A 54,336-nucleotide genomic window follows, 5' to 3' on the forward strand; every position below is an offset into this window, starting at 1 on the left:
ACCGGCACGAGCCACGGCGCCGTCTTGCGCTTCACGGCATAGTCGTAGTCGAAGTTGTAGTCACGCCCCTTGACCAGCGAGGTGTCGAGTTCCGGCGTTTCCGCGACCTTCTTGGTTTCCGCAAGGAAACTCGTGTCGGACGGGTAGGTGAACGTGATCTTGTACTGGACGCCGGCACGACGAGCCTGGTCGAGCGTCTTCCAGTCGGTCGCCACGACCTTCAGCTCGAAGATGTACGAATGCGTGGCGGTACGAATCATCATGTTCGTATCGACGTCGACGTTCTTCGGCTTTACATAGAACACGTTGTCGCGGCGGGTCAGTTCCCAGCCGCTGCTGAAACCGGTGCTGTAGTCGAGGATCTTTTCATTCGGGCTCAGCTCGATCTGGGTGGTGATACCCAGTCCCGTGCGCACGGTATAGATCTTGTCGGGTTCGTACTGGTATGGGGTGACGACCTGTGCATGCACGACGCTGGTCGCGCAGGTGGTGAGCAGCAAGGCTGTCAAGCTCAGTCGGAGCATATTCTGACGCATCATCGACGACGCCCTCCATTGGCGGCGTTCGGTTGGGTGGGGGCGGCTGCCTGAGGTGCGGCCGTCTGCGGAGACGTGTTATTCATCGTTGCGTTGTCGACGGGAATGGGCGACTGAGGCATGGCCTCCATGGACGCCGGCTGCTGAGCGGGCGCGGCGGCTGCGGCAGGTGCCTGTGCTGCGGCAGGCGCCTCGCTTTCCGTCGGCGGCGGATCCGCATAGTCGTTGTCCACGCGATAGTCGGTGACCTGGAAGCCCAACGGGTTCTCGACGCGGTACTGGTCGTCCATCTTGAGATTCGGGTTGTACGTGAACGCGAGCGTCGCGATCTTGCTGTCGAGCGGCACGGTCTGGCCGGTCAGCTTGTTGTAGACGCTACGCTGGAAACGTACGGTGGCACCCTTTGGCGTGGTGCCGTTTTCGCCCCCAATGAAGATGATGCTGGAGATTTTCACGCGGACGGCGCGATCACGTCCGTACGTCTTGTAAGGCGCGTCAGGATTGGTCTGAGCGTGCAGATCCGTATAGGCCTTTGCGATCTTCGGTGTCGACATCGTCAATACCGTGGCCCAGTCACGCAGGTTGATCATGGTCACGTCGAACGATTCGCGAGCCAGGATGAAATGTGTGACGTTGCTGCGATTGATCGCCTCACTGGCCGTGATGCGCCGATTGACGACATCATCGGTAAGGCGCGTCACCGAACTCATGCCGGTATACGCATCGGCAAGCACGATGTACGGCACCTTTTCCTTCAATGGCAGCATGTAGAAATAGCCGGCTGCGAGGATCAGCGAGAGCGAAATCGAGCAAAACGCCACCATCCACGCGCGGCGTTCGCTGCGCTGGGCCAGGTCCGAAACCGTGGTTTCGAAATCGACCGATCGCGCTACCGCGGCATCGATCTTGGGAGATTGTTTCTTGTTGAACATCAAGTAGGCCTGGCGTGACTGTCGCGGGAATTACTGAGCACGAGACACGGGGGCCGCACCGGCGGAAGCCGCGTCGGTCGGTGCCTGTGCGAGAGGAGCTTTCGCTGCGACGGTCGGCTGCGAGCCGTGCGTATCAGCCGACGCGGTGGGCGCCGGGGAGGCAGGTGTCGGGGGCACGATGGCAGCCGTTTCCTCTACGACAAGCTCCGGCCCGTTCGCTACGACCGTCACGCCTTGCGGCGCGAAGATCGCGCTGAGCTGTGATGCCGCGTCGCGTAGCTCGGACGTATGGATCTGCGCGGCCGACTTGGGCAGCGTGAAATCCGAACGCAGGCGATAGGAGAGCTTGGTTCCCGTATCGCTGGTCCAGCGCGTGAGCATGGTCTTCAGCGTGCCGTCCATCGGCGCGGCGTAATACGTGTACGGCACCGCCAGCGGAATTTCGACCGGCTTGTCGTCATAACGGTTGACCGGCTTCCAGCGGCCGCCGAAATCCTTCGGGGCAGGCGTGCCGCATGCCGAAAGCGTGGCGGCCAGAACGGCCACCAGGAGTGTGGTGAGTTTGGGAGGCAGGGCAGTTTTCACGCTTGGCTCTTATTTTTGAAGGATGTGATTCGAGGACGACGGGCACGGCGCCACGTGCCTTGGCGAGGGCTGGCCGAATGCAATCGTTGTTTTTCTGGGGTCATTTGCCCGGGCGCATTCGTGCAACCCGGCGCGACGGCCAAGCGAGGCGTCGCACACAGGGACTTGCCACCGGGACTGCTACCTCGGCCCAACCGGCCGCGAGCGACATGCAATTCATCCATACAACATCCTGTAGGAGCGCTTCCGCACCCTTGCACTACGTTCCAGCGAAGAATGGCCTAGCGGCGCCGGGTTGCGATCGTCGATCGCCTACCCGAAGTTGCGGCTAGCTGGCCTTGGATTCCCCACCCCTTTCACGGACCCTGTCCGCGGCGTAAAGGTAACGCAACAACGTTTTCTTGACCAGACGTTGAAGTACCTGTTTCTGCGATGCTTGTCACACATTGTCGGCATGCAATGTGTATGAAACGTAACAGCTGCTTGACACACGTCGCTTGGCAAGTGTGGCGTGGCGCACGGTCCTGCGGCGTATGTCTACGTCTCGTGAAGGTTGCGCTTGTAACCATCGACTCGCCCTTTTACGTCGTCCTGAAGCTGCCATCGCGTGATGTCATCCTTGCTACGCCGCTTTAATTGCGTGCTTCTCAAAGAACGCGGCGGGTTAGTGAGTCGGGAAATGGTGGCGTACCCTTGCACCGACGTCACGGCCTGCTGATCGAAGAGCGAAGTGCGTTAGCGCCAACGGACTTACCCGAACTCGCCCGCTCCGCAGCGTGGCGTTCGGTGCCGATGATCGTGGCTGTTCGCGACAACGCGTGCGCACAGCCCACTCACGGACTGAGCCGTTGGGTCATGTCTGTTCCTTGAAGAGTGCGGGGCCGTGGGGAGCGGCGCAAGGCAACTATAGGGGTCGCTTCGCAGCAATCTATAGTTGCGATATTAGCGTGACGCCCGCGAGGCGGGCAAGCGCCTTGCCGCAGTGATTCGTAGCGCCCGTCATGCGGCCCAGCGTCGACAGCCGCGATCGCCGGGAGTAGAAATGCTCTCTTTGACCGGGAGCCCCGATGGATGCCGCAGTGATTCCTTCCGATGCCGAACTGATGGCGCTGGCAGGGGAGGTTGCCGCCGCAGCGATTGAGCGGCGGGTGATGGTGGCGACGGCCGAGTCATGCACGGGTGGCTGGATCGCGAAGACGCTCACCGACCTGGCGGGAAGCTCCGTATGGTTCGAGGCTGGCGTCGTGACCTACAGCTACAGCGCGAAAGAGGCGCTGCTCGGCGTCAACCCGCGCACCCTGGAGAGGACAGGCGCCGTCAGCGAGGAGACGGTGCTGGAGATGGTTTCCGGCGCGCTCGCGCGGTACGGCGCCGGTGTGGCGGTGGCGGTCACGGGCATTGCCGGCCCCTCTGGCGGCACGCCGGACAAGCCCGTGGGCACCGTGTGGATCGGCTGGAAGCGTCGTGGGGGCTATGCCCACGCGCAGGTCCACCATTTCGACGGCGATCGCGAAGCCGTGCGGCGGCAGACGGTTGCCGCAGCGCTTGCTGGAATGACCGCCGAGCTCAAGGCTTGAACCGGCCGGCTATGGCAAACTTGGCGATTGCGGATCGCAGTCCCTGAGACCACGGTCGGGCAAGATACATCCCTACACACGAGACCGGAATTCACGATGGACGACAACAAGCGCAAGGCGCTGGCGAGTGCCCTAGGCCAGATCGAAAAGCAGTTCGGCAAGGGTGCGGTGATGCGTCTGGGCGATCGCGTCGACGACCAGATCGACACCGTGTCGACCGGTTCGCTCGGCCTCGACATTGCCCTGGGCATTGGCGGCCTGCCGCGCGGCCGTATCGTCGAGATCTACGGCCCGGAATCGTCGGGCAAGACCACGCTCACGCTGCAGGCCATTGCGTCCTGCCAGCGCGCTGGCGGCACCGCGGCCTTCGTCGACGCCGAGCACGCGCTCGACCCGAGCTACGCCGAGAAGCTGGGCGTCAACGTCGCCGACCTCCTGGTCAGCCAGCCGGACACCGGTGAACAGGCCCTCGAAATCGCCGACATGCTGGTGCGCTCGGGCGCCGTCGACATGGTGGTGGTCGACTCGGTGGCGGCGCTTACGCCGAAGGCCGAAATCGAAGGTGAGATGGGCGATTCTCACGTGGGCCTGCATGCCCGCCTGATGAGCCAGGCCCTGCGCAAGCTCACGGCCAACATCAAGAAATCCAACTGCCTGGTCATCTTCATCAACCAGATCCGCATGAAGATCGGCGTGATGTTCGGCAGCCCGGAGACGACCACCGGCGGCAACGCGTTGAAGTTCTACGCGTCCGTCCGCCTCGACATTCGTCGCATCGGTGCGGTGAAGAAGGGTGAGGAAGTCATCGGCTCCGAGACCCGCGTCAAGGTGGTGAAGAACAAGGTGGCGCCGCCGTTCCGTCAGACCGAGTTCGAGATCCTCTACGGCGAGGGCACTTCGCGCGAAGGCGAGATCATCGAGCTGGGCGTGCGGGAGAACCTGATCGACAAGTCCGGCGCCTGGTACAGCTACAAGGGCGACCGCATCGGCCAGGGCAAGGAAAACGTCCGCCAGTTCCTCCGCGACAACCCGGCCATTACCAACGAGATCGACGCCCAGCTGCGCGATCGCCTGCTGGTGAAGCCCGGTAGCGGCACGTCCAAGGCCAGCGACACCGAGCAGGATGCGCTCGAGGAAGTCTGAGCCCGGCACGGGTGGGCGCGGCACCAAGGCCGAACGTCCCACCCGCACCGCGTACGACAAGGCGCTCGGGCTTCTCGCCCGGCGCGAACACTCCCGCCGCGAACTCAAGCAGAAGCTTGATCGCGGCGGTTTTGCGCGTGACGAAGCCTCGGCCGCGATCGAGCGCCTAGGTGATCAGGGCTACCAGGACGACGATCGCTTCGCCGAGGCGCTGATTCGCAGCCGCGTGGGTCAGGGCTACGGCCCGGCCCGCATCCGGGCCGAACTACGCAGCCAGGGCATCAGCGACGCCGTGTTGCGCCGATTGCTCGATGCGGTCGACGTGGATTGGGACGATCTTGCCGCCAGCCAGCTGCGGCGGCGCTATGGCGGACCCACGGCCGACCCCGCGGAACGGCAGCGTCGGGCGCAATTCCTCTTGCGTCGCGGCTTCGCCGCCGCCACAGTACGTGTTCTTACCCACGCCGATGCGGAAGACGCCGACGACGACTGAAGGCAACGAGCCTTGATTCTGGACGGAGCGTCCCCGCGATACGCCTCGCAGCTCCGAAGCCACGATCGCTCATGAAAACAGCCGAAATCCGTTCGACCTTCCTCGAGTTCTTCCGGTCCAAGGACCACACCATCGTGCCGTCGGCATCGCTGGTGCCGTCGAACGATCCCACGTTGCTGTTCACCAACTCGGGCATGGTGCCCTTCAAGAACGTGTTTCTCGGCAGCGAGAAGCCTGGCTACGTGCGCGCGGCGGACGTGCAGCGCTGCCTTCGGGCCGGCGGAAAGCACAACGATCTGGACGCGGTGGGTTATACCGCCCGTCATCACACGTTCTTCGAAATGCTCGGCAACTGGTCGTTTGGCGACTACTTCAAGCGCGACGCCATTCGCTATGCATGGGAACTCCTCACGGCGGTCTACAAGCTGCCGGCCGAACGCCTGTGGGTCACGGTGTACCACACCGATGACGAGGCCTACGACATCTGGCACAAGGAGATGGGCGTGCCTGCCGAGCGTATCGTGCGCATCGGCGACAACAAGGGCGCGCCTTTTGCGTCCGACAATTTCTGGCAGATGGCGGACACCGGCCCGTGTGGTCCGTGCACGGAAATCTTCTACGACCACGGTCCGGACGTTGCTGGCGGCCCCCCGGGTTCGCCCGACGAGGACGGCGATCGCTACATCGAGATCTGGAATCTGGTCTTCATGCAGTTCGATCGCGCGCCGGACGGCACGCTGACGCCGCTGCCGGCTCCGTGTGTCGATACGGGCATGGGCCTCGAGCGTCTCGCTGCTGTACTTCAGCACGTGCATTCCAACTACGAGATCGACCTGTTCGCGCACCTGATTGCCGAAGCGGGCCGTCTCACCGGCACGGCCGATTTGTCGAACAAGTCGTTGCGCGTCATCGCCGATCATATCCGTGCCTGCTCGTTCCTGATCGTCGATGGCGTGCTGCCGTCCAACGAGGGGCGCGGCTACGTGCTTCGCCGTATCATCCGTCGCGCCCTGCGGCATGGTTGGATGCTCGGCGTGCGTGGCGATTTCTTCTGGAAGATGGTGGCGCCGCTCGTGGCCGAGATGGGCGACGCCTATCCCGAGATCGCCGCCAAGCGTGCGTTCGTCGAGCAGGCACTGAAGACCGAGGAAGAGCGCTTCGGCGAAACCCTCGAGCACGGCATGCGCCTGTTCGACGATGTCGCCGCCAAGTCGGGGCAGATCATTCCCGGTGTGGATGCTTTCCGTCTTTACGACACCTACGGCTTCCCGGTCGATCTCACGGCCGATATCGCGCGCGAGCGTGGCATGACGGTCGACATGGAAGGCTTCGAGCAGGCCATGGGTGAGCAGCGCGCACGCGCGCGTGCGGCCAGCAACTTCGCAACCAAGGCGCAGCTTCCGGCAGAGGTCGCCAGCGCCTTGTCGCCGACGATCTTCACCGGCTACGAACATCTCGATCTTGCCGATGCGAAGGTCGTCGCCATCGTCCGCGAAGGCAAGGCGGTGGATGCGCTCGCCGATGGTGAGGAGGCTTTCGTGCTGCTCGATCGCACGCCGTTCTATGCCGAGTCTGGTGGGCAGGTCGGCGACACGGGCATGCTGCGCAATCCGTCCGGTGCATTCGCCGTGGCGGATACACAGAAGGTCGGCGGAGCTTTCTTCGCGCACTTCGGTAGCTGGCAAGGTTCCGCGCCGTTGACCAAGGGTGCCGTCGTCGGTGCCTCGGTCGACGCGGCCCAGCGTCAGGCCACGGTGCTGAATCATTCGGCCACCCATTTGCTGCACGCAGCCTTGCGCACCGTGCTGGGCGATCACGTCGCACAGAAGGGTTCGCTGGTCGCGCCGGAGCGGCTGCGTTTCGACTTCTCCCACTTCAAGGCCGTCACGCCCGAAGAGCTGGCGCAGGTCGAGCATATGGTCAACGACGAGATCCGCCGCAATCAGCAGGCCGAGATTCACCACATGGGCTACGACGACGCCTTGGCATTCGGTGCCGTTGCTCTGTTCGGCGAGAAGTACGGTGCCGAGGTGCGCGTACTGAAGATGGGCGATTTCTCTACCGAACTCTGCGGCGGTACGCACGTCTCGCGCACCGGCGATATCGGCTTGTTCAAGATCGTTTCGGAATCCGGTGTCGCCGCGGGCGTTCGACGCATCGAAGCTGTGACCGGCGCGGGCGCCATGGCGCGCGTAGCCGACGAGGAGCGCATCCTGAGCGAGGTCTCCGGGTTGCTGGCTGCGACGGGCGACGACGTCGTCGAGAAGCTTCGCCAGCTCTTCGATCGGCAGAAGAAACTCGAAAGAGAGGTCGAATCGTACAAGGCCAAGGCAGCCAGTTCGGCGTCCGCGGATCTGGCTGGCTCGGCGGTCGAGGTGGCCGGTATCAAGGTCGTTGCGGCACGGCTCGAAGGTCTCGATGCCAAGTCGCTGCGCGACAGCATGGATGTTCTTAAGCAACAACTAAGCAACTGCGTCGTGATCCTCGCCGGCGCAGTCGATGGTCGCGTATCCCTGGTGGCAGGCGTCGGCGGCACAGCGCTGGGCAAGGTCAAGGCTGGCGATCTCGTCGCGGAAGTGGCGTCCCATATCGAGGGCAAGGGCGGTGGCCGCCCGGATATGGCGCAGGGCGGCGGCCTCGATAGCCCGGCGCTTGCGACTGTCCTGGCAGGCATTCCTGCCTGGGTGGAGGCCCGCCTGCGCTGAACGGCAGGTGGCCGGATAGACGTCGGTATGTTGTAAACGCGTCCCTGTGCACGCATTCACAGCCTCGTGCGTTGCGTACCCCGGTTTGGCTCGGCTAGTATCAGCCGAATGTCGAACCGCATCCTTCGACATCGATCCTTCGGGTCGAGATGGCAGGACAGCTAGTCAGCGACACACACAACTAGAGCCGGGGAAGGCAATCGGCCTTCGATGGTCGAAACGTCGATCCATTGACGGCAAGCACTCGGGGTGAGGTTGTCGTTGGTGGGGAAGCCAATACCTGATTTTATGGAGTATCAATCATGCTGATTCTGACCCGCCGGGTCGGTGAAACCCTGATGATCGGCGACGAGGTGACCGTCACCGTTCTGGGTGTGAAGGGTAACCAGGTGCGCATCGGCATCAATGCACCGAAAAACGTTGCGGTCCACCGCGAAGAGATTTACCAGCGCATCAAGAACGAGAATGACCCGGCCGGCCATTCCGGGGACGACCAGTAAAGTCTTTACGGCCGCGGCAAGGGCAAGTATCCTTGCTGGCTCGTTAGGGCACGGTCCTCGACGAACGATCACGGAGAGTTGCCCGAGAGGCCGAAGGGGCTCCCCTGCTAAGGGAGTATAGGGTCAAAAGCCTTATCGAGGGTTCGAATCCCTCACTCTCCGCCAGACACAGAAAAGCCCTGACTCGTCGGGGTTTTTTTGTGTCTGGCGACGGGGCGTATTGGCGCTGCGTGAGACGTCTAGACCGCGGTCGTACCTCGTAGCCGTAACGGTTCGGTCGGGTAAGTGGGCCAGAGGCCATCAGGCGTTGGCATCGGCAACCGATTAGTGGTTTCCTCAGCCGACCCGCCACGGAGCCGCCCCATGAAGCTTGCCTTGCTCTTCGCCGCGCTCGTCCTTGCCGCCACGCCTTCCTTTGCGGAAGACACGCCGAAGGCGCAGATCCAACAGGTCGTCAACCGGTTCCAGGCGGCCATCAAGGCCCACGACGGTCAGGCCCTCGGCACCCTGTTCCTGCCCGATAGCAAGGCGTGGATCATGGCGATGGGGGACTCGACCTATCAAAAGATGCGTCAGAAGCATCCCGACGCGGCTTCCTTTAAGAGCGGTACCTGGCAGGAATTCGTCGCCTATGTCGGCGGTACCAAAGACCCCATCGAAGAGCGCTTCCACAACGTGCGTATCGATACGGACGGTACCATTGCGTCCGTCTACTTCGACTTCGAGTTTCTTACAGACGGAAAGGTCGACAATCGCGGTGCAGAAACGTGGCAAATGCTGCGCACGCCTGACGGATGGAAGATCGTCGCGATGCTGTATTCATCCAACTTCTGAATCCCTGTGACTACCGCCTAGGCACCGGCACGCAGTCACCTTCCGGCAAGCGGGCAGGCGTTCCCCTGCCCAGCCCGCTGACGTGCGATATCCGCTCAGAAATTGACCGAGCGCAAATGCTGGCGGAACCCTCGGCGTTACTTTGCTCGCTTTCAGCGACTGGGGCCGCCATGTCCATCGGTTATGACGATCTGCACACGAGCTACGGGCGTTGCCTGCGTTCGCGCGGTTTCATCGAGCGCTTCTACGAAATTCTCCTCGCCCGCGATCCACGCATTCCGCCGCTCTTCGAGAAAACCGACTTTCAGAAGCAGCACATGGCCCTCCGTCGCGGCATCAGCCTGGCGATCTCATGGGCCGCGGGAGACGGCATGGCGCAGCGTCCCGTCGATGAAATGATTCGCGTCCATGCACGCCTGGGCAGGGCGCCGGTACTTCCGGAGTTCCACGACCACTGGCTTGAAAGCCTTTTGCAGGCCGTGCGCGAGCGCGACGATCAGCTCACGCCCGAACTGGAAGCTCGCTGGCGCGAAGCCATGGGCAAGGTCACACACGCATTTGCCGTCGCCTTCTGAGCAAGGCTAGATACCCGGACAACGAAAAGGCCCGCTTTTGAGGGCGGGCCTTTCATCGTCGAATGACGAAACTACTCGAATTTATTGGTCGGGGAGACAGGATTCGAACCTGCGACTTCTACGTCCCGAACGTAGCGCTCTACCAGGCTGAGCTACACCCCGACGGGAGCCGCGTATATTAGCCGTGGGTCGGTGCCTTGGCAACAGGTCTTCGCATCTTTTTTACGTGGACGGCGGGGTGGCCCTGGCCATCTGCTAATCTATGCGGCTGCCGCGTGGCGGCGTCCGTAAGCCTGTCCGAAGAGGAATTGCATGGCACTCACCCCGGCCCGCACCATGCCCGGTGTCCTCGAGCTCCTGCCGCTCGATCAGATCGCCTTCCAGCGTATGTTGGATACGATTCGTCGCAATTACGAGCGCTTCGGCTTCCTGCCGATCGAGACCCCGGTCATCGAGTACAGCGACGTGTTGCTGACCAAGACCGGTGGCGAGACGGAGCGGCAGGTGTACTTCGTCCAGTCGACCGGCTCGCTGGGTGCGGCCGAGAAGGGCGAGGTGCCCGAACTGGCGCTGCGCTTCGACCTCACGGTGCCGCTGGCGCGCTATGTCGCGGAGCACGAGCACGACCTCAGCTTCCCCTTCCGTCGCTACCAGATGCAGCGCGTCTATCGTGGCGAGCGGGCGCAGCGCGGTCGCTTCCGCGAGTTCTATCAGTGCGACATCGACGTCATCGGCAAGGATTCGCTTTCGGTGCGCTATGACGCCGAGATTCCGGCGGTGATCTACAGCGTCTTCCGCGAGCTCAACATCGGCGCGTTCACCATCCATCTCAACAACCGCAAGTTGATGCGCGGTTACTTCGAGAACCTGGGCATTGCCGACGCCACGCAGCAGATGCTCGTGCTGCGCGAGGTCGACAAGCTCGACAAGCGTGGCCCGGACTACGTACGCGATACCCTGACCGGCGACGCGTTCGGTCTCGCAGCTGACGTAGCCGACAAGATCCTTGCCTTCGTGCAGGTGCGTTCGACGTCGGTGGACGATGCATTCGCGAAGCTCGATGCGCTGGGCGCCGGTTCGGAAGCGTTCGAGCAGGGCAGGGCGGAACTGAAGGAAGTGCTCGCGATGATCCGTGACTTCGGCGTGCCGGAGACGCACTTCGCGCTCAACCTGTCCATCGCACGCGGGCTCGACTACTACACCGGCACCGTCTACGAAACCACGTTGAACGAACATCCAGGGATCGGTTCGATCTGTTCGGGTGGTCGCTACGAGAATCTGGCCGGCCAGTACACCAAGTCGCATCTGCCGGGCGTGGGTATCTCCATCGGTCTGACTCGTCTTTATTGGCAGCTTCGCGATGCGGGCCTCGTGTCCACGGCGCAGAGCACGGTGGACGTGCTGGTCACGCAGATGGATGCCGCGCAGATGCCGACGTATCTTGCGGTGGCTTCGGAACTCCGCAGTGCGGGCATCGCCACGGAGGTGGTGCTCGACGGCGGCAAGCTGGGCAAGCAGTTCAAGTACGCCGATCGCGCCGGCATCCGTTTCGTCGTGGTGCTTGGCGAAGACGAAATTGCCAAGGGCGTGGTCACGGTGAAGGACCTGCGCCGCGAAGACCAGTTTGAGGTGCCACGCGCCGATCTGGTCAAGACACTTCGCGTCGAACTGGCCCAGGCCGAAATCGGTCGCTGAATCCTCCCACCGCATCCCACGGCGCTTCCCATGACCAGCAGCATTCTTCTCGACGGGCGTAGCCTCACGCGCGCCCAGGTCGCCGCCATCGCCCGCCAGGGCGCCTCGATTCGACTCGACGAGGCGCAGTTGGTGAAAGTGAAGCGCGCTGCCGACTTTCTCGCGGAAAAGGTAGGCGGTGGGGAGCCGATCTATGGCGTCACGACCGGCTTCGGCAGCAACGCCGACAAGCTGCTCGGTGCGCACCGCGTGCGCGACGAACTGCCCGGCGGCAATCCGGAGCCGCGCGACGGAAGCCTGCTCGAAGAACTGCAGCACAACCTGATCATCACCCACGCGGTCTGCGTCGGTAAGCCGTTCTCTATTGACGTCGTACGCGCCATGCTGGCCATTCGCGTGAACACGCTGATGCGCGGGCATTCGGGCATTCGCGTGGAAACCCTGCGCGCGCTGGCCGAACTGCTCAACCGTGACGTGATCCCGGTCATTCCGGAGAAAGGCTCGGTAGGCGCCAGCGGCGATCTCGCGCCCTTGTCGCATCTCGCCATTGTGTTGCTTGGTGGCGGCGAAGCCTTCTACAAGGGCGAGCGCATGCCGGGCGGTAAGGCACTCGCGGCAGCGGGTCTCCAGCCGGTGCGGCTCTCCTTCAAGGAGGGTCTGGCATTGAACAACGGTACGACGCAGATGCTCGCCACCGGCGTGCTCGCGCTCGACACGATGGACATGCTGATCCGCACGGCCGACCTGGCTGCGGCGATGACCCTCGACGCCTTCGCCGGTCGCACCGGCGCCTATGCAGAAGAGGTGCATGCGTTGCGTCCGCACCCCGGGCAGGTCGCCGCTGCGCAGAACATCCGTGGTTTGCTGGAAGGCTCCACCCTCGCCGACATCGCGTACCACATGGTGCCGCGCTTCCGCCCGTGGTTGGCCGATGCATGGGCCGAGCCGAGCGAACAGGCCTACCGTTTCGACATCGGCTGGGACTGGGTGCCCGCCACGCAGCGCCACGGCAAGGAAGCGTTCTACTCGCGGTTCCTCCCGTTCAAGGGTGGCAAGAAGCACCAGCCGCAGGACGCCTACTGTCTGCGCTGCGCTCCGCAGGTCCACGGCGCGGTGCGCGATGCCTGGGAGCAGGCCTGCCGCGTGTTCGACGTTGAACTCAACGCCGTGACCGACAATCCGCTCGTGTTCCCCGATGCCGAGAACGCCGAGGTCATCGAGGATCAGGTGATTTCCGCCGGGCATTTCCACGGCATGCCGTTGGCCCTGGCGATGAGTTACGTCAAGGCATCGATTCCGGTGCTCGCCTCGATCTCCGAGCGGCGCACCGCGAAGCTGGTCGATCCCGCCAACAACGATGGCCTGCCTGCGTTCCTGATCGGCAACGAGGACGCTACGGACTCGGGCTTCATGATCGTGCAGTACACGGCGGCAGCGCTCGTGAACGATCTCGCCACGCGTGCGCATCCTGCATCGGTGTACTCGGTACCGACGAGCGCCAATGCGGAAGACCACGTATCCATGGGTGCGAACGAGGCGCGTCACGTGCTGGAAATGACGGAAGACCTCGGCCACGTGCTTGCCATGGAGTTGTACACCGCAGCCCAGGCCCTGGAATACCGGCAGGACATGCTCAACGCCGCGCGTGCGCTTGCACACCGGGGTGACTGGCAGGCGCTGGCCGCGAAGGTTTCCGGTGCACCACGCACCGACTCGCCGCATTACCCGCTATTCGAGCGCGAGGTGCGTGCACTCATGGACGCGCTGGCATCCGCGGACGATTTCCATGGCGGTGTGGCCGTGCGCCAAGCCTTGGCGACGCTGCGCGACCATGTGGCTTTCATGCAGCGCGATCGTGCGATGGACGGCGACGTACGCGCGGTGTGCGATCTCGTTGCATCGGGCCGTCTCGTCGCCGAGGGCTGAAGCTGCGACTACGGCGCTCTCGATTCGCCGCGGAAGAAGCGGATGCCGCCGGTCGTGTCATTGGCGGGCGTCCAGTCGTCGCCCGTGCCGGCGTTCACGTCGGCCAGGTACTGGTAGAGCTGGGCATCGTTCACGAGACCCAGCTTCGCCATGGCCGAGCGCTTCTGCCTGCTGATGGTCTTGAAGCTGCGCCCCATGAGCGCGGCAATGTCCGATAACGAGTGCCCCTTCGCATAGGCTCGCAAGACCTCGATCTCCCGCGGGGATAGCCGCGTGGCGAGTTCTTCCGGGCCCGTGGCGCAATCCACTTCCTGGAACAGCCGGCGAATGCCCGGACTGAGATAGGAGCGCCCGACATCGGCGGCATGCACGGCGACCGGGATGTCCCGAAGATTGGTGCGCTTGTCGAAAATGGCGGCCACGCCCATGTCGAGCAGGCCGCGCAGGATCGCCGGATTGGAGAGCATCGTCAGCACCACGATGCCGATGTCCGGCCGCACCGCACGAATGCGCCGGATCATCGGCATGCCGTCGGGCTGGTCGCCCTCCGGCATGGAGTAATCGGTGATGACGACGTCGCAGGGATGGTCGGCGAGGGCGTCGAACAGGGCATCGGTATCGTGGGCGCGGGCGACCACGTCGTAGCGATGCGCCTTGAGGATGGTTTCGACCCCCGCAACGACGACCGGGTGATCGTCGGCGATGATCACGGTGCTCGGCATGGTAGAGCTCATGGGCGGTGGAATGGCGCCATGGTGGCGAGGGCCAGGGCCGAAATATATGGAAGAAAGGCGCAATCACGTGTCAGCGCTTGCCTTCATGCAGTCAGCGGGCTACGATGCCTTATCGTATTAACGCGTTAGTACATTATCATGAAGCGACGCTCGATCGACCCCGAAACGCCAGCGGATTCCGCCGAGACCAGCCTCTGCGAGGCCTTGGCGGCGCTCTCCACCGTGGAAGAAATGCGCGCATTTCTTCATGACCTGTGCACCCCCGCCGAGATCGAGGTGATGGTGGATCGCTGGCGCGTGGTGCCGCACTTGCTGGAAGGGCGCTCGTATCGGGAGATTCACGAGCGCACGTCGGTCAGCATCACCACCATCGGTCGAGTGGCCCGGTACCTCAATCAGGGCAACGGCGGGTACATGGCCGCCGCGGCGCGCCGCAACCTGGGAGGTAACGTATGAAGCCGCGTGATCGACTCCGTATCGCCATGCAGAAATCCGGCCGCCTCACCGAGCCGGCCCAGGAACTGCTCGCTCGCTGCGGCCTGAAGTTCCGGCAGAGCCGCGACAAGCTGTTCTGCTTCGGCGAAGGCGAGCCTGTGGACTTGTTGCTGGTGCGCGACGACGACATCCCGGGTCTCATCGCCGAAGGCGTCTGCGATCTGGGCATCGTGGGTCGCAATGTGCTCCGGGAATTCCAGCTATCGAATCCCGAACTGGGCGAGGGCCTCGACGCATTGCGTTCGCTCGGCTTCGGCCACTGCCGCCTGTCCATTGCGGTGCCGCAGGAAGACGCCTACGACGGCCCGGCGCAATTGGCGGGGCAGCGCATCGCCACGTCGTATCCGGGCCTGCTGGGCGAATGGCTGCGTACGCATGGTGTCGAGGCAAAGGTCGTCATGCTCGCGGGCTCCGTCGAGATCGCGCCGCGCCTCGGCACGGCAGATGCCATCTGCGACCTCGTCTCCAGCGGCGCCACGCTGGTTGCCAATCAGTTGCGTGAAGCGGCGGTGGTCATCGAGAGCGAAGCCGTGCTGGCGGGTCGCCGCGAGCTACCGGCCGACGAGCGCGGTGAGATCGCCGAACTGCTGCTGCGTCGCCTTGACGGCGTGATTCAGGTGCGCGATTCGCGCCTGATCCTCATGCAGGCGCCGCGCGATGCGCTCGCGGCCATCACGCGCTTGTTGCCCGGCAGCCCGGTACCGACGCTCACCCCCGTGGACGGCGCGCCCGATCACGTCGTGCTGCAGGCGCTGTGCGCGGGCTCGGTGAGCTGGCGGCAGTTGGAAGACATGAAACGCGCCGGTGCCCGCGACATGCTGGTGCTGCCGGTGGAGAAGATGCTGGCATGAAACGGATCGATTGGAAGACTCTCGACGAGGCAGGTCGCGAGGCAGCGCTTGCGCGCCCGGCTCAATCACGCGCGACAGAGCTTCGCAGCGGGGTGGAGGCCATCATCGCGGCGGTACGTCGCGGCGGCGATGCCACCTTGCGTGAACTCACCGCCCGCTACGATCGCATCGCGCTCGAAGACCTCGTCGTGAGCGAGGACGAATTCGCCGCCGCAGAGGCGCGCTTGCTCCCCGAACTCAAGGCGGCAATTCGCGAGGCCGCGGGACGTGTGGAAACGTTCCATCGCGCCGCCGCGCCGGGCCCCGTCGCCGTCGACACCGCACCGGGCGTGCGTGTCGAACGTGTGCTGCGTCCGATCGGTCGTGTCGGCCTCTATGTGCCTGCTGGCGGTGCGCCACTGCCATCCACCGCGATCATGCTGGGTGTGCCGGCCGCCATCGCCGGATGCCGCGAGGTCGTGCTGTGTACCCCCGTGCAGGCCAACGGACGCTGCGACGACGCCGTGCTGTTCGCCGCGAGAGCCACGGGTGTGCATCGGGTCTTCAAGCTCGGCGGCGCGCAGGCCATCGCCGCCATGGCCTATGGCACCGCGTCGGTACCCCGCTGCGACAAGTTGTTCGGCCCTGGCAACGCCTGGGTCACGGAGGCGAAGCTGCAGGTAGCGGGTGATCCCGACGGCGCCGCCATCGATATGCCGGCTGGCCCGTCGGAGGTGCTGGTGATCGCCGATGCCGACGCCGATCCCGTCTTCGTCGCCGCCGATCTGCTTTCGCAAGCCGAGCATGGTCCGGATTCGCAGGTGCTGCTTGTGAGCCCCTCGGCGGACCTGCTCGATCGCGTCGAACATGAGTTAGAGCGTCAACGCGCCGCGCTGCCGCGTGCCGCCGTGGCCGCCGATGCGCTTGCCAACAGCCGCCTCGTGCTCGTCGCCGACGTGCTGGAGGCGGTGGAGGTCAGCAACCGCTACGCGCCCGAGCATCTGATCGTGCAGACCGCGGAGCCTCGCGCTTTGTTGGATCAGGTGACCTCGGCAGGGTCCGTCTTCCTCGGCCCATGGACGCCCGAATCGCTCGGTGACTACTGCAGCGGCAGCAACCACGTGTTGCCGACCTACGGCTACGCGCGAAGCTATAGCGGCGTATCGGTCGCCAGCTTCCAGAAGCAGGTGACCGTGCAGGAAGCCACGGCCGCTGGGCTGCGTGCGATCGGCCCCTGTGCCGCCATTCTCGCGGAAGCGGAGCAATTGGAAGCGCACCGGCGTGCGGTCACCTTGCGTCTCGCTGCCCTGGATAACGCCGCATGAGCGTCCTCGATCTTGCTCGTCCCGACATCCGCTCCCTGGCGCCGTATTCGAGCGCGCGCATGGAGGCACAAGGCGGCACCGTGCTGCTCAATGCCAACGAATCCTCGCGCTCGCCGAACGTTCCTGGCGGAGAAGGCCTGAATCGTTATCCCGATCCGCAGCCGCGGGTGCTGGTGGAAACGCTGGCCGAGTTGTATGGCAGCACGGCGGATCGGTTGCTGGTCACGCGTGGCAGCGACGAGGCCATCGACTTGCTCGTTCGGGCCTTCTGTCGTGCCGGCCAAGATGCCGTCGTCGTCTCGCCGCCGACGTTCGGCATGTACGCCGTCTGCGCTCGCATCCAGGGCGCATCGGTAATCGAGTCGCCGCTCCAACCCTCGGGCGCGCTGGACGCCGAGGCGCTGCTTGCGGCCGTGACGCCGACCACGAAACTGGTCTTCGTCTGCACGCCGAACAATCCCACCGGCAATCTGGTGCCGCGCGATGTGCTCGTACGCCTCGCCAGCGCGCTCACCGACCGCGCCATTCTGGTGGTCGATGAAGCCTATGCGGAGTTCAGCGGCGCCACGAGCGCGGTAACGCTGATCGACGAGTACGACAATGTTGCCGTGCTGCGCACGTTGTCGAAGGCGTGGTCACTGGCGGGTGCTCGCGTCGGTACGCTCGTCGCGCGTGCGGAGGTGATCGGCCTGCTACGGCGGATCATTCCCCCCTATCCGTTGCCCTCGCCATGCGTGGATGCCGCGCTCGGCGCGCTTTCGTACGAAGGACGCCGCCTGCAACGTCATCACGTGCAGGAAGTGCTCGGCGAGCGCGCCCGCATGTTGGCGGAACTGTCGCGGGTTCCGGGCGTACGCGAGGTGCTTCCGTCGCACGCGAACTTCCTCGCCGTGCGTTTCGACGACGCAGCGGGCACCTATCGGCGCTTGCTGGCCGCAGGTGTGGTGGTTCGTGACATCACTCGCTATCCGGGCCTCGGTGACGCCTTGCGTATCACCGTCGGCACGGGAAACGAGAACGATCGCGTGCTTGCGGTGCTGCGGGCAGGAGCCGCTGCATGAGCCGGAAAATCCTCTTCATCGATCGTGACGGCTGCCTCATCGAGGAGCCCGCCGACGAGCAGATCGACAGTTACGAGAAACTCGCGCTTGCCCCGGGCGTGATCGCCGCCTTGCAACGTTGTGTCGGTGCAGGCTACGAACTGGTCATGGTCACCAACCAGGACGGCTTGGGCACGCCGTCGTTCCCGCAGGAGGCATTCGACGGGCCGCACGCGCTGCTGCTGCGTATTCTTTCGTCGCAGGGCATCGTATTTCGCGAGCAATTGATCGACCGCAGCTTTCCGCACGAGCAGCGCGATACCCGAAAGCCCGCTACGGGGCTGGCCCGTCACTGGCTGGCCGACGATAGCTGGAGCCGCGCGCAATCCGCCATGATCGGCGATCGCGAATCGGACATGGTGTTTGCCGCCAACATGGGTGTCCGTGGGCTACGTGTGGGCCGCGAAGGCATGAGCTGGAGCGAGGTCGCCCACCAACTCCTCGATGCGCCGCGCACAGCAGAGGTAATGCGCAAGACGCGCGAGACGTCGATCCGCGTTGCCGTCGATCTGGATCGCGTTGCCGATCCTGTCGCCCAGACCGGACTGCGCTTCTTCGATCACATGCTCGAGCAGATCGGCAAGCACGGTGGCTTCGCGCTCGAATTACGCTGTGACGGCGACACCGACGTCGACGAACATCACACCATCGAGGACTGCGCGCTGGCGCTGGGTCAGGCACTGCGCCAGGCGCTCGGTGACAAGCGCGGCATCGGTCGTTACGGTTTCGCCTTGCCCATGGACGAGAGCGCGGCACGCGCAGAACTGGACCTCTCGGGCCGTCCGTATTTCGTCTTCGACGGTCACTTCCCGCGCGAGCGGGTCGGTGACGTGCCCACCGAACTCGTACCGCATTTCTTCCGTTCCCTGTGCGAGACGCTCGGCGCCAACCTGCATCTTTCGGTGCATGGCGAGAACGCGCATCACATGGTGGAGGGCTGCTTCAAGGCGGTCGCACGTTGCCTGCGCCAGGCCATCCGGCGGGAAGGCGAGGAACTGCCGAGCACGAAGGGGAGCCTCTGATGAGCGTGGTTCTCGTCGATGCCGGTGGTACCAATATCGGTTCGGTGCGTTATGCGTTGCAGCGCCTGGGTGCCGACGCCGAACTCACGTCGGATGCCGATCGCATTCGTTCGGCGCGGCACGTCATCCTGCCGGGTGTCGGGGCCGCGGGTCCTGGCATGCGCATGCTGCGCGAGGCCGGCTTGGTCGACGTTCTGCGCGGACTGACCCAGCCCGTGCTCGGTGTGTGCCTCGGCATGCAATTGCTTTGCGAGCGCTCCGACGAGGGCGACACCGAGTGCCTCGGCGTGATTCCCGCGAGCGTGCGTCATATGGTCGGCGGACCCGGACTGCGCATTCCGCACATGGGCTGGAACGGCCTGCGCGTGACCCGGTCGCATCCACTCGTGGATGGGCTTCGCCATGACGACAGTGCGTACTTCGTGCACAGCTATGCCGTTCCCGACGGCGACTATGCACTGGCGACCACCGACCACGGCCAGCCGTTCGCTGCGGTGATTGCCTCGGGCAACTTCATGGGCATGCAATTCCACCCCGAGCGTTCGGCGGGCGTGGGTGCACAACTCCTGCAGAATTTTCTCTCGCTATGACACTTCCCATTCCCGCCATCGACCTGCGCGGCGGCCAGGTCGTCCGCCTCTACCAGGGCGACTACGCGCAGCAGACGACCTTCGCCTTCGCGCCCGATGTCCTGGCCGCGCGGTATGCCGACGAAGGTGCCACCTGGTTGCATGTGGTCGATCTCGACGGCGCGCGTTCCGGCCAGTTCGAGAACCTCGCCACGATCGCCGCCATCGCTTCGGCAGGACGGTTGCGCGTACAGGCCGGCGGCGGCATTCGCGACGAGGCCAGCGTGCGTCGCCTGCTCGATGCCGGCGTCGAACGCGTGGTGGTCGGCAGCATGGCGATACGCGAACCGAAGACGGTAGCGGAGTGGATCGCCCGGCTTGGTCCGGAGCGGATCGTGCTTGCCCTGGATACGCGTTTTCGCGACGGCGCCTGGGCGCTGCCCAGCGCCGGCTGGACGGCCGACGAGGCGAACACGCTCGATGATCTGTTGCCGTGGTACCAAGCGGCGGGCGCCAAGCATGTGCTTTGCACCGACATCGATCGCGACGGCACCATGACCGGCCCCAATCGTGCGTTGTATCGCCACCTTGCCGCACTTGCACCCGCCATGGCGATACAGGCGTCGGGCGGCGTGCGCTCGCTCGACGATGTCGCTGCGCTGACGGTCCAGGGCGTGGCCGGGGTCATTCTCGGTCGGTCGCTGCTGGAGGGGGCCTTCACGCTGCCCGATGCGTTTCGCGTTGCTGCGAAGGCAGGTGCCACATGTTGAGCCGTCGCATCGTGCCTTGCCTCGACGTGCGCGACGGTCAGGTGGTGAAGGGCGTACGTTTCCGCGATCACGTCGTGGTCGGTGAGATCGTGGAGCTCGCCCTGCGCTATCGCGACGAAGGCGCGGACGAGCTCGTGTTCTACGACATCACGGCAAGCCCGGAAGGGCGTCGGGTCGATCGCGACTGGGTGGAACGCGTGGCGCGGGAGATCGACATTCCGTTCTGCGTTGCCGGCGGCATTCGTAGCGTCGGCGATGCGCGCGAGGTCCTGCATGCGGGCGCGGACAAGGTGTCGATCAATTCGCCTGCGCTGGAGCGTCCCGCACTGGTGCGAGAGATCGCCGACGCGTTCGGTGTGCAATGCGTCGTCGTTGGTGTGGACAGTCTGCGTGACGACGACGGTGAGTGGCGTGTGCGGCAATACACGGGAGATCCTTCGCGTACGCGCGCGCTCGGCAAACGCACGCTGGACTGGATCGAGGAAGTCCAGCAGTTGGGTGCCGGTGAGATCGTACTCAATTGCATGGGAACCGACGGTGTGCGCCGTGGCTACGACATCGCGCAGCTCAAGGCGGCGCGTGCGGTGGCGGATGTGCCACTGGTCGCGTCCGGTGGTGCCGGCAGCGCGCAGCACTTCGTCGATGTGTTTCGCCAGGCGGACGTGGATGCCGCGCTCGCGGCGAGCGTGTTCCACACCGGCGAGATCGGCATTCCCGAGTTGAAGCGCCAATTGAAGGCGGAAGGTATCGAGGTGAGGACATGAGCGACGGACAAGCCGATTTCGCGAAGGGTAGCGGCCTGCTGCCGGCCATCGTGCAACATGCGCGCACCGGCGAAGTGTTGATGCTGGGCTATATGGACGAGGCTGCACTGGCGGCGACGCGCGAGGACGGGCGCGTCACATTCTTCAGTCGCAGCAAGGGGCGCTTGTGGACGAAAGGCGAGACCTCGGGCAACACGCTGATGACCGTTGACGTGCGCCTGGATTGCGATGCCGACACGATTCTCGTGCGTGCGCTGCCCGCCGGTCCCACCTGCCACAACGGAACATCGAGCTGCTTTGGCGACGACGTGGCGCCAAAGCTCGGCTTCCTCGCCGAATTGGACGCACTCGTGGCCGAGCGTCACGCGCAGCGCCCGCAGGGAAGCTACACGACGACGTTGTTCGATGGCGGTATGCGGCGCATCGCCCAGAAAGTGGGCGAGGAGGGTGTGGAGACGGCGCTGGCCGTGGTCGCCGAGGATGACGACGCGCTGGTCGGCGAAGCCGCCGACCTGGTGTTCCACCTCATGGTGGCCTTGCGTGCACGGGGCATCGGTTTCGATGCCGTCGCCGCGAAACTTGCGTCACGCCATGCAACGGCACGCATGACCTCGCCCTGAGGCATCGCCGGCACGCAGGACGTGCCGGCGTTTTACCGATCGATCAGCGGTTGCCGCTGCGGTTGCCGCCACTGCCACCGCCACCGTTGCCACCACGATTGCCGCCACCCGGGCGACCCCCGCGATTGCCACCGGGACGCGGACCGCCGCCGGCACGGTTGCCACCGCCGCCGGGACCGCCGCTGCGGTTGCCGCCCGCACTCGGACCGCCTGCGCGGTTGCCGCCGCCCGGACGACCGCCGCGATTGCCACCGCCGTCGAAGCGAGCGCCGGGAGCGCGATTGCCCTCGGCACGGCCCGGACCCTGGCCCATCGGACGATTACCGCCGCCCGCGCCGGGACGACCGCCCGGACGACCACCGCGATTGCCGGTGGCGTTGCCCGTGTTGCCCGCCGCGTTGCCTGCACCGGTGCGGGAATCGCCAGCGAACCACGTGCGGATGGACGGAAGCTCCTGACCCGGCGCGACGCGGCGCGACTTGCGCTGACCGCCACCGGCACCACCACCCCGTTCCGGACGGGCGACGTTGCCATTCACTTCCCGGCGCGGCGCGCCTGGCTGACCGCCGCCGCCGGCACGCCCGCCGCGACCGCCACGGCCACCACGCGGGTTGTCGTCGCGGATGCGATCGAAGGCGGTGAGTTCGCGAGCTTCGTCGTGCCGCGCTGAACTCCAGGCACCCGTGGTGCGCGTGTCCGGGCGGTATTCGGTCACGTGGCGCGGCGCGCGGCGCTGGTGCACCACGGCGCTGAGCGTGAGGACGGGGGCGGGCGCACCGAGACCGGCACGCTCACGGAGGTCCTTGATGGCCGTTTCGTCGAGCGACTCGCAGTCGCCGCGGCGCAGCGCGCGCGGCAGTTCCACGGTGCCATAGCGGATGCGCTTCAGGCGGCTGACCAGGAAGCCCTGCGAATCCCACAGGCGGCGAACCTCTCGGTTGCGCCCCTCGCGGATCGTGACGCGGAACCAGCTATGGCTGCCGCCGCGGCTGATGATGGCGATCTCGTCGAAGCGGGCCGGACCGTCTTCCAGCTCCACGCCGGCCTTGAGCCGTTCGATGATTTCGTCCGGCACCTCGCCGTGCACGCGGCAGAGGTATTCACGCTCCAGGCCGCTCTTCGGGTGCATCAGCGCGTTGGCGAGCTCACCGTCGGTGGTCAGCAGGAGCAGGCCGGTGGTGTTGATGTCGAGGCGGCCCACGGCGACCCAGCGCGCGCCCTTGAGGCGCGGCAGCTGTTCGAACACGGTGGGACGGCCTTCGGTGTCCTCGCGGGTGGTCACCACGCCTTCCGGCTTGTGGTAGACGAGCACTTCGGCGTCGTTCCGGTTGTCGGTGGCGACGACGAACTGCTTGCCGTCGATGGTCACGCGGTCGCCGGCATGGACACTGGCGCCGATCGCGACGACGGTGCCGTTGACTTCGACCTCACCGGCCTGGATGCGCTGTTCGAGCATCCGGCGCGAGCCGAGTCCGGCATTGGCGAGCACCTTGTGCAGGCGCTCTTCGAGTTGGGGGGCGCTGTCGGTGTTGTCGCCGCCGCGCTTAAGGGTGAGCAGGGATCGCTGGGGCGCATTCATGCGCGTGACTCCTCGGTGTCTTTCTCGGCGTCGTCTTGATCGTCGCCTACGGGATTCTCTGCCTCGTCGGCAGTGGGGGAAGCCGCGGCGACGTCGTCGCCGGCAGGCAGCTCGTTCGCCGCTTCGACCGTGTTGCCCTCGATGGGCGCGGTCTCGGTGGCGTTGTCTTCGACCGTCGTGGGCCTTGCCACGACATCATCGGTGTCTTCAGGGTTCACGGGGCTTTCGCCGCCGTCTTCATCGGGCATCGCCACGTGGGCGGTGACCGGTTCCGCGGCGCCATCGAGACGCATCTGCGGGTTCAATTCGTCGAGGTCGCGGATCTCGGAAAGCGGGGGTAGGGCGTCCAGCGACTTCAGGTTGAAGTAATCGAGGAAGGTGCGCGTGGTGCCGAACAGTGCCGGTTTGCCGGGTACGTCGCGGTATCCCACGATACGAATCCACTCACGTTCTTCCAGCGTCTTGATGATGTTGGAGGAAACGACCACGCCACGAATCTGTTCGATCTCGGGGCGGGTAATGGGTTGCCGGTAGGCGATCAGTGCCAGGGTTTCGAGCAGGGCGCGCGAGTATCGGCTCGGTTTCTCCGCCCACATCCGCGACACCCAGCCATGTACCTCGCGTCTCACCTGGTAGCGCCAGCCGGAGGCGACCTCCACCAGTTCGACCCCGCGCCCCTCGCAGTCCGCGGCCAGCGCCGTCAGGGCTGCCGTCATGTCGTCCGTGCCAACCTCGTCTTCCTCGCCGAAAATCGCCTTCAGTTGCGCGATCGTCATCGGCTGGGTGGAGGCGAGCAACGCCGCTTCCACGATGGGTTTGAGTTGTTCGAGATCCATAGGCCTCAAGGTGTGCCGCGCCTTTCACGCGCGGATCGGTTTCGTGCGCGGGAGCGGCCGCTGACGCGACGTCCCCCGTTCGTTGGCCCCTTGTAAGGGCCGTCAGGCGAGCGCTTCTTCCTGCGCTGCCTCCGTGTGTACCTTTGTCTTCAGGTAGATCGGCCCCAGGGTTTCTTCCTGGACGATCTCCACGAGCATTTCCTTCGCCAGTTCGAGCATCGCCAGAAAGGTGACCACCACGCCGAGCCGACCTTCGGTAACGTCGAACAGTGTCTCGAACCGACGGAACCCGCCACCTTCGCTCAGGATGCCGAGCAGATCACCCATGCGCTGGCGCACGCTGAGCGGTTCGCGCTGGATCGCATGGTGCGTGAACAGATCGGCCCGGTTCAGCACATCCTTGAGCGCGAGCAGCAGTTCCTTGAGGTCCAGCGGGGGCGGTACGCGTACCACGTTGTGCTCACCCACGAAGGCGTGGACCACGGTGGTGTCGCGTTCCAGGCGCGGCAGCTCGTCGATATCCGCCGCGGCCTTCTTGAAGCGTTCGTACTCCTGCAACCGACGGACCAGTTCGGCACGCGGATCCTCTTCCAGACCTTCTTCCGCTGGCGGCCTGGGGAGCAGCAGCCTGGACTTGATCTCCGCAAGGATCGCGGCCATCAGCAGGTATTCCGCCGCCAGCTCCAGGCGCATCACCTCGCGCATCATCTCGATGTAATCCATGTACTGCCGGGTGATCTCGGCGACGGGGATATCGAGAATGTCGAGGTTCTGCCGACGAATCAGGTACAGCAGCAGATCCAGCGGTCCTTCGAACGATTCCAGAATGACTTCAAGCGCATCCGGCGGGATGTACAGGTCCTGCGGCATCTGCAGCACAGGTTGCCCGCGCACCAGCGCGAGAGGCATTTCCTGCTGCTGCGGAATGCCCGCGAAGGCATCCTGAGATTTTTCGACCGCCTGGACTTCGGTTGTCTCGTTAGTCATCGGCACACGTCAGAAGGGTCGCGGGTGCGACCGGGAACGCAACAATCGATGCCGTCCGGCGGCTACACCGCCACCTCGCTCGGCATGCCACGCATCGTCGCCGACGAGCGGAAGGCATGGCCGCTGGACACCCCAGGAGGGTCACCGTCTGTGAAGAGGACCGTCGGGAGCAGTGCGCGGCCGGCTCCAAAATACGGAGCGGCGAGGGCGCGACGCCCGAATAAGTTCACCCGATGTGACACAGGGTATCGCCTGTGCCCGTGCAAGTCCAGCGGCTCCCCCGCCGCCGGTCATGACCTTGCGGCACAATAGCGGCATGCAGCCGGCCCAGCGCGCGATCATCCATGTGGACATGGACGCTTTCTACGCGTCCGTGGAGGAGCTGGACGACCCGTCCCTGGTCGGGAAGCCCGTGATTGTGGCCGGCCTGGGCCGCCGCGGCGTGGTCTCCACGGCCAATTACGAGGCGCGCAAGTACGGCGTCCGTTCGGCGATGGCCACCGCGGAGGCGCGTCGGCGCTGCCCGGGAGGGGTCTATATCTTTCCCCGCCATGACCGCTACCAGGCCATATCGAACGTGGTCTTCGGCGTATTCGCCGAGGTCACGCCGATGATCGAAGGGTTGTCGCTGGACGAGGCGTTCCTCGACGTGACCGCGAGCCTGCGGCTGTTCGCCTCGATCGAGGCCATCGGGCGCCGGGTGAAGGACGCCATCCGCGAGCGCACCGGCCTTAACGCCTCGGTAGGCATGGCGCACAACAAACTGCTCGCCAAGCTCGCCAGCGAATTGTCCAAGCCCGACGGTTTCTTGCGCATCGGCCCCGACGAAGCCCAGGGCTACCTCGATCCACTGCCGATCGGCCGGATGTGGACGGTCGGCAAGGTCGCGGAGGAGGCGCTGCACAAGGTCGGTATCCGCACGATCGGCGACCTGCTTCGCGCCGATGCGTGGCGCCTTAACAAGGCCGTCGGCGAACGCCACGCCGCACAGCTACGCGAACTGTGCCGGGGAGAGGATCGGCGGCCGGTGGTCACCGAGGCCCCCGAAGTCTCCATTGGGTCGGAGTGGACCTTCGAATACGATCTGGAAGAACTGGGCATCGCCGAGGCCTGGCTGCTGCGCCAGTGCGAGAAGGTCGGTGCCCGTGCCCGGTCGCGTGGGGTCCAGGCGCGTACGGTGTCCGTCAAGCTGCGCGAACCGCCGTTCACCACGCACAGTCGGCAGGCTCAGCTGCCCGTTCCCGGCAATGCCACGCCCGAGATCTATGCCGTGGCACGACGCTTGCTTCAACTTTGGTGGAACCAGCATCCCCGGCCGAGGCTACGTTTGCTCGGTGTGGCCTTGTCGGGCTTCGACGCCCGGCATGGGGATGAGCAGCAGGACATGTTCGCCGCCCCCGTCTCGAAAAAGCGATCCGACGGCGTTCAGGATCTGATCAACGGGCGCTTCGGCGCCGGGGCGCTGGTTCGTGCGGGTGTACTGAAAACGCGCGACGGCGAATGAATGAGCCCATTGGGCGGGGAACCCGGACTGCGCTAATGTGTCCGTTTGTGACACGGAACGTAACCTGGACGAGGTGCGGTCATGCCGGTCATGACAGGCAAGGACGGTATTTCAGGATGGGTGGAGAAGCTGATGTCGAACGACAAGGATGATCAGAACATGCGATACCGCCATGCCCGCATGCGCGTGAGGACGGCTGTCCTCATGAGCCGCGGCGGTGAGGCGCATCCCACAGACCTGGTGGACATCTCGGCCACCGGCGCCCTGCTGCGTCGTCCTCTCGGCTGGCGCGGTGAGCCCGGGCAGACCTGGATTCTCGACATGATCTTCGGCCACGACCTGCACATCCATGTGGAGGCGTCGGTGGCCCGTGTGTCGGCGCGGCAGATCGGGATGGAATACACCCTCATCCCCGAAGACAAGCAGGCCTCGCTGTGGGAACTGCTCGGCGGCTATGCCGACACGCTGGAGACCTGGAAGGACGAATAAGCACGGCGCCATGCCGGACTCGTGGGAGCCAGCAGGCTGGCGATGGGTGCTTGTCGCGTGCATCCATCGCCAGCAGGCTGGCTCCCACCCGTTTCTATCAGGCTTGTTTCTTTTCTATCAGGCCTGCTTCTTCTTGCGTTCTTCGTCGCGCAGCTCGCGACGCAGGATCTTGCCGACATTGGTCTTCGGCAGGGCGTCGCGGAACTCGATGTGCTTCGGCCGCTTGTAGCCGGTGAGGTTCTCGCGGCAGAACTCCTTCAAGGCATCGACGGTGAGCGACGGGTCCTTGCGCACCACGAACAGCTTCACCACTTCGCCGGAGTGTTCGTCGTCCACGCCGACGGCAGCGACTTCGGCCACGCCCGGGTGGTGCATGACGATGTCTTCGATCTCGTTCGGGTACACGTTGAAGCCCGACACCAGGATCATGTCCTTCTTGCGGTCGACGATGAAGGCCTGGCCTGTTTCGTCCATGCGGGCGATGTCGCCGGTGCGCAGCCAACCGTTGGCGTCGAGCACCTTGGCCGTCTCGTCCGGCTGGTTCCAGTAGCCCTTCATGACCTGCGGCCCGCGAATGCAGAGCTCGCCCACCTCGCCGATGGGAAGGACGCGATCATCTTCGCCACGGATCTGCGCATCGGTGCCGGGAATCGGGTAGCCGATGGCGCCGGTGTAGTCGGTGATGTCGACACGGTTGGCGAACGCCACCGGGGAGGTCTCGGTGAGACCGTAGCCCTCGATGATCGGATGACCGGTGACTTTCTTCCAACGCTCCGCCACGCTGCGCTGCAGCGCCATGCCGCCGGCCATCGAAAGATGCAGGTGCGAGAAATCCACCTGATCGAAGCCCGGGGTGTTGAGCAAACCGTTGAACAGCGTGTTGACGCCGGTGATCGCCGTGAACTTGGTCTTGCGCAGCTCCTTGACGAAGCCACGCATGTCGCGCGGATTGGTGATGAGGTGATTCAGGCCGCCAAGGCTCGCGAAGATGAGGCAGTTAACGGTCAGCGAGAAGATGTGATACAGCGGAAGCGCCGTGATGATCGACTCTTCGCCCAGCGTGGCGTGGCCTGCCACCCATGGCCGCGTCTGCAGCATGTTCGCCACCATGTTGCGGTGGGTGAGCATGGCGCCCTTGGCGACGCCCGTGGTGCCGCCGGTGTACTGCAGGAAGGCCACGTCGTCGTGACCGATCTCCACGGCCGGTAACGCGTGCTTCTTGCCGCGCTCCAGCGCAGCCCGGAAGCGCACGGCGTTCGGTAGGTTGAACGGCGGCACTTCCTTGCGCACCGTCTTCACCACGAAGTTGATGATGTTGCCCTTCGGGAAGCCCACCATGTCGCCGACGGCGGTGGTGATGACGTGCTGAACCTTGGTGCCATCGAGCGCGTGTTGCGCGGTAGCGGCGAAGTTGTCGAGGACGACCAGCGCCTTCGCGCCCGAATCTTCCAGTTGGTGATGCAGTTCGCGCGTCGTATACAGCGGATTGGTGTTCACTACCGTCAGGCCGAGGCGCAGCGCACCGAACAGCGCGATCGGATACTGCAGCAGGTTCGGCAGCATGATCGCGAGGCGGTCGCCTTTCTTCAGCCCGAGTTCGCCTGACAGATAACCCGCGAATGCGGCGGAGAGTTCGTCCAGCTCGCCATAGCTGAGCACCTTGCCGAAGTTGGCGAAGGAGGGGCGATCACGAAATTTCTTAAACGAGTCTTCTAAGACGGCCGCCACGGAGCGGTACGCGTTGACGTCGATGTCGGCGGGAATGCCGGCCGGATAGTGGTCAAGCCACGGACGCTCAATGCTCATGAATCGGACGAACTCCAGAAAGTGACGTTCGTACGGCGCATCGTCGTACGATCGAGGCATTGGAGCATACGCGCGCGTACAGCGGCAAGCCGCGCCGCAGCGAGCCGACACGGGGAGAAAGTACCGATGTGGAAGGCCGGAACCATGCTGCTGTGCCTCGTTTTCGCCGGGATGATCGGCTGCAGGCACACGCCCGACGAGGAACAGATACGGGCCGCAGTGACGGCGACAACCGAAGCGGCGGAAGCGGGCAAGGCAAGCGACGCGGTGGCGGCGCTCAGCGACGATTTCGACGGTAACGGTGGGCAACTGGATCGGCAGTCGCTTTCCCGACTCATTCGCGGCTACGCGCTGCGCCGGCAGGCGATTCACGTGCTGATGGGGCCGATCTCCACCGAGCGGCGAGGCGAGCGGATGGTCGCGACATTTACCGTCACGCTGACCGCCAGCGCGGGCGTACTCCCCGACGACGCGGGTGCATACAACGTCGAAACTGGCTGGCGAAAGGAAGGCGGCGAGTGGCGCTGCTTCACGGCCACATGGAAGAAAGCCTTGTAGCGGCGCACGAGAGACAGGCACAAAAAAACGCCCCGGTGTTACCCGGGGCGTTCTGCGGAGGCCTCTTATGCCGCCTTCGCCAACTGGCGAAGCACGTACTGCAGGATGCCGCCGTGACGGAAGAACTCGCGCTCCTTCGGGGTCAGCAGCAACACCTTCACGGTGAACTCCTTGACCGAGCCGTCCGGGCGCGTGGCCTTGACCGTCGCACGCTTCGCTTCGCCGCCTTCCAGGCCGGTGATGTCGAACACTTCGTCGCCCTTGAGACCCAGCGTCTGCGCGTTCTCGCCTTCGAGGAACTGGCAGGGGAGCACGCCCATGCCGACAAGGTTGGAGCGGTGGATACGCTCGAAGCTCTCGGCGATGACCGCCTTAACGCCCAGCAGCAGCGTGCCCTTGGCTGCCCAGTCACGCGACGAGCCGGTGCCGTATTCCTTGCCGGCGAGGACCACCAGCGGCGTGCCGTCGGCCTTGTACTTCATGGCGGCGTCGTAGATCGCCATCTGCTCGCCGGTCGGGATGTACTTGGTGTAGCCACCTTCGACGCCGTCCAGCATCAGGTTCTTGATGCGGATGTTGGCGAAGGTGCCGCGCACCATCACGTCGTCGTTGCCGCGGCGCGAACCGTAGGAGTTGAAGTCCTTCGGCTCGACACCCTTCGAGATCAGGAAGCGGCCCGCCGGGCTGTCCTTTTTGATCGAGCCGGCCGGCGAGATGTGGTCGGTGGTGATCGAGTCACCGAAGATGCCCATGGCGCGCGCGCCGTGGATGTCCTCGATGGTGCCGGCCTCGGCGCTCATGCCGTCGAAGTACGGCGGGTTCTTGATGTAGGTCGAATCGTCCCAGGCATAGGTCTTGCCGTCCGGTGATGCGATCTGGTTCCAGCGGCTGTCGCCCTTGAACACGTCGGCATAGGTCGCCTTGAACATCTCCGGACCGATCGAGCTGGCGATCAGGTCGGAGATCTCCTGGTTGGTCGGCCAGATGTCCTTGAGATATACCGGCTGACCATCGCTGCCGGTGGCGATGGCGTCCTTGGTCAGGTCGATATTGAGCGTACCGGCCAGGGCGTAGGCGACCACCAGCGGCGGCGAGGCCAGGTAGTTCATCTTCACTTCCGGATGCACGCGGCCTTCGAAGTTGCGATTGCCCGACAGCACCGACGCCACGGCGAGATCGCCCTCGGCGATGCCCTTGCTGATCTCGACCGGCAGCGGACCCGAATTGCCGATGCAGGTGGTGCAGCCGTAACCGACGACGTAGAAGTTGACCTTTTCCAGTTCCTTGAGGAGGCCCGTCTTCTCCAGGTATTCGGTCACGACCAGCGAGCCTGGGCCGAGCGACGGCTTGACCCACGGCTTGGAGGTGAGGCCGCGTGCAGCCGCCTTCTTCGCCACGAGGCCGGCCGCGATCATCACGGCGGGATTCGAGGTGTTGGTGCACGAGGTGATGGCGGCGATGACCACCGAGCCATCGTTGATGCGGAACGACTTGCCGTCCTTCTCGACGAGCACGCCGTCGTCGCCGACCTTGTTGCCTTCGTTGCCGACAGCGGTGCCGCCGCCTTCACCGTCGAAGCGGGCCACGTCGCCGTTCTTCGGCTTGCGGTTGCTGGTCAGCGGGCCGACGGCGTCGAGGAAGCTCTGCTTCACGCCTTCCAGCAGCACGCGATCCTGCGGACGCTTCGGACCGGCCAGCGACGGCTTCACGTCGGCGAGGTCGAGTTCGAGCACGGTGGTGAATTCCGGCTCCGGCGTGTTGGCGTCGTGCCACATTCCCTGCGCCTTCGCGTAGGTCTCGACGAGGGCGATCTGCGCTTCGTCGCGGCCGGACAGGCGCATGTAGTTCAGGGCTTCCTGGTCGATCGGGAAGATGCCGCAGGTGGCGCCGTATTCCGGGGCCATGTTGGCGATCGTGGCGCGATCGGCCAGCGGCAGGTTCTGCAGGCCATTGCCGAAGAACTCGACGAACTTGCCCACGACGCCGAGCTTGCGCAGCATCTGGGTCACGGTGAGGACGAGATCGGTGGCGGTCACGCCCTCCGGCAGCTTGCCGGTCAGGCGGAAACCGACGACCTGCGGGATCAGCATCGACGACGGCTGGCCCAGCATGGCTGCCTCAGCCTCGATGCCGCCCACGCCCCAGCCGAGCACGCCGATGCCGTTGATCATCGTGGTGTGCGAGTCGGTACCGAACACCGTGTCGGGATAGGCGAACGATTCGCCATTGACTTCATTGGTGAAGACGACGCGGGCGAGGTTCTCCAGGTTCACCTGGTGAACGATGCCGGTGCGCGGCGGCACGACCTTGAAGTTGTTGAAGGCCTTCTGGCCCCAGCGCAGGAACGAGTAACGCTCCTGGTTGCGCTCGAACTCGATCTCGACGTTCTTTTCCAGCGCGGACTCGGAGCCGAATGCATCCACCTGCACCGAGTGGTCGATGACCAGCTCAGCCGGGGCGAGCGGATTGATGCGGTTGGGGTCGCCGCCGAGCTTGGCGACGGCGTCGCGCATGGCGGCCAGGTCGACCACGCAGGGCACGCCGGTGAAGTCCTGCAGCACCACGCGCGCGGGCATGAAGGAGATCTCGGTATCCGGCTCGGCCTTGGCATCCCACTTGGCGACGGCCTCGATTTCCTTCGAGGTGACGTTCACGCCGTCTTCCTGGCGGAGCAGGTTCTCCAGCAGGATCTTCATCGAGTAGGGCAGGCGCTTGATGTCGAACTTGTCGCCGAACTTGGCCAGGCTGGCGATGGTGTGGCGCTTGCCGTTGACTTCGATACTGTCTCGGACCGAGAACGAGTCTTTCATGCTGTACTCCTGGCGTGCGTGCTTAGCTGGGGAGGCCGGGCGGCCCGGGACGGACCGCCAAAGGCGTCGATTATCGCGCAGTCTGCCGTGGGAGCGCGACCGGCTGAGACCGGCAGCGGCTAGAATGGCCGATTCGTGGCGCAGACCACGCGAATCTCGGCGGCGAAAGGATGAGGGCGGCGGGACATGGGCGCAAACGCATTTGATGGCACGCAGCGTTCGATGATTTCGATGGCCTTGTCGTCGGTGTCGCTGCGCGACCTCGCGCTGGTCCAGGCCGTGGCGCGCGAGGGCAGCTTCAACAGTGCGGCCCGGGCCATGTACATCAGCCCGTCGGGCCTTTCGCACCAGGTGCAGAAGGTGGAGCAGGCGCTGGGCGCCCCGCTGTTCGAGCGCGGCGGCCGGCGCGTGGTGCCGACCGCCAGCGGGCAGCGGTTGCTCGGCTATATAGAAGACGTGCTGGCGTCCGCCGAGCATCTGGAGCACGCCGCTCGTGCCGGGCACGTCGCCTTCGGGGGTGAGCTTCGTCTGGGCGTGCCCTCGACCCTGGGTCCGTACCTGCTGCCGCACTTCATCGAGCCGTTCCCGCAGCGTTTCCCCGGTGCGCGGTTGACCATCTCGGAAGGCAAACCCCGCGGCCTGCTGCGTCGTCTGCAGGAAGGCGAACTCGATGCCGTGCTGGCCCCGCCCGTTGCGACCGTGACCGGCCTGGAATCGACGGCGCTGTTCTTCGAGCCCTACGAACTCATGCTGCACACCGGGCATGCGTTGGCGGGCAGGGCGTCGATTCGCCTGGCGGAACTGGACGCCGCGGAGGCGACGCTCATGGCCGAGAGCCACGGCCATGGCGTCTCCGATCTGGGCATGGCCGGTTCGGCCCGGCCCGAGCGCATCCAGGACCTCAGCATCGAAAGCCTTGCCACGCTAGTGGCCTTGCGCGGCGGCTATACGCTTGTGCCGATCCTGGCTCACGAGCGGCTGGGGTCGATTCCCAACGTCGTATTGGCCGCGGTGGAAGACGCGCGGCCTGGCCGGCACATTTCTCTTTACTGGCGCAGTGCCACGCCGTGGCACGACGACCTGGCGCGCTTCGGGGATCTTCTGCGAACGCTGGCAGAAACCATCCCGGGGCTGGACGCGGCGCTGCCTCAGACCGTGGCGTAGCGACAACTGCCCAGACGCCGGGACGCTCGCCTCAACCGCCGTCGTCGAGCGTCGAGCCTGTCAGCAGGCCGCGCGCCAGCATGGCGCACTGCTTGCGATAGACCAGCAGTTGCCACTGGCGACCGCCGAGCTGGTTCCACAGCACTGCCGAACGTACCGCCGCAAGAAGCGACGCGCGCACGCGATCCACGTTCGCCTTCTGCTGCAGGTGCGCTGGCGTACCGGTGACCATCACCCGTGGCTTCAGGGTGGACAGCGTGGACGTGTAGAGATCGGCGAGGCGCGCGGCCACGTTGGGGTGCGTGATGCCGAAATGTTCGACCTGCCGCTGGGCACCGACGATGCCCTCGCGCAGGCGATCGACCAGGCCGCGCTGGCGCGACAACGCACGTTCCAGGCGAAGTACGGTGACTGCCATGCGCATGACCGCCACGTCGCGGGTCTGGTCCTCGAACTGCGCGACCAGCGTGCGCAATCCGCGGCGCACGCCGCCCACACCGCCGTATACGGAGGCCACGGAATCGGCATCGATGCGAAAGACGCTGGCGATGCTGGCCTCAAACGCCGCCTCGTCGCAGCGGCCGTCGGTCGCCAGTTGCTGGGCGAGGGCGGCGCCCTGGAAAACACCCGCCAGGGCGAGCACGCGTTCTTCGTTCATTCGGAAAACTCGGGGGAAGGGGGTGGAGCCAGGCCGCCGTAGGGAGCGTCGGTGGCAGCGATCACGGCACCGCCCAGGCATACCTCGTCGTCATACAGCACGACCGACTGCCCAGGCGTCACGGCGCGCTGGGGTTCGTCGAACGACACCTCCAGGGTGTCGCCGCGAACCGCGACAGTGCATGCCTGGTCGGCCTGGCGGTAACGCGTCTTGGCGGTGCAGCGGAACGAAAGGGCGGGCGGCTCGCCAGCGACCCAGGTGGCGTCGGTCGCTGAAAGCCGTGTCGATTGCAGCCAGCGATTCTCTCCGCCCTGCGCGACGACAAGCGTGTTGCTGGCGACATCCTTGCCCACCACGTACCAGGGCTCGTTCGGCGCGTCGGCTCGGCCACCGATGCCGAGGCCGTTGCGCTGGCCGAGTGTGTAATACATGACGCCCTGATGCTCGCCGATGACACGGCCACCCGGGTCGATCATCGGGCCGGGCCTGGCGGGAAGGTAGTGCGAAAGGAACGAGCGGAAATCCCGCTCGCCGATGAAGCAGATGCCCGTCGAATCCTTCTTCGCGTGGGTCGGCAAAGCCGCTTCGCGGGCCATCTCGCGCACGCGCGGCTTTTCGATCTCGCCGACCGGGAACAGCGTGGCGGCCAGTTGTTCCTGGCCCAGTGCATGCAGGAAATAGCTCTGGTCTTTCGCGGCATCGACGGCGCGCAGGAGGCGATAACGGCCGTCGCGGAAATCGACGCGGGCGTAGTGGCCGGTGGCGATCTTTTCCGCGCCGAGCGCTCGTGCGTGCTCGAGGAAGGTCTTGAACTTGATCTCGCGATTGCACAGCACGTCGGGATTCGGCGTGCGCCCCGCGGCGTACTCCGCGAGGAAATAGGCGAACACGCCGTCCCAGTACTCGCTCGCAAAATTTCGCGCATGGAAGGGGATGCCCAACCGGCCGCAGACGGCAACGGCGTCCTTGCGATCCTCGTCGGTGGTGCACGGGCCGGAGCGGTCGTCTTCCTCCCAGTTTTGCATGAACATGCCTTCCACCTCGTGCCCGGCTTCCCGGAGCAGGAGTGCGGCGACCGAGGAGTCCACGCCGCCGGAAACGCCGAGGATCACTTTCACGAGTCGACCCCAGGCAGCAGGCTCGACACCGTATCCAGCGGCAGGCGCCGACCGTCGAGCCAGGCGTCGATGGTGAGCAGGATCAGCGGCGTGCGCAGCCGGTCGCCGAGCGCCTCGATCTCGTCGCGCCGCAGCCATAGAGCGCGGCGGATACCCTTGTCCAGCGGCAGCGTCTCGTCGTGGGAAAGGACATGGGCCGAAAAGCCGAAGCGCAGAACCTGCTCGCCGTGCTCCGAACTGGTCCACTGCCACACCCCGAGGAAAGCGTCGAGCGCGACGCGGTGGCCGGTTTCCTCGAGGGTTTCGCGCACCGCCGCGGCCTGCAACGTCTCGCCCGGATCGAGGTGACCTGCAGGCTGGTTGTAGGCAATACGACCGCCAACTTCCTCCTCGACAATGAGGAAACGGTCGCCGCGCGCGACCACGCAGGCCACCGTCACCCGGGGGCACCACACGTTTTCGGTGGGGGAGCTGGTCGGCGTCATCGGCTTAAGGGGATAGGGCTCTGGAAAAAGGCCTATTGTGCCATCACCTGTGGGAATCGACCGGAAAGTGGCCCGGCTTCCGGTGTATAAACGACTCGCGTATCGAAGGCTTCAAATTAATGTCCCAAGAACACGAACACGATCAGGAAAGCGAACGCGGGCACGGCCTCGCCATTGAGACGGCCCGTCCCGACACTGCCAGGCCGCCGCTGTTTCAGGTCGTCCTGCTGAACGACGACTTCACGCCGATGGATTTCGTGATCGAGGTATTGCGCAGTTTCTTCGGTATGGACCAGGAGAGGGCGGTACAGGTGATGCTTCATGTTCACACGCGAGGAAAGGGCGTCTGCGGCGTGTTCACTCGCGAGGTGGCAGAAACCAAGGTGACTCAGGTCAACGAGTACTCACGGTCTCATCAGCACCCGCTGTTGTGCACTATGGAAAAGATGTAGCCGATCCCCCATCTGGAGTTCATGCGGCATTGAAAGGGGGCTCGCCCTCGCCGCCCACAGCTATCGGAGACGGTCCGTATGTTCAGCAAGGATCTCGAAGTCACCATCGGGCACTGCTACAAGCAGGCCCGTGAGCAGCGCCACGAATTCATGACCGTGGAGCATCTGCTGCTCGCCCTCACGGAGAATACCTCCGCCCTCGCCGCACTGCGGGCCTGCGGCGTCGATTTGCCACGCCTCGCGGCCGATCTCCAGCGGATCATTGCCGAGACGGTGCCGGTGCTGCCGGCCGGCGACGAACGCGATACGCAGCCCACGTTGGGCTTCCAGCGCGTGCTCCAGCGCGCCGTCTATCACGTGCAATCCTCGGGTCGAAAGGAAGTCACCGGCGCCAACGTGCTTGTGGCGATCTTCGGCGAGAAGGATTCGCACGCCGTGTACTTCCTGCACCAGCAGGAAATTACGCGCCTGGACGTCGTGAACTACATCTCGCACGGCATCGCCAAGATCGGCGACGAGTCGGCTGCCGCGGCGCCCAATGCCGAGCGTGACGGTGAGGAAGGCGGGGAAGGCAAGGGCAATCCCCTGAACGAATACGCCTCCAATCTGAACGAGCTTGCCATCCAGGGCAAGATCGATCCGCTGATCGGTCGCCAGGACGAAGTCGAACGGACCATCCAGGTGCTTTGCCGCCGCCGCAAGAACAACCCGCTTTACGTGGGCGAGGCTGGCGTGGGCAAGACCGCGCTCGCTGAGGGTCTGGCCAAGCGCATCGTCGAGGGACAGGTGCCGGAGGTGCTGGAAGACTGCACGATCTGGTCGCTGGACCTGGGCGCTCTGGTCGCCGGCACCAAGTACCGCGGCGACTTCGAAAAGCGCCTCAAGGCGGTGATCGCTCAGCTCAAGAAGCAGCCGAACGCGATCCTCTTCATCGACGAGATCCACACCATCATCGGTGCCGGTTCGGCGTCGGGCGGCACCATGGACGCCTCGAACCTGATCAAGCCCATGCTCGCCTCCGGCGAATTGCGCTGCATCGGATCGACCACGTTCCAGGAGTTCCGCGGTGTGTTCGAAAAGGACCGCGCGCTGGCTCGTCGCTTCCAGAAGATCGATGTGGTCGAGCCGACCGTGGCCGACTCCATCGAGATCCTGCGTGGTCTGAAGAGTCGCTTCGAAGAACATCACTCGGTGGAGTACACCGGTGAGGCTCTGCGTGCGGCGGTGGACCTCTCGGTCAAGCACATCCCTGACCGTCTGCTGCCCGACAAGGCTATCGACGTGATCGACGAGGCCGGTGCCCGTCAGCGCCTGCTGCCGGAAGAAGAGCGCACCGGCAGGATCGACGTGCCCGAGATCGAGTACATCGTGGCGAAGATGGCGCGCATCCCGGCGAAGCAGGTCTCGGCCTCCGATCGCGACGTGCTGCGCAATCTCGAGCGTAACCTCAAGATGGTCGTGTTCGGCCAGGATGGGGCGATCGAGGCGCTGGCTTCGTCGATCAAGATGGCGCGCTCGGGTCTGGGTGATCCGTCCAAGCCGATCGGCAGCTTCCTGCTTGCCGGCCCGACGGGCGTGGGCAAGACGGAGGTTACCCGTCAGCTGGCGATGCAGCTCGGTATCGAGATGGTCCGCTTCGATATGTCCGAGTACATGGAAGCGCATTCGGTGTCGCGTCTCGTCGGTGCCCCTCCGGGCTACGTCGGGTTCGACCAGGGCGGCCTGCTCACGGAGCAGATCACCAAGCATCCGCACTGCGTGCTGCTGCTGGACGAAATCGAGAAGGCGCATCCGGACGTCTACAACATCCTGCTCCAGGTCATGGATCGGGGTGTGCTGACTGACACGAATGGACGAGAGGCGAACTTCAAGAACGTGATCATCGTGATGACCACGAATGCCGGTGCCCAACTGGCTTCGCGTCGCGGCATCGGCTTCGTGAAGCAGAACCACGCACCGGACGCGATGGAGACCATCCGCCGCATGTTCACGCCCGAGTTCCGCAACCGTCTCGATGCGATCATTCAGTTCAATGCGCTCGACTTCGACCACATCCTGCGCGTGGTCGACAAGTTCCTGATCGAACTGGAGACCCAGTTGGCGGAGAAGAAGGTCAGTGTGGACGTGACGCCGGAAGCGCGCCGCTGGTTGGCGGAGCACGGCTTCGACCCGCAGATGGGCGCCCGCCCGATGGCTCGCGTGATCCAGGACAAGGTGAAGCGCGCGCTGGCGGACGAGCTGCTGTTCGGCAAGCTGGCCGAAGGCGGCAAGGTCACCCTCTCGGTCGAGGGCGATCAGTTGCACGTCGAAACGGAGTCGGCCGAGCCGGCCACGGCGGAAGCCTAAGAAAGGCAGGCGCCGCCATGGCGGCGGTAAGCCTGCGAGAGCTATAGCGGCGAGGCGGGTTTCCTCGCTGCTATAGCGGCTCCCTACAACAATAAAAAAGCCGCGGGCGTTTGCCGCGGCTTTTTTTGCCTCATGGAGGCGGCGCGAGGCGCCTTACTTCATGCGGTACGTGATGCGTCCCTTCGTCAGGTCGTAAGGGGTCATTTCGACCTTCACCTTGTCGCCTGTAAGGATGCGGATGTAATGCTTGCGCATGCGGCCGGAGATATGGGCAGTGATGACGTGCCCGTTCTCGAGCTGCACGCGGAACATGGTGTTGGGCAGGGTCTCGAGGACCGTGCCTTCCATTTCGATGACGTCGTCTTTTGCCATGTGTTCCGGGTCGACATGAACGGCCGGAATGGCCGCATAAGTCCACTAGTATGCCATAGGGGGCGGTGCGAGGCCACCGGGCGGCGCCCGGTGGCGGCAGGGATCAGCCGAATTGTTCGTCCAGCTTCCGGCGGATCTCGTCTTCGATGGTGCCGCGCAAGGGCGAGAGAAGCATGCCGAGTTCGGCCGTCACGTGGACGTCGGTGGCGGTCACCTCGATGGCGCCCTTCACGCCAGAACGCGCGAAGCTCATGGTGTCGCCGTCCCATTGGCCTTCGGTGCCGAATTTCTCGCTGATGCGAGCAGCAACTTTCTCGACCACCGTGCGGGCATTCTCGAGGGTCGTTCCATGGGGGCGGCGGATGTCGATCTTTGCCATCGCGGCGGGTCCTTCTGTTCGATGGAGTTGCCAAGTCTAGCAGCGTCCTTGTCACGGACCGATGACGCCTTTGCGTTCAAATAGATACCGCGCTCTGCTAAAGTCGCGTCGTCAACGTCCCGGTTCTTCCATGCGCATCGAATTCGTCAGCTCGGCACGCGGTGATTTCCACTGGTCACGGCCCGTGCTCACGATTGGCCGCGGGGAGGATAACGACCTGGTCGTGTCCGAAACCCAGGTCGCCGCGCGCCACGTCACCATCCACCGGGACCGTCGCGGTCTCGTGTTGCAGGTCGCACCCGAGACGGGGCGCGTGTACGTCAACGCACGACCCGTGCGCGAACGCGCGCTGCTGCGCCCTGGCGACAGCCTTTCCCTCGGTGACTGCCGAATGCTGGTGCGCGATGACGCGGACCTTGATGCCCGGGTGACCGTCGAGCCTACCGAATCGCGTTGCACCGTCGCCTTGCGGCCGGTGGCCGGCCCCTTGTCGGGTCGTGTGGTCGCGGTGGGCGACCGCCTGGAGCTGGGTTCCACCCACGGCGCGCTGCCCCTCGAACTCCCCGGCAACGACGCAGCCTTGCTGACGCTGGCGTGGGAGCAGGGGGATCTGGTGCTCGATGCTTCGCGTGTCCCCGCCCGTCACGCCGTGCGCGTCAACGGGGTGAAGGTGGTGCGAGCCTCGCTGCAGCCGGGCGACCAGATCGGCATCGCCGCCCACCGCTTCGTGGTCGATGGCCCCGGCTGGGCCGCGGAACCGGTAGTGATCATGTCGGACCCGGAGCCCGAGGTCGCCGTGCCGGACACTGACGCGCCGCGCGGGGACGTGTGGTGGCTGATCGCGACCGCCGCGCTGTTGGCGCTGGGTATCTCCGCAGTGCTTTTCATGCACTTCTGACGGGCATAATCGGCGTTACCTTCCCCACGAAGAGAACGAAGTGAGCAGAGACTGGAATTTCAGTGCCGGTCCCGCCGCGCTGCCGGAAGCCGTCCTCAAGCGTGCACAGGCGGAGCTGCTCGATTGGAACGGGTCCGGCGCCTCGGTGATGGAGCTGTCCCATCGCGGCAAGCGTTTCATGGAACTTGCCGCGGCGACCGAGCGCCGCCTGCGTGAGTTGCTCGGCATGCCGGACAACTACAAGGTGCTGTTCCTGCAAGGCGGCGCCACCCAGCACTTCGCACAGATTCCGATGAACCTCGCACCCGAGGGCGGCAGCGCCGATTACATCGTGACGGGCGTCTTCAGCCGCAAGGCCGTCAGTGAGGCGGCGTACCACGTGGATGCACGCATCGCTGCCACATCGGAAGCGAACGATTTCCTCAGCTTGCCGCCGCGCGAGCAGTGGACGCTGAATCCTGCGGCTTCGTACGTGCATTACACGCCGAACGAAACCATTCGCGGGCTGGAATTTCACGACATTCCCGACGTCGGCGACGTGCCGCTGGTCGCGGACATGTCATCCAACATCCTTGGCGCGCCGCTGGACGTCTCGCGCTTCGGCCTCATCTACGCGGGCGCGCAGAAGAACATCGGTCCGTCCGGCCTCGTGGTGATGATCGTTCGAGAGGATCTTCTTGCGCGCCCGCCACGCCCGATCGCGAAGATTCTTCGTTACGCGGAGCAGGCCGCCAACGACTCCATGCTCAACACGCCGAATACCTGGGGCTGGTATCTCGCCGGCCTCACCTTCGATTGGCTGGCGGCAGAAGGCGGACTCGCCGTGATGGGCGAACGGAACGCGCGCAAGTCAGCGCTGCTGTATGGCGTCATCGACAGCTCGAATGGTTTCTATCGAAACGATGTGGAGCGCGCTGCACGTTCGCGTATGAACGTGTCATTCGTGTTGCACGACAGTGCATTGGATGCGCTTTTCCTCACCGAATCGGAAGCGGCCGGTTTCATTGGCCTCAAGGGACACAAGGCCGTGGGTGGCATGCGCGCGTCGCTTTACAACGCCGTGCCCGAAGCCGCCGTGGAAGCGCTGGTGCAATTCATGCGGGACTTTGCGGCCAAGCACGGTTAAAGTCGGAAGTCGCCGCGCTGCAGCATGCATGCGCGGCGATAACCGTTTCAACTGCAACCACTTAGCCGCCTGGACGTCCATGAGCAAGACCCCCGCCGATAAACAAGCCACGCTGGCCGAGGCGCGTACGCGCATCGACAGCATCGACCAGCAACTGCAGTCGCTCATCAGCGAGCGTGCCCGTTGGGCGCAGCAGGTCGGCCGGGCCAAGGGCCCGTTGAAGGCGGCGGTAGAGTATTACCGACCCGAACGCGAAGCCCAGGTCCTGCGCGGCGTGATCGATCGTAACGACGGTCCGCTGCCGAATGCGGAACTCGTGCGACTGTTCCGCGAAATCATGTCGTCGTGCCTTTCGCAGCAGCAACCGTTGAAAATCGGTTTTCTCGGGCCGGAAGGCACGTTCAGCGAACAGGCGGTACGCAAGCACTTCGGTCACGCTGCCTACGGCTTGCCGCTGGGCAGCATCGAAGAGGTCTTCCAGGAGGTCGCGGCCGGTAACGCCGACTTTGGTGTGGTACCGGTCGAGAACTCGGGGCAGGGCATGATCCAGATGACCCTCGACATGTTCCTCGTGTCGAAGGCCACCATCTGCGGCGAAGTCGAACTGCGCGTTCATCAGAATCTGCTTTCGCTGAGCGGCGAGTTGAAGGACGTGAAGCGCATCTACTCGCATCCGCAGTCGCTGCAGCAATGCCAGGGCTGGCTGCGCGTGAATCTGCCGAATGTGGAGCGCGTGCCGGTGTCCAGCAACGCCGAGGCAGCGCGTACGGCGCGGCTCTCGCCCGAGTCGGCCGCCATTGCGGGCGAGACGGCCGGACGTGTGTATGGCCTCAAGACGGTGGCTGGTCCGATCGAGGATCGCTCCGACAACACCACGCGGTTCCTAGTGATCGGTCGCTCCATCTTTCCCGCGTCGGGCAACGACCGCACGTCGCTGCTGGTCTCCGTGCGCGACAAGCCCGGTGCGCTTTACGACGTGCTGAGCCCGCTGGCGCGTCATGGCATCAGCATGAATCGCATCGAGTCGCGACCGGCACATACCGGCAAGTGGCAATACGCGTTTTTTATCGACGTATCCGGCCACGTGGACGACGAGGCCGTGCAGGCCGCGCTCGAAGAAATGAAACCTGCCGCCGCCGACGTGCGTGTACTCGGTTCCTATCCTGTCGCCTTGCCATGACTCTTGAATTCGATGCTGCCGCGCTCGCCAATCGGGCGACGTCGGCGCTCCGCGCCTACGATCCCGGCCACGATCTTCCGGCGCTGCGCCTGCGCTTCGGCGAGATGCTGTCCGAGTTGGGTTCCAACGAGAACCCCCTGGGGCCGAGCAAGTCCGCGCTGCGCGCGGCCAATCGTGCGATCGAGGAGGCCTGGCGCTATCCCGATCCGCTCGGCGCGTCGCTGAAGCGGAAGCTGTCCGACGAACTGGGCGTGCCGTTTGCAGGCATTACCCTCGGCAATGGCTCGCATGAGCTGTTGATGCTGATGGCACAGTGCTTCGCGGACGAAGCGCATCCGGTCGTGCATTCGCAGTACGGCTTTGCGGTGTTCCCGATCGCCGCGGCCGCGGCGGGCGCACCGGCCGTCGCGGTACCTGCGCTGCCTGCCGACCATCCGGAAGCACCGTACGGGCACGACCTCGCCGCCATGGCAGCGGCTGTCACGCCTGCGACGCGGCTCGTGTATCTCGCCAATCCGAACAATCCGACCGGCACCTGGTTCACCGACGCCGCGCTGGAAGACTTTCTTGAGCGGATTCCGCCGCAGACACTCGTGGTGGTCGACGAGGCATATCACGAGTACGTGGATGCGGAAGGGCTGAGTACGGCGTTGCATCTGCTGGGGCGTTTTCCGAACCTCGCCGTCACGCGCACGTTCTCCAAGGCGTATGCGCTTGCGGGGCTGCGCATCGGTTACATGCTCAGCCATCCTTCGGTGGCGGCGGTGTGCGAGCGTCTGCGCGAATCGTTCAACGTCAATGGTGTGGCGCTGGCCGCCGCCGAGGCAGCGCTGGGCGACCACGAGCATCGCGCGCACGTGCGCGCCACCAATCGCCGTGATCGCACCTGGCTCGCAGGGGAACTCATGGCGCGCGGTCTGCGCGTGCTGCCGTCGCAGACCAATTTTTTGCTCGTCGATCTCGGCGACGACGCCACCGCGTTCGAGGCACATCTCTTTGAACGCGGCGTCATCGTGCGCCCGATGGTCGGTTATGGATTGCGGCACACGCTGCGCATAAGCGTCGGCAGCCGTACAGAACTGGAACGCCTGCTGGAGAACCTGCCGTGAGCCGCATCGATTGGTGTAGTTCCGCAGGCGGTCCGCTGCGCGGCGAGATCGTCGTGCCGGGCGACAAGTCCGTTTCGCATCGCGCGCTGATGTTCGGCGCCCTTGCCGAAGGCGTCACGCGCATCCGCGGGTTTCTTGAAGGCGAGGACACGCGGGCCACAGCCGCCATCCTCGGTCGACTCGGCGTACGTTTCGAAACTCCGGCACCGGGCGAGCGTGTCGTGCATGGCGTGGGCCTGCATGGGCTTCGCGGCAGCAGCGAACCGCTCGACTGCGGCAATGCCGGCACCGGCATGCGCTTGCTCGCCGGACTGCTTGCCGGACAGGCGTTCGACTCGACGCTGATCGGCGACGAGTCGCTTTCGCGGCGCCCCATGCGACGCGTGACGGACCCGCTGGGTTTGATGGGTGCCGTCATCGATACGAATGACGGCAAGCCGCCGCTGCGTATCCACGGTGGCAAGACGCTGCACGGCGTGACCTATGAACCGCCCGTCGCCAGCGCGCAGATCAAGTCGGCGCTGCTGCTGGCGGGTCTCTACGCCGAGGGCTTCACCGAGGTGGTAGAACCCCATCCGACCCGTGACTACACGGAAAGCATGCTGCGCGCCTTCGGCTGGCCGATCGACTACGCCCCCGGACGCGCCCGGTTGGAAGGCGGGCATACGTTGCGCGCGGTGGACGTCGACGTGCCGGCGGACTTTTCGTCTGCGGCCTTCTTCATCGTGGCCGCCTGCATCGTGCCGGGTTCCGAGCTTCGCCTGAAAGCGGTGGGTCTGAACCCGCGACGCACCGGCTTGCTGGCGGCACTCGAACTCATGGGGGCCGACATCGCCGTGGAGAACATGCGCAGCAGTGGCGGGGAAGACATCGGCGACCTGGTCGTGCGCTACGCACCACTGCACGGCGTGGCGCTGCCCCTGGACATCGTGCCGGACATGATCGACGAGTTCCCCGCACTGTTCGTCGCGGCGGCGACGGCCGATGGCATGACGACCATTCGCGGTGCGGCCGAGCTGCGCGTGAAGGAGTCGGATCGCATCGCCAGCATGGCTCATGGCCTGAAGGCCTGTGGCGTGAAGATCGACGAGTTGCCGGATGGCGCGATCATCCAGGGTGGGCCCATCGGTGGCGGCACGATCGACAGCCATGGCGATCATCGTATTGCGATGAGTTTCGCCGTGGCCGGGCTGCTCGCGTCCACACCGATCGTCATTGGCGACTGCGCCAACGTCGCGACCTCGTTCCCCGGCTTTGTCGCTTTGGCGAATGGCGCCGGCTTTCGGTTGGAGGCGGCTTGATGGCGTTCCGTCGGTGACGTCGAGGCGCTAACCTTCGCCTTTCCGTTACCCGGGCGCCGCCATGGCCGAGAAGATTCCTCCGTTCGTCGTTGTCGTGCCCGCACGCTTCGGCTCCACCCGGTTGCCGGGCAAGCCGCTGTTGAAGATCGGCGGCGAATCGATGATTCGCCGCGTGGCGGCCAGGGCAGGGCAGGCGGGGGCGGCGCAGGTGGTGGTTGCCACCGACGACGAGCGCGTGGCCCGCGAAATGAAAGGCTGCGGCGACATCCTGGTCTGCATGACCAGCCCCGACCACGCCTCCGGCAGCGACCGGATCGCCGAAACCGCCCGCCATTTCGGCTGGCCCGAAGACACTGTGGTGGTCAATCTCCAGGGCGACGAGCCGTTCGCACCCGCGGCGGGCATTCGTGCCGTTGTGGCGACTCTGGCGGGGGACGACGCGCCCATGGCAACCCTCGCCACGCCCATCGAGCACGCCGAGGAGCTTTTCGACCCGAACATCGTAAAGGTGGTGCGCGGCGGCAACGGTCGCGCGCTGTACTTCACTCGCGCGCCTGCGCCCTGGGCACGGGACGCGTTCGCGCGCGACCGCCAGGTCCTGCCGCCCGGTGTGCCGTTCCTCCGCCATATCGGCATCTACGCCTACCGTGCGGGCTTTCTGAGCAGGCTGGCGGCCCTACCACGCACGGCGCTGGAACAGGCCGAATCGCTGGAGCAGCTCCGGGCCCTCGAGCACGGGTACCCCATCTCGGTGCGGCAGACGCCCGAACCGTTCCCGCCGGGCATCGACACGCGGGAAGACCTTGAGCGGGCCGAACGCTGGCTGGCTGGGCAGGGCGTGTAGGAAATCCCCTTCCTGCGACCGGGGGTACGGCCCACACCCTTCCTCGGCTTGCACCGGGCGCGCTCCATGGGGCGGCAACGTAATCTAACCCCGTCGCCACACTGATCCCTACACGGAAGGCGACGCTCCCACGGATGGCCCTCGCCGACATGGCTCCCCCATGTCGGCGTTTTCGCGTCCGTGACCAGCTGACGCGGTAAAATGTCCGGATGGAGCACACCGAGTCGCATCCGTTCGACGGCAAGGCCTTCGTCCGCCACCTCACCACCTCGCCCGGCGTCTACCGCTACTTCGATGCGGAGGACGAGTTGCTGTACGTGGGGAAAGCCGCCAACCTCAAGAAGCGCGTCGGCAATTACTTCCTCAAGCCGCCGATGGACCCGCGCATCGCGTCGATGGTCTCGCAGATCGCGCGGGCCGAGGTCACGTTGACCCGTACCGCGGGCGAGGCATTGCTGCTGGAATCGCAGCTCATCAAGTCGCTGAAGCCGCGATACAACATCGTGCTGCGCGACGACAAGAGCTACCCGTATATCTATCTGTCGGGAGGGGAAGACTACCCGCGGCTCGCGTTCCACCGTGGTGCCAAGGCCGGGCCGGGTCGCTATTTCGGGCCGTACCCGAGCACGTTCGCCGTGCGCGAGAGCCTCGGCTTGATGCAAAAGCTGTTCAAGGTGCGTCAGTGCGAAGACAGCTACTTCAAGAACCGCTCACGACCCTGCCTGCAGCACCAGATCGGTCGTTGCAGCGCACCGTGTGTGCGCCTGATCGAGGTGGATGACTACAGAAACGACGTACGCCACGCCGAGATGTTCCTCGAGGGGCGCAGCAGTGCGGTGATCGACGAACTGGCCGTCTCGATGGAGAAAGCGTCGCGGGAACTGAACTTCGAGCGGGCAGCCACGTTGCGGGACCAGGTAGCCGCTCTGCGCAAACTGCAGGCGCAGCATTTCGTGCAGGGCGCCAGTGCGGACATGGACGTGATCGCCTGCTGCATGGAAGGCGGTATGGCATGTGTGAGCGTGATGTTCTTCCGCAACGGCGTGAGCCTGGGCTCGCGGGACTTCTTCCCGCGCCTGCCCACCGACGCCTCGGTATCGGACGTGCTTTCGCAATTCGTGGCGCAGTACTACCTCGATCGCCAGGTGCCACGCGAGCTGGTGCTGAGCGACCCGATAGAAGACATGGACGTGCTGGCATCGGTGCTGTCCGATCATGCCGGCTACACTGTGTCGTTGAAGCCGAGCGTGCGTGGCGAGCGTGCGCGTTTCCTGGAAATGGCTCAGCGCAACGCCAGCGCGGCGCTGACGTCCCGCCTCGCGAGTCGCCACACCTTGCTGGCCCGGTTCGACGACCTGCAAAAGGTGCTCGGTCTGGAGGCCACGCCGCGTCGTATCGAGTGCTTCGACATCAGCCACACGCGTGGCGAACTGACGGTGGCATCGTGCGTGGTCTTTGGTCCGGAGGGGCCGGAGAAATCGCATTACCGACGATTCAACATTACCGGCATCACCCCGGGCGACGACTACGCCGCTATGCACCAGGCGCTGACCCGCCGTTTCAAGAAGGTGGTCGAAGGCGGCGCCAGGCCCGACATCCTCCTGATCGATGGCGGCACCGGCCAGGTGGCGCAGGCGGTGGACGTGTTGCGGGAGCTTGGGGTGGATGGCATTCGCGTGGTCGGCGTGGCCAAGGGGCCCGGACGCCGCGCAGGCGAGGAAACGCTCGTGCTGGCCGACAGCGGCACCACGTTGCATCCGGGTACCTCGTCGCCCGCGCTGCACCTGGTGGCCGCCGTGCGTGACGAAGCGCACCGTTTTGCCATCAGCGGACATCGCCGTCGTCGCGAGGCGGCGCGCGAACGGAGTACTCTGGAAGACGTTTCAGGCGTCGGTGCGCGTCGGCGCGCTGCGCTGCTCAAGGCGTTTGGTGGCCTCGCCGGTGTGGAAGCCGCGGGCGTCGAAGAATTGATGAGTGTGAAGGGTATTGATCGCGGCCTTGCCGAACGCATCTATGCCATGCTGCACCCCTGATGGACATGGAGACGTCGCGCACGCAGCGCCCGTCTCCCGCACCGGCCGACCTATGCGAATCAACCTCCCCACCTGGCTGACCCTGTTCCGCGTGCTGTTGCTGCCGGTGATGGTCATCGTCTATTACCTGCCGTTCCGCGGCGCCAACCTGACGGCCGCCCTGGTCTTCGTCCTGGCGGGCTTTACCGACTGGCTCGACGGCTACCTCGCGCGACGTCTTCAGCTCACCTCGGCCTTCGGGGCATTTCTCGACCCGGTGGCCGACAAGCTGATGGTGGCGGTCACGCTCTTTCTCCTCGTGCAGTCGCATCCCGGCGGGGGCTGGTCGAGCATCCTGATGGCCGTGACGGCCTCGGTGATCGTCGGGCGCGAGATCAGCGTGTCGGCCCTGCGCGAGTGGATGGCCCAGATTGGCGCGCGTTCCAAGGTCAAGGTCGCCTTCCTCGGCAAACTCAAGACCGCGATGCAGATGGTGGCCCTCGTAGTGCTGCTGCTTCAGCACGACGCAGAGACCTTGCGCCTGTATCACATCGGTGAGGCCTTGCTGGTCGTGGCCGGCGTGCTGACGATCTGGTCGGGCCTCGACTATCTCCGCGCCGCATGGCCGAGCCTGCGCGGAGATTCAGAGGATGTGACAAAAAGTGAAAAAAAATCGGTGCAAGGTAGTTGACACATTCGGCATCTGATCTAAAATAGCCGGACAACGACGCGGGAATAGCTCAGTTGGTAGAGCACGACCTTGCCAAGGTCGGGGTCGCGAGTTCGAGTCTCGTTTCCCGCTCCAAGTTCTTACAAAACCTCGGACCTCCGAGGTTTTGTTTTTTAAGCGCTACGCGGATACTCTTCGCCTGCGCAAGCGATGGCCGGGTGGCAGAGTGGTCATGCAGCGGACTGCAAATCCGCGTACGCCGGTTCGATTCCGACCTCGGCCTCCATCGCATTCCAAGGCGCACCTGCTAACGCAGTGCGCCTTTTTTTCTTTCCGCCCGGATGGCGAAACCGGTAGACGCAAGGGACTTAAAATCCCTCATCCGAAAGGGTATGTGGGTTCGAGTCCCACTCCGGGCACCAAGGCCTACAGCCCGAAACGGATATGCGATTTCGGTCCGCAATTTCGGTTTCGGTCCGCAATTATTTCGTCGGGTCCACTTTCGCGCCGCGCCGCGAGCGGACGTAAGCCTCAGTCATCACCACCGACGTATGGCCTAGCTGCCGCTGTGCCTGGCGGATGTCGCCGCTCGAATCGGTCTTATCCGATGCCGCCTTCGCACGCAGATCGCGAAACTGAAAACGCAAGCCCGTGGCCTCGCGTACGCGGTCGAAGCGGGCGCGGAGCTTCGCTGCCGTGAGCGGCCTCCCATCCTCATCCACAATGAGCCGCATCGCTCTCACGGCATGGTCGCGTTTGCGCTCTGCGATCCTGGCCAGAAGCTCAGCGAGTTCACCGGTCACGCCGATGCGCAGCTTCGCTCCGGTCTTCGCCTGGGTCAGCTCAAGCGCACCGTCGCGCACGTCCGTTTCCTGCATGCGCAGAACATCCGCGGGCCGCTGCCCAGTTAGGTATGCGAGATCCATGGCGTCGCGTAGCGGCTGGTCGGCCGCTTTCCAGAACGCGGCGTAGGTCGCATCGTCGACGTACACGTCGCGCGCCTTCTCCTTGTTCCCCTTGATGCCGGCGCACGGATTCGCCAATGCGGTGTAGCCAGCGTCGCGTGCGAAGTTCCAGATGTGCGAGAGCAGCGCCTTCTCGCGATTGGCGCGCACCGGGGAGCCCGATCGATGCGTGAGGTACTTGCGCACATGGACTGGGGTTATCGCGTCGAGTGGGCCCGGCGGATCATCGAAGAAGTCCAGCAGCTGCTTCAGCTCGCGCGCGTTACAGGCCTGCGTGGCCGGGGACTTGGTGGGAATTACCACCGCCCGGTATCGATCGGCCACGTAGCGGAAGGTGATGACTTCGGCGAGCTTCTCGCGCGCGTAGCGACTGCGCTCGTGTTCGGCCCACTTCTGGATCGCGAGACCGTAATCCGAGCCCAGCGGTTCCTCCCGACGCGGCCGGCCACCGTGGTCGTAGTAATAGTGCACGACACCGGATGGCTTACGCCGCGCGCGGAGGCGCGGTACCGCATCAGGTCGCGAAGGTCGACGTCCCATCCTATGCAGCCTTGTTCGGGTTCCAGGCCGGCTTCGGGGTCGATGCACGACCCGTCTGCCCCTCGACCGCGGCAACGGTGACCACCGGCCACCCCGCGTTGTCGACATAGTGCCTGATGCCATTCCTGCGGAGGAAGGCCAGCTGCTTGGCGCGGGTGTGAGCCCGGGTCAGCTCGGCGATCTCTTCGCGAGAGAGGCACAAACGCTGTTCAGCCGCCATGCGGCACCTCCGTTTCGGCAAAGCTATAGGCCCTTGCGCCGTAGTCGATGAAAACAATGCGTCCGTCAGGCAGCCGCCCGACGTCTTTTGACCCACGCTCGAACGGCGAAGGATCCTCGCCAATAACGTGGATTTCGAAGCTGTGCTCGTCGTCCCATGCCTCGTAGTCGTTTCGAGAGACCTCGGCACAGCGTGGCATGACGACGACCCAGCCCCACCGGTCGGCGAAAAGGACAGGGCACATGAGCGATCGCCGGTTATCAGTCGCCCACAGATGACGTTCGTCCCTGTTTGCATAACGACCAATCGAGCGGTGCGGCTGGGTAAGCCGCGGAACCTTAATGGCCCATGGTCCGATGAGGAATACGACCCTGGATGCTCCCTTTCTGATCATCGCTCGCCTCCTGAGGCACGCTGGAACTCTATAACCCACACCCACGGGTTGTTGGCCCAGCTCGTGCCGGGCTTGGCGAGGCCGTCCCAGAGGTGTGTAAACCAGTAATGGGCACGATCGACGGTGTCACCGAACCCCTCGGCTCGGGCCTGCGGCTCGCTGATGTCCTGCAAACGCTCCACGCGTACGCCCGTCACTTGGAGCGTGATCCGGCTGGCCCAGCGGGGCATGAAGCGGGCATGACGGTAGCGGCCCGGTGTGGCTTCGCCCGGCTTCGAGCCGAACTCCCGCCAGTCCTTCGCGTTGTTCAATTCACCGTCGGCCTCGTACTGGATAGGGCACCACGGGGAGCGGTATCCAGCGCCGATGCATGCCTCGGCGATCTGCTTGCCCGACCGATCATCAAGCCCTGCCGGCGCTCGCCAAGCCTCGCGAACCCACAGCCGGTCGCCTACCTCGCCATATGGGCACGGATACCAGTAGTCCTGTGCGCGATCGAGGTCCTCGCGCCATGGCCAGGGCTTGCCGTCGTCGCGCTCCTCGATGCTCTGGAACGTCGGCTTCACCACCCGCCGCGTCACGGTCTTGCGGCCTTCGAGGATGGCGCGCACCATCGGCGCACTGAAAAGGATGGGGAGTTCACGCATGGGAGTTCGCGGCGCTCGTGGCAATATCTCGGCGGAGTGGTTGACAGCGGTCACCTTCGGCCTCTTGGGGGCACTGGTTGGCATGGGTTTGGCTGCGGCTTTCAATTTCGCTGCTGGCAAGACCGTGATCGAAATGATCGGGACCATATTCGGCGCCGCTGCACCGGTCGCTGGGGCCGTTTGGCTGGCTAATCGAACGGAGCGCTCTTCTACCCGGAAGCGTCGTCGCGCGCTCGTCGAAGCGATCGTTGTGGTGCATCAGAGAGCGCAGAGCTTGTCTAGACTCATAGATACCGGGCTCTCTCGAAATCGCGAGGATCCCCACCCGGACTTTATGGCAGCCATAACGCCTCTTGAGACCGCCAAGAAGGATCTCGAGCATTTTCGGGCTCTGGTTGACCCCACGGATTACGACGTCGTAGTTACCATGCTCCGTGCCGACGAGGCTTACGCGGCTCTTGAAGCACATTTCGTTACCTTGCGTACTGCCACGACATTCGCTGATCCTGAGTTCGGCAGGAAAGCGCTCGCGTCGGGGCAGGCTGCCGTCGAAAACCTGATGGACCACACTGGAGCAGCGGCAACGGACTTGCTGACCATGGATTTTGGTGATCGGGTGCTCGTGGGACTGAGAAAGCGAGAGCGCTTTCAGCGTTAGCGTCACGGCTGCACCTCCCCATGAGTAACCACGGTGTCGTTCTTGGAATAGACGCGCCAGTCGTCGAGAGTCGATGAAAGCTCCGATACAGGCGGCTGCTCGGTGTAGAACACCTCGTCACCATCAACGCGCGTGACGTAGAAGGTGTCCTTGCCGTTCGTGAGAACGTCTCCCGGAACGGGCTGGTTGCGGGGATCACGATCAGCCACGGGGCACCTCCAGCGCGGCGGCATTCAGCTTCTCGGCAAAGTTCTCCGCTGCATCGGCGTTTTTGAAGCGCCGAGCCTCACGGCACCCAGGCGATACGTAATACTCCACGTCTCCTGTGAACCTCGGATTCTCTCGGCGCCGAACCACGTTCCAGCTACGCACGATTCCGAAGGGCGGCACTGCGTACCACTCGCGCTTCATCACTTCACCTCCGGCGCGGCGGCGAGCAAGTGCATGGACCGCGCGTCATCAATGGCCGCTCGCCACTGCTCAACGCTGCCGTGGTCGACATCGGACCTGCGCATCCACTCGCGCACATCGTCGTCCGTCGGCGTGTAGGTATCCGGCACGCCCACGGCGCTCGGCTGGGCGACGATGAAACGACGGCCGTCTGGGTCATTCGACAGCCACTCCAAGAACCGCCGCATGCGCGTCATGAAACTCTCGCTGTGGCCGTGGCGTCGCCCTGTAAAGACGTGGCATGCCTCCCAGGCCATCTCGTCCGTCATCTCGGCAGGCGTGGCGACAGCTAGGCGCGGGGTGCGCAAGAGTTTCGAAACACTTTCCATCGTGTCGTTTTCGTCGTCGGTGAGGATGTGTGCGACATGCCCATGCACCTGTTCAAACTCGTCCGCCAAGCCCACCCCATCGCCCACCGCCTGCTCGGGCTTCTGCTGGATGGCAAACATTTCCAACTCGGCAATGGCGCGGATCATCGCGGCCCGTACGCCGGCGCGGAAGTACTCCTCCTTAGCTGGCTTGAATTCGACCGGGCGCTCAATCTCGTCAACGAGTGCCGACAACTTGCGCTGCAGCGTCCCGACGTAGAGGGACTGTCCCGCCGCCTGTTCGACAGGCTCGGCGGCTTGCTTGGTGAGTAGGTCGATCATCAACCGCTGATCTTCGGGCGCGATGTGCAGATAGCACGTGCCCTCTGAGGGCGGGTCCACGTACATGCGTTTCAGCTTGTCCAGCAGCGTCGTCGTGCTCATGCCCCAAGCTCCTTCACGCGCTGATTGATGGCGTCGCGCTTGTCATATTCCTTGCGAAGCTGGGCGCCGATCTTTTCCGCCAGGTCGACGACGGCCTGTTCTGCGGCTTCCCCGATGGAATCGAACTGCGCAACGAACTCCGCGTTCTTGTCCATGTTGCCGGTCAGCTCGAGCTTGCACCCGAGGTCCGACGCGTGGACCGTGATCTTGATGGTGCTCATTCCTTCTCGGCCTCCTGCTTCTTCGCCTGCTCGATGGCGGCGGTTATCTTGGTGATGAGGGACTCGGCGGCGGCTGGGGACATCACCTGGTGATAGCCACCTACGAAGACGTGGACCTTGCCGGCGATGGCGCAGGCGTCGGGGCGCTCGGCGTTCGGTTTCATGCGAAGGCCGCCTGCTGCTTGGCATAGATGAGTGCCCACTTCCACGCACCCCTGAACTCGAGCGACTCGACGAAAATCGAGTCCTTGATCGAGACCTGGTAGCGCGTAAAACCCTGACTATCGCGAATCACACGGATGCGCGGCTTGTGCAGGTTGCATGGCTTGGGGCGGATGGGGAGGTCCATGGTCAGGCCTCCGCCGCCGACTTGGCGAACGACGGATGCTTCGTCGCCATGTGCTTCGCCAGCTGCTCGAACGTCCGGTTGCAACAGGGGCACACGCCGTGTCCGACGCGGGCCTTGACCTTGCGCAGGCGCGTGCTCACGGCCTTGCGGGTGCGCTGGCTGATGGCGAGCTGGTTTGCGTAGGCCTCGCTGCGCTCACGCTCCTGCTGGAGCCGCGTGCGCTCCTGGTCCAACTGACCGGCAAGCTTCTGTGCGCGGTCCTTGTCCGTTTCGCCGGGAAACCACTGCGAATGCCCGTTCGGGCAATAGAAGCTCTTGCGATCGCTGCGGCGTGCGGCGATATACGCCGCCGACATGCAGAACGAAACGCTGCAGCTCGCGCAGTGGATCACCTCGAAGGTTTCCGACTTTACGATCGTGGCCATGGTCACTCGTACTCCGAAATACCGTCTTCGGTGAGACGGGCGTTGTAGGCGTCGCGGATGCGCTGGCGCTGCTGCTCCGCATCTAGGTCGAGGTCGTCCACCGCGGCAAGCGTGGCTTTGAAGGCGTCACGTGCTTCGCTGGTGGAGCAGTCGCGGGCGACGCCGAGCACGTCGCTCCAGTGCTGGCGCGCGGGTACAGCGACAGGTTGCGTCAAGGTCTGACGCGCGGCGCTTGCCGGAGCTGGCGCCGCGGGCGGGTCGGGCGGCAGCGGCGTGAGATTCGCGGCCAAGCCGACGAGCCA

58 protein-coding genes and 5 tRNA genes (2 of these 63 running past the window's edge) are annotated in these 54,336 nt (G+C 64.7%); 37 read left to right on the top strand and 26 right to left on the bottom strand.

Going from position 1 to position 54,336, the window contains the following annotated elements:
• The 3 genes in view from IM816_RS05360 to IM816_RS05370 are tightly spaced (at most 30 nt apart) and all read right to left on the bottom strand, a layout consistent with a single transcriptional unit that may run on beyond the window.
• Positions 1 to 536 carry the 5' portion of a TrbG/VirB9 family P-type conjugative transfer protein gene (locus IM816_RS05360; RefSeq protein WP_425602630.1) on the bottom strand. Its footprint begins 229 nt before the window's first position, so 536 of the gene's 765 nt are visible here — the first part of the coding sequence; it begins with the start codon at positions 534 to 536; its stop codon lies beyond the left edge, outside the window.
• Positions 536 to 1,468: a VirB8 family type IV secretion system protein gene (locus tag IM816_RS05365; RefSeq protein WP_072323035.1), complete on the bottom strand. Its 933-nt coding sequence runs from the start codon at positions 1,466 to 1,468 to the stop codon at positions 536 to 538. Before IM816_RS05365 ends, IM816_RS05360 begins: the two co-directional genes overlap by 1 nt.
• 30 nt (positions 1,469 to 1,498) lie before the next feature.
• Positions 1,499 to 2,053 (bottom strand): hypothetical protein, encoded by a 555-nt coding sequence (locus IM816_RS05370; RefSeq protein ID WP_250340065.1) that lies wholly within the window; start codon positions 2,051 to 2,053, stop codon positions 1,499 to 1,501.
• A gap of 1,067 nt (positions 2,054 to 3,120) precedes the next feature.
• Here IM816_RS05370 and IM816_RS05375 point away from each other — a divergent pair.
• From IM816_RS05375 to IM816_RS05410, 8 genes are all read left to right on the top strand, one after another.
• Entirely contained in the window at positions 3,121 to 3,630 is a 510-nt protein-coding gene (locus tag IM816_RS05375) for a CinA family protein (RefSeq protein WP_250340066.1), read from the top strand.
• Between the two features lie 96 nt (positions 3,631 to 3,726).
• A complete protein-coding gene (recA, locus tag IM816_RS05380; protein WP_072323038.1) occupies positions 3,727 to 4,773 on the top strand; it encodes a recombinase RecA in 1,047 nt (348 codons plus the stop codon).
• A complete protein-coding gene (locus tag IM816_RS05385) occupies positions 4,754 to 5,266 on the top strand; it encodes a regulatory protein RecX (protein ID WP_072323039.1) in 513 nt (170 codons plus the stop codon). Before recA ends, IM816_RS05385 begins: the two co-directional genes overlap by 20 nt.
• 71 nt (positions 5,267 to 5,337) lie before the next feature.
• Positions 5,338 to 7,971 (top strand): alanine--tRNA ligase, encoded by a 2,634-nt coding sequence (gene alaS, locus IM816_RS05390; RefSeq protein WP_250340067.1) that lies wholly within the window; start codon positions 5,338 to 5,340, stop codon positions 7,969 to 7,971.
• 302 nt (positions 7,972 to 8,273) lie between these two features.
• A complete protein-coding gene (csrA, locus tag IM816_RS05395; protein WP_072323041.1) occupies positions 8,274 to 8,471 on the top strand; it encodes a carbon storage regulator CsrA in 198 nt (65 codons plus the stop codon).
• Positions 8,472 to 8,543: 72 nt separating this feature from the next.
• Positions 8,544 to 8,636 (top strand) — tRNA-Ser (locus IM816_RS05400).
• A 198-nt stretch (positions 8,637 to 8,834) separates the two neighbouring features.
• Positions 8,835 to 9,305: a Cif family virulence factor gene (locus tag IM816_RS05405; protein WP_250340068.1), complete on the top strand. Its 471-nt coding sequence runs from the start codon at positions 8,835 to 8,837 to the stop codon at positions 9,303 to 9,305.
• 170 nt (positions 9,306 to 9,475) lie between these two features.
• Entirely contained in the window at positions 9,476 to 9,880 is a 405-nt protein-coding gene (locus tag IM816_RS05410) for a globin family protein (RefSeq protein ID WP_250340069.1), read from the top strand.
• Between the two features lie 85 nt (positions 9,881 to 9,965).
• Here the strand turns inward: IM816_RS05410 and IM816_RS05415 are convergent.
• Positions 9,966 to 10,042, bottom strand: a tRNA-Pro gene (locus IM816_RS05415).
• 150 nt (positions 10,043 to 10,192) lie between these two features.
• On the opposite strand from IM816_RS05415, the gene hisS reads away from it, so the two are divergent.
• Together hisS and IM816_RS05425 are read left to right on the top strand one after the other, a co-directional pair.
• The gene (gene hisS, locus IM816_RS05420; protein WP_250340070.1) at positions 10,193 to 11,575 is read left to right on the top strand and encodes a histidine--tRNA ligase; all 1,383 of its coding nucleotides are present in this window, start codon (positions 10,193 to 10,195) and stop codon (positions 11,573 to 11,575) included.
• A gap of 30 nt (positions 11,576 to 11,605) precedes the next feature.
• Positions 11,606 to 13,501 (top strand): HAL/PAL/TAL family ammonia-lyase, encoded by a 1,896-nt coding sequence (locus IM816_RS05425; RefSeq protein ID WP_072323044.1) that lies wholly within the window; start codon positions 11,606 to 11,608, stop codon positions 13,499 to 13,501.
• Positions 13,502 to 13,509: 8 nt separating this feature from the next.
• Here IM816_RS05425 and IM816_RS05430 read toward each other — a convergent pair whose 3' ends face one another.
• Positions 13,510 to 14,223: a response regulator gene (locus IM816_RS05430; protein WP_250340071.1), complete on the bottom strand. Its 714-nt coding sequence runs from the start codon at positions 14,221 to 14,223 to the stop codon at positions 13,510 to 13,512.
• A 150-nt stretch (positions 14,224 to 14,373) separates the two neighbouring features.
• Between IM816_RS05430 and IM816_RS05435 the strand changes: the two genes are divergently transcribed.
• From IM816_RS05435 to hisIE, 9 genes are read left to right on the top strand one after another with little or no spacing between them, the layout of a single operon-like run.
• Positions 14,374 to 14,691 (top strand): YerC/YecD family TrpR-related protein, encoded by a 318-nt coding sequence (locus tag IM816_RS05435; RefSeq protein WP_250340072.1) that lies wholly within the window; start codon positions 14,374 to 14,376, stop codon positions 14,689 to 14,691.
• Complete coding sequence (hisG, locus tag IM816_RS05440) at positions 14,688 to 15,581, top strand: ATP phosphoribosyltransferase (protein ID WP_250340073.1); 894 nt, start codon at positions 14,688 to 14,690, stop codon at positions 15,579 to 15,581. The genes IM816_RS05435 and hisG overlap by 4 nt, the downstream gene beginning before the upstream one ends.
• Positions 15,578 to 16,885 (top strand): histidinol dehydrogenase, encoded by a 1,308-nt coding sequence (gene hisD, locus IM816_RS05445; protein WP_250340074.1) that lies wholly within the window; start codon positions 15,578 to 15,580, stop codon positions 16,883 to 16,885. Before hisG ends, hisD begins: the two co-directional genes overlap by 4 nt.
• Positions 16,882 to 17,946: a histidinol-phosphate transaminase gene (gene hisC / locus IM816_RS05450; protein ID WP_250340075.1), complete on the top strand. Its 1,065-nt coding sequence runs from the start codon at positions 16,882 to 16,884 to the stop codon at positions 17,944 to 17,946. The genes hisD and hisC (IM816_RS05450) overlap by 4 nt, the downstream gene beginning before the upstream one ends.
• Positions 17,943 to 19,007, top strand: coding sequence for a bifunctional histidinol-phosphatase/imidazoleglycerol-phosphate dehydratase HisB (hisB, locus tag IM816_RS05455; RefSeq protein WP_250340076.1), 1,065 nt, complete (start codon positions 17,943 to 17,945; stop codon positions 19,005 to 19,007). Before hisC (IM816_RS05450) ends, hisB begins: the two co-directional genes overlap by 4 nt.
• Entirely contained in the window at positions 19,007 to 19,597 is a 591-nt protein-coding gene (gene hisH / locus IM816_RS05460) for an imidazole glycerol phosphate synthase subunit HisH (protein ID WP_250340077.1), read from the top strand. Before hisB ends, hisH begins: the two co-directional genes overlap by 1 nt.
• The gene (gene hisA, locus IM816_RS05465) at positions 19,594 to 20,346 is read left to right on the top strand and encodes a 1-(5-phosphoribosyl)-5-[(5-phosphoribosylamino)methylideneamino]imidazole-4-carboxamide isomerase (protein WP_250340078.1); all 753 of its coding nucleotides are present in this window, start codon (positions 19,594 to 19,596) and stop codon (positions 20,344 to 20,346) included. Before hisH ends, hisA begins: the two co-directional genes overlap by 4 nt.
• Entirely contained in the window at positions 20,340 to 21,110 is a 771-nt protein-coding gene (hisF, locus tag IM816_RS05470) for an imidazole glycerol phosphate synthase subunit HisF (RefSeq protein ID WP_250340079.1), read from the top strand. The genes hisA and hisF overlap by 7 nt, the downstream gene beginning before the upstream one ends.
• A complete protein-coding gene (gene hisIE / locus IM816_RS05475; protein ID WP_250340080.1) occupies positions 21,107 to 21,730 on the top strand; it encodes a bifunctional phosphoribosyl-AMP cyclohydrolase/phosphoribosyl-ATP diphosphatase HisIE in 624 nt (207 codons plus the stop codon). Before hisF ends, hisIE begins: the two co-directional genes overlap by 4 nt.
• Before the next feature lie 43 nt (positions 21,731 to 21,773).
• On the opposite strand, the gene IM816_RS05480 is transcribed toward hisIE, so the two are convergent.
• The 3 genes from IM816_RS05480 to IM816_RS05490 all read right to left on the bottom strand — a co-directional run bounded on the left by IM816_RS05480 (position 21,774) and on the right by IM816_RS05490 (position 25,054).
• On the bottom strand, positions 21,774 to 23,309 hold the full coding sequence (locus IM816_RS05480; RefSeq protein ID WP_250340081.1) for a pseudouridine synthase: 1,536 nt from the start codon (positions 23,307 to 23,309) through the stop codon (positions 21,774 to 21,776).
• Positions 23,306 to 24,145: an SMC-Scp complex subunit ScpB gene (gene scpB, locus IM816_RS05485; RefSeq protein WP_072323056.1), complete on the bottom strand. Its 840-nt coding sequence runs from the start codon at positions 24,143 to 24,145 to the stop codon at positions 23,306 to 23,308. The genes IM816_RS05480 and scpB overlap by 4 nt, the downstream gene beginning before the upstream one ends.
• 102 nt (positions 24,146 to 24,247) lie before the next feature.
• Entirely contained in the window at positions 24,248 to 25,054 is an 807-nt protein-coding gene (locus IM816_RS05490) for a segregation and condensation protein A (protein ID WP_218184758.1), read from the bottom strand.
• 250 nt (positions 25,055 to 25,304) lie between these two features.
• Here IM816_RS05490 and dinB point away from each other — a divergent pair, with 250 nt between their 5' ends.
• Complete coding sequence (dinB, locus tag IM816_RS05495) at positions 25,305 to 26,636, top strand: DNA polymerase IV (protein WP_250340082.1); 1,332 nt, start codon at positions 25,305 to 25,307, stop codon at positions 26,634 to 26,636.
• Between the two features lie 132 nt (positions 26,637 to 26,768).
• The gene (locus IM816_RS05500) at positions 26,769 to 27,125 is read left to right on the top strand and encodes a PilZ domain-containing protein (RefSeq protein ID WP_250340702.1); all 357 of its coding nucleotides are present in this window, start codon (positions 26,769 to 26,771) and stop codon (positions 27,123 to 27,125) included.
• 117 nt (positions 27,126 to 27,242) lie between these two features.
• Here IM816_RS05500 and IM816_RS05505 read toward each other — a convergent pair whose 3' ends face one another.
• Positions 27,243 to 28,931: an AMP-binding protein gene (locus IM816_RS05505; protein WP_250340083.1), complete on the bottom strand. Its 1,689-nt coding sequence runs from the start codon at positions 28,929 to 28,931 to the stop codon at positions 27,243 to 27,245.
• A 126-nt stretch (positions 28,932 to 29,057) separates the two neighbouring features.
• On the opposite strand from IM816_RS05505, the gene IM816_RS05510 reads away from it, so the two are divergent.
• Complete coding sequence (locus tag IM816_RS05510; protein WP_250340084.1) at positions 29,058 to 29,489, top strand: hypothetical protein; 432 nt, start codon at positions 29,058 to 29,060, stop codon at positions 29,487 to 29,489.
• A gap of 65 nt (positions 29,490 to 29,554) precedes the next feature.
• On the opposite strand, the gene acnA is transcribed toward IM816_RS05510, so the two are convergent.
• Positions 29,555 to 32,299, bottom strand: coding sequence for an aconitate hydratase AcnA (acnA, locus tag IM816_RS05515; protein ID WP_250340085.1), 2,745 nt, complete (start codon positions 32,297 to 32,299; stop codon positions 29,555 to 29,557).
• Positions 32,300 to 32,485: 186 nt separating this feature from the next.
• Between acnA and IM816_RS05520 the strand changes: the two genes are divergently transcribed.
• Positions 32,486 to 33,463, top strand: coding sequence for a LysR family transcriptional regulator (locus tag IM816_RS05520; protein ID WP_250340086.1), 978 nt, complete (start codon positions 32,486 to 32,488; stop codon positions 33,461 to 33,463).
• A 31-nt stretch (positions 33,464 to 33,494) separates the two neighbouring features.
• Here the strand turns inward: IM816_RS05520 and hflD are convergent, their stop codons facing one another.
• From hflD to IM816_RS05535, 3 genes are read right to left on the bottom strand one after another with little or no spacing between them, the layout of a single operon-like run.
• Positions 33,495 to 34,121 (bottom strand): high frequency lysogenization protein HflD, encoded by a 627-nt coding sequence (hflD, locus tag IM816_RS05525; RefSeq protein WP_250340087.1) that lies wholly within the window; start codon positions 34,119 to 34,121, stop codon positions 33,495 to 33,497.
• Positions 34,118 to 35,239: a tRNA 2-thiouridine(34) synthase MnmA gene (gene mnmA / locus IM816_RS05530; RefSeq protein WP_250340088.1), complete on the bottom strand. Its 1,122-nt coding sequence runs from the start codon at positions 35,237 to 35,239 to the stop codon at positions 34,118 to 34,120. The genes hflD and mnmA overlap by 4 nt, the downstream gene beginning before the upstream one ends.
• A complete protein-coding gene (locus IM816_RS05535; RefSeq protein ID WP_250340089.1) occupies positions 35,236 to 35,724 on the bottom strand; it encodes an NUDIX hydrolase in 489 nt (162 codons plus the stop codon). Before IM816_RS05535 ends, mnmA begins: the two co-directional genes overlap by 4 nt.
• A gap of 119 nt (positions 35,725 to 35,843) precedes the next feature.
• On the opposite strand from IM816_RS05535, the gene clpS reads away from it, so the two are divergent.
• Together clpS and clpA are read left to right on the top strand one after the other, a co-directional pair.
• Positions 35,844 to 36,176 carry an ATP-dependent Clp protease adapter ClpS gene (clpS, locus tag IM816_RS05540; protein WP_072323065.1) on the top strand — a complete coding sequence of 111 codons (333 nt, stop codon included), beginning with the start codon at positions 35,844 to 35,846 and terminating at the stop codon, positions 36,174 to 36,176.
• A gap of 78 nt (positions 36,177 to 36,254) precedes the next feature.
• Positions 36,255 to 38,522, top strand: a complete 2,268-nt coding sequence (clpA, locus tag IM816_RS05545) for an ATP-dependent Clp protease ATP-binding subunit ClpA (protein WP_250340090.1) — start codon at positions 36,255 to 36,257, stop codon at positions 38,520 to 38,522.
• A gap of 153 nt (positions 38,523 to 38,675) precedes the next feature.
• On the opposite strand, the gene infA is transcribed toward clpA, so the two are convergent.
• Positions 38,676 to 38,894: a translation initiation factor IF-1 gene (gene infA, locus IM816_RS05550; RefSeq protein WP_072323067.1), complete on the bottom strand. Its 219-nt coding sequence runs from the start codon at positions 38,892 to 38,894 to the stop codon at positions 38,676 to 38,678.
• Positions 38,895 to 38,997: 103 nt separating this feature from the next.
• Positions 38,998 to 39,273, bottom strand: a complete 276-nt coding sequence (locus IM816_RS05555) for a polyhydroxyalkanoic acid system family protein (RefSeq protein WP_072323068.1) — start codon at positions 39,271 to 39,273, stop codon at positions 38,998 to 39,000.
• Positions 39,274 to 39,403: 130 nt separating this feature from the next.
• On the opposite strand from IM816_RS05555, the gene IM816_RS05560 reads away from it, so the two are divergent.
• From IM816_RS05560 to IM816_RS05610, 11 genes are all read left to right on the top strand, one after another.
• Positions 39,404 to 40,171 (top strand): FHA domain-containing protein, encoded by a 768-nt coding sequence (locus tag IM816_RS05560; RefSeq protein ID WP_250340091.1) that lies wholly within the window; start codon positions 39,404 to 39,406, stop codon positions 40,169 to 40,171.
• A 40-nt stretch (positions 40,172 to 40,211) separates the two neighbouring features.
• A complete protein-coding gene (serC, locus tag IM816_RS05565; RefSeq protein ID WP_250340092.1) occupies positions 40,212 to 41,297 on the top strand; it encodes a 3-phosphoserine/phosphohydroxythreonine transaminase in 1,086 nt (361 codons plus the stop codon).
• Between the two features lie 79 nt (positions 41,298 to 41,376).
• Positions 41,377 to 42,477: a prephenate dehydratase gene (pheA, locus tag IM816_RS05570; RefSeq protein ID WP_072323071.1), complete on the top strand. Its 1,101-nt coding sequence runs from the start codon at positions 41,377 to 41,379 to the stop codon at positions 42,475 to 42,477.
• Positions 42,474 to 43,586: a histidinol-phosphate transaminase gene (gene hisC, locus IM816_RS05575; protein ID WP_250340093.1), complete on the top strand. Its 1,113-nt coding sequence runs from the start codon at positions 42,474 to 42,476 to the stop codon at positions 43,584 to 43,586. Before pheA ends, hisC (IM816_RS05575) begins: the two co-directional genes overlap by 4 nt.
• Positions 43,583 to 44,887 carry a 3-phosphoshikimate 1-carboxyvinyltransferase gene (gene aroA / locus IM816_RS05580; RefSeq protein ID WP_250340094.1) on the top strand — a complete coding sequence of 435 codons (1,305 nt, stop codon included), beginning with the start codon at positions 43,583 to 43,585 and terminating at the stop codon, positions 44,885 to 44,887. Before hisC (IM816_RS05575) ends, aroA begins: the two co-directional genes overlap by 4 nt.
• A 61-nt stretch (positions 44,888 to 44,948) precedes the next feature.
• Complete coding sequence (gene kdsB / locus IM816_RS05585) at positions 44,949 to 45,731, top strand: 3-deoxy-manno-octulosonate cytidylyltransferase (RefSeq protein ID WP_250340095.1); 783 nt, start codon at positions 44,949 to 44,951, stop codon at positions 45,729 to 45,731.
• 209 nt (positions 45,732 to 45,940) lie between these two features.
• Positions 45,941 to 47,764: an excinuclease ABC subunit UvrC gene (gene uvrC, locus IM816_RS05590; RefSeq protein ID WP_072323075.1), complete on the top strand. Its 1,824-nt coding sequence runs from the start codon at positions 45,941 to 45,943 to the stop codon at positions 47,762 to 47,764.
• 52 nt (positions 47,765 to 47,816) lie between these two features.
• A complete protein-coding gene (gene pgsA, locus IM816_RS05595) occupies positions 47,817 to 48,434 on the top strand; it encodes a CDP-diacylglycerol--glycerol-3-phosphate 3-phosphatidyltransferase (protein WP_250340096.1) in 618 nt (205 codons plus the stop codon).
• Positions 48,435 to 48,472: 38 nt separating this feature from the next.
• Positions 48,473 to 48,548: transfer RNA gene (locus tag IM816_RS05600), tRNA-Gly, on the top strand.
• A 77-nt stretch (positions 48,549 to 48,625) separates the two neighbouring features.
• Positions 48,626 to 48,699: transfer RNA gene (locus IM816_RS05605), tRNA-Cys, on the top strand.
• 49 nt (positions 48,700 to 48,748) lie between these two features.
• Positions 48,749 to 48,835, top strand: a tRNA-Leu gene (locus IM816_RS05610).
• Positions 48,836 to 48,895: 60 nt separating this feature from the next.
• On the opposite strand, the gene IM816_RS05615 is transcribed toward IM816_RS05610, so the two are convergent.
• From IM816_RS05615 to IM816_RS05630, 4 genes are read right to left on the bottom strand one after another with little or no spacing between them, the layout of a single operon-like run.
• On the bottom strand, positions 48,896 to 49,918 hold the full coding sequence (locus tag IM816_RS05615) for a tyrosine-type recombinase/integrase (protein WP_250340097.1): 1,023 nt from the start codon (positions 49,916 to 49,918) through the stop codon (positions 48,896 to 48,898).
• A 1-nt stretch (position 49,919) separates the two neighbouring features.
• The gene (locus IM816_RS05620) at positions 49,920 to 50,138 is read right to left on the bottom strand and encodes a DUF4224 domain-containing protein (RefSeq protein ID WP_250340098.1); all 219 of its coding nucleotides are present in this window, start codon (positions 50,136 to 50,138) and stop codon (positions 49,920 to 49,922) included.
• The gene (locus IM816_RS05625) at positions 50,128 to 50,532 is read right to left on the bottom strand and encodes a hypothetical protein (protein ID WP_250340099.1); all 405 of its coding nucleotides are present in this window, start codon (positions 50,530 to 50,532) and stop codon (positions 50,128 to 50,130) included. The genes IM816_RS05620 and IM816_RS05625 overlap by 11 nt, the downstream gene beginning before the upstream one ends.
• Positions 50,529 to 51,179 (bottom strand): ASCH domain-containing protein, encoded by a 651-nt coding sequence (locus IM816_RS05630; protein WP_250340100.1) that lies wholly within the window; start codon positions 51,177 to 51,179, stop codon positions 50,529 to 50,531. The genes IM816_RS05625 and IM816_RS05630 overlap by 4 nt, the downstream gene beginning before the upstream one ends.
• Here IM816_RS05630 and IM816_RS05635 point away from each other — a divergent pair.
• Positions 51,178 to 51,837 (top strand): hypothetical protein, encoded by a 660-nt coding sequence (locus tag IM816_RS05635; protein ID WP_250340101.1) that lies wholly within the window; start codon positions 51,178 to 51,180, stop codon positions 51,835 to 51,837. The genes IM816_RS05630 and IM816_RS05635 overlap by 2 nt on opposite strands.
• 2 nt (positions 51,838 to 51,839) lie before the next feature.
• Here IM816_RS05635 and IM816_RS05640 read toward each other — a convergent pair whose 3' ends face one another.
• The 7 genes from IM816_RS05640 to IM816_RS05670 all read right to left on the bottom strand — a co-directional run.
• Complete coding sequence (locus tag IM816_RS05640; RefSeq protein WP_250340102.1) at positions 51,840 to 52,046, bottom strand: hypothetical protein; 207 nt, start codon at positions 52,044 to 52,046, stop codon at positions 51,840 to 51,842.
• Between the two features lie 201 nt (positions 52,047 to 52,247).
• Positions 52,248 to 53,039, bottom strand: coding sequence for a hypothetical protein (locus tag IM816_RS05645; RefSeq protein ID WP_250340103.1), 792 nt, complete (start codon positions 53,037 to 53,039; stop codon positions 52,248 to 52,250).
• Positions 53,036 to 53,260 (bottom strand): hypothetical protein, encoded by a 225-nt coding sequence (locus IM816_RS05650; protein ID WP_250340104.1) that lies wholly within the window; start codon positions 53,258 to 53,260, stop codon positions 53,036 to 53,038. Before IM816_RS05650 ends, IM816_RS05645 begins: the two co-directional genes overlap by 4 nt.
• Entirely contained in the window at positions 53,257 to 53,424 is a 168-nt protein-coding gene (locus tag IM816_RS05655; RefSeq protein WP_250340105.1) for a hypothetical protein, read from the bottom strand. The genes IM816_RS05650 and IM816_RS05655 overlap by 4 nt, the downstream gene beginning before the upstream one ends.
• Positions 53,421 to 53,609 carry a hypothetical protein gene (locus IM816_RS05660; protein ID WP_250340106.1) on the bottom strand — a complete coding sequence of 63 codons (189 nt, stop codon included), beginning with the start codon at positions 53,607 to 53,609 and terminating at the stop codon, positions 53,421 to 53,423. The genes IM816_RS05655 and IM816_RS05660 overlap by 4 nt, the downstream gene beginning before the upstream one ends.
• Before the next feature lie 2 nt (positions 53,610 to 53,611).
• A complete protein-coding gene (locus IM816_RS05665; protein WP_250340107.1) occupies positions 53,612 to 54,034 on the bottom strand; it encodes a hypothetical protein in 423 nt (140 codons plus the stop codon).
• Positions 54,035 to 54,036: 2 nt separating this feature from the next.
• Positions 54,037 to 54,336, bottom strand: the 3' portion of a protein-coding gene (locus IM816_RS05670; RefSeq protein WP_250340108.1) for a hypothetical protein. 264 nt of this gene lie beyond the right edge of the window; 300 of the gene's 564 nt are visible here — the last part of the coding sequence; its start codon lies beyond the right edge, outside the window — the gene reads right to left on this strand; it ends in the stop codon at positions 54,037 to 54,039.

Origin of the sequence: Luteibacter flocculans (assembly GCF_023612255.1) — a bacterium.
Classification (GTDB): Bacteria; Pseudomonadota; Gammaproteobacteria; order Xanthomonadales; family Rhodanobacteraceae; genus Luteibacter; species Luteibacter flocculans.

Excerpts from the sequence above, each read along its gene's own strand:
- IM816_RS05365 (WP_072323035.1), bottom strand. The coding sequence starts at position 1,468 with ATGTTCAACAAGAAACAATCTCCCAAGATCGATGCCGCGGTAGCGCGA.
- IM816_RS05375 (WP_250340066.1), top strand. The coding sequence starts at position 3,121 with ATGGATGCCGCAGTGATTCCTTCCGATGCCGAACTGATGGCGCTGGCA.
- recA (WP_072323038.1), top strand. The coding sequence starts at position 3,727 with ATGGACGACAACAAGCGCAAGGCGCTGGCGAGTGCCCTAGGCCAGATC.
- IM816_RS05385 (WP_072323039.1), top strand. The coding sequence starts at position 4,754 with ATGCGCTCGAGGAAGTCTGAGCCCGGCACGGGTGGGCGCGGCACCAAG.
- alaS (WP_250340067.1), top strand. The coding sequence starts at position 5,338 with ATGAAAACAGCCGAAATCCGTTCGACCTTCCTCGAGTTCTTCCGGTCC.
- csrA (WP_072323041.1), top strand. The coding sequence starts at position 8,274 with ATGCTGATTCTGACCCGCCGGGTCGGTGAAACCCTGATGATCGGCGAC.
- IM816_RS05405 (WP_250340068.1), top strand. The coding sequence starts at position 8,835 with ATGAAGCTTGCCTTGCTCTTCGCCGCGCTCGTCCTTGCCGCCACGCCT.
- IM816_RS05410 (WP_250340069.1), top strand. The coding sequence starts at position 9,476 with ATGTCCATCGGTTATGACGATCTGCACACGAGCTACGGGCGTTGCCTG.
- hisS (WP_250340070.1), top strand. The coding sequence starts at position 10,193 with ATGGCACTCACCCCGGCCCGCACCATGCCCGGTGTCCTCGAGCTCCTG.
- IM816_RS05425 (WP_072323044.1), top strand. The coding sequence starts at position 11,606 with ATGACCAGCAGCATTCTTCTCGACGGGCGTAGCCTCACGCGCGCCCAG.
- IM816_RS05430 (WP_250340071.1), bottom strand. The coding sequence starts at position 14,223 with ATGCCGAGCACCGTGATCATCGCCGACGATCACCCGGTCGTCGTTGCG.
- IM816_RS05435 (WP_250340072.1), top strand. The coding sequence starts at position 14,374 with ATGAAGCGACGCTCGATCGACCCCGAAACGCCAGCGGATTCCGCCGAG.
- hisG (WP_250340073.1), top strand. The coding sequence starts at position 14,688 with ATGAAGCCGCGTGATCGACTCCGTATCGCCATGCAGAAATCCGGCCGC.
- hisD (WP_250340074.1), top strand. The coding sequence starts at position 15,578 with ATGAAACGGATCGATTGGAAGACTCTCGACGAGGCAGGTCGCGAGGCA.
- hisC (WP_250340075.1), top strand. The coding sequence starts at position 16,882 with ATGAGCGTCCTCGATCTTGCTCGTCCCGACATCCGCTCCCTGGCGCCG.
- hisB (WP_250340076.1), top strand. The coding sequence starts at position 17,943 with ATGAGCCGGAAAATCCTCTTCATCGATCGTGACGGCTGCCTCATCGAG.
- hisH (WP_250340077.1), top strand. The coding sequence starts at position 19,007 with ATGAGCGTGGTTCTCGTCGATGCCGGTGGTACCAATATCGGTTCGGTG.
- hisA (WP_250340078.1), top strand. The coding sequence starts at position 19,594 with ATGACACTTCCCATTCCCGCCATCGACCTGCGCGGCGGCCAGGTCGTC.
- hisF (WP_250340079.1), top strand. The coding sequence starts at position 20,340 with ATGTTGAGCCGTCGCATCGTGCCTTGCCTCGACGTGCGCGACGGTCAG.
- hisIE (WP_250340080.1), top strand. The coding sequence starts at position 21,107 with ATGAGCGACGGACAAGCCGATTTCGCGAAGGGTAGCGGCCTGCTGCCG.
- IM816_RS05480 (WP_250340081.1), bottom strand. The coding sequence starts at position 23,309 with ATGAATGCGCCCCAGCGATCCCTGCTCACCCTTAAGCGCGGCGGCGAC.
- scpB (WP_072323056.1), bottom strand. The coding sequence starts at position 24,145 with ATGGATCTCGAACAACTCAAACCCATCGTGGAAGCGGCGTTGCTCGCC.
- IM816_RS05490 (WP_218184758.1), bottom strand. The coding sequence starts at position 25,054 with ATGCCTCTCGCGCTGGTGCGCGGGCAACCTGTGCTGCAGATGCCGCAG.
- IM816_RS05500 (WP_250340702.1), top strand. The coding sequence starts at position 26,769 with ATGTCGAACGACAAGGATGATCAGAACATGCGATACCGCCATGCCCGC.
- IM816_RS05505 (WP_250340083.1), bottom strand. The coding sequence starts at position 28,931 with ATGAGCATTGAGCGTCCGTGGCTTGACCACTATCCGGCCGGCATTCCC.
- IM816_RS05510 (WP_250340084.1), top strand. The coding sequence starts at position 29,058 with ATGTGGAAGGCCGGAACCATGCTGCTGTGCCTCGTTTTCGCCGGGATG.
- acnA (WP_250340085.1), bottom strand. The coding sequence starts at position 32,299 with ATGAAAGACTCGTTCTCGGTCCGAGACAGTATCGAAGTCAACGGCAAG.
- IM816_RS05520 (WP_250340086.1), top strand. The coding sequence starts at position 32,486 with ATGGGCGCAAACGCATTTGATGGCACGCAGCGTTCGATGATTTCGATG.
- hflD (WP_250340087.1), bottom strand. The coding sequence starts at position 34,121 with ATGAACGAAGAACGCGTGCTCGCCCTGGCGGGTGTTTTCCAGGGCGCC.
- IM816_RS05535 (WP_250340089.1), bottom strand. The coding sequence starts at position 35,724 with ATGACGCCGACCAGCTCCCCCACCGAAAACGTGTGGTGCCCCCGGGTG.
- clpS (WP_072323065.1), top strand. The coding sequence starts at position 35,844 with ATGTCCCAAGAACACGAACACGATCAGGAAAGCGAACGCGGGCACGGC.
- clpA (WP_250340090.1), top strand. The coding sequence starts at position 36,255 with ATGTTCAGCAAGGATCTCGAAGTCACCATCGGGCACTGCTACAAGCAG.
- infA (WP_072323067.1), bottom strand. The coding sequence starts at position 38,894 with ATGGCAAAAGACGACGTCATCGAAATGGAAGGCACGGTCCTCGAGACC.
- IM816_RS05555 (WP_072323068.1), bottom strand. The coding sequence starts at position 39,273 with ATGGCAAAGATCGACATCCGCCGCCCCCATGGAACGACCCTCGAGAAT.
- IM816_RS05560 (WP_250340091.1), top strand. The coding sequence starts at position 39,404 with ATGCGCATCGAATTCGTCAGCTCGGCACGCGGTGATTTCCACTGGTCA.
- pheA (WP_072323071.1), top strand. The coding sequence starts at position 41,377 with ATGAGCAAGACCCCCGCCGATAAACAAGCCACGCTGGCCGAGGCGCGT.
- hisC (WP_250340093.1), top strand. The coding sequence starts at position 42,474 with ATGACTCTTGAATTCGATGCTGCCGCGCTCGCCAATCGGGCGACGTCG.
- kdsB (WP_250340095.1), top strand. The coding sequence starts at position 44,949 with ATGGCCGAGAAGATTCCTCCGTTCGTCGTTGTCGTGCCCGCACGCTTC.
- uvrC (WP_072323075.1), top strand. The coding sequence starts at position 45,941 with ATGGAGCACACCGAGTCGCATCCGTTCGACGGCAAGGCCTTCGTCCGC.
- pgsA (WP_250340096.1), top strand. The coding sequence starts at position 47,817 with ATGCGAATCAACCTCCCCACCTGGCTGACCCTGTTCCGCGTGCTGTTG.
- IM816_RS05615 (WP_250340097.1), bottom strand. The coding sequence starts at position 49,918 with ATGGGACGTCGACCTTCGCGACCTGATGCGGTACCGCGCCTCCGCGCG.
- IM816_RS05620 (WP_250340098.1), bottom strand. The coding sequence starts at position 50,138 with ATGGCGGCTGAACAGCGTTTGTGCCTCTCTCGCGAAGAGATCGCCGAG.
- IM816_RS05625 (WP_250340099.1), bottom strand. The coding sequence starts at position 50,532 with ATGATCAGAAAGGGAGCATCCAGGGTCGTATTCCTCATCGGACCATGG.
- IM816_RS05635 (WP_250340101.1), top strand. The coding sequence starts at position 51,178 with ATGGGAGTTCGCGGCGCTCGTGGCAATATCTCGGCGGAGTGGTTGACA.
- IM816_RS05630 (WP_250340100.1), bottom strand. The coding sequence starts at position 51,179 with ATGCGTGAACTCCCCATCCTTTTCAGTGCGCCGATGGTGCGCGCCATC.
- IM816_RS05645 (WP_250340103.1), bottom strand. The coding sequence starts at position 53,039 with ATGAGCACGACGACGCTGCTGGACAAGCTGAAACGCATGTACGTGGAC.
- IM816_RS05650 (WP_250340104.1), bottom strand. The coding sequence starts at position 53,260 with ATGAGCACCATCAAGATCACGGTCCACGCGTCGGACCTCGGGTGCAAG.
- IM816_RS05655 (WP_250340105.1), bottom strand. The coding sequence starts at position 53,424 with ATGAAACCGAACGCCGAGCGCCCCGACGCCTGCGCCATCGCCGGCAAG.
- IM816_RS05660 (WP_250340106.1), bottom strand. The coding sequence starts at position 53,609 with ATGGACCTCCCCATCCGCCCCAAGCCATGCAACCTGCACAAGCCGCGC.
- IM816_RS05665 (WP_250340107.1), bottom strand. The coding sequence starts at position 54,034 with ATGGCCACGATCGTAAAGTCGGAAACCTTCGAGGTGATCCACTGCGCG.